This is a genomic window from Paenibacillus sp. BC26 (assembly GCF_900116125.1).
Lineage (GTDB): Bacteria > Bacillota > Bacilli > Paenibacillales > Paenibacillaceae > Paenibacillus_Z > Paenibacillus_Z lignilyticus.
This window is the reverse complement of the sequence record NZ_FPAD01000001.1, coordinates 2,998,726-3,056,396: the sequence shown is the minus strand read 5'-3', so window position 1 is coordinate 3,056,396 and position 57,671 is coordinate 2,998,726. Positions and strand designations below refer to the sequence as shown.

Annotated in this window: 58 protein-coding genes (2 of these 58 only partly in view); all 58 read left to right on the top strand. The window is 48.5% G+C overall.

The window, feature by feature from the left end; translation table 11 throughout:
* Positions 1–397 carry the 3' portion of a flagellar export protein FliJ gene (fliJ, locus tag BM412_RS13640; protein WP_091218758.1) on the top strand. The gene continues 50 nt to the left of window position 1, outside the view, so the window shows 397 of its 447 coding nt (coding positions 51–447); the start codon falls outside the window, past its left edge; the stop codon is at positions 395–397.
* Positions 398–449: 52 nt separating this feature from the next.
* Positions 450–1,358 carry a MotE family protein gene (locus BM412_RS13635; protein WP_091218755.1) on the top strand — a complete coding sequence of 303 codons (909 nt, stop codon included), beginning with the start codon at positions 450–452 and terminating at the stop codon, positions 1,356–1,358.
* 29 nt (positions 1,359–1,387) lie between these two features.
* Complete coding sequence (locus tag BM412_RS13630; protein WP_091218752.1) at positions 1,388–2,890, top strand: flagellar hook-length control protein FliK; 1,503 nt, start codon at positions 1,388–1,390, stop codon at positions 2,888–2,890.
* A 57-nt stretch (positions 2,891–2,947) separates the two neighbouring features.
* Positions 2,948–3,406, top strand: a complete 459-nt coding sequence (locus tag BM412_RS13625) for a flagellar hook capping FlgD N-terminal domain-containing protein (RefSeq protein ID WP_091218749.1) — start codon at positions 2,948–2,950, stop codon at positions 3,404–3,406.
* The gene (locus BM412_RS13620) at positions 3,399–3,776 is read left to right on the top strand and encodes a TIGR02530 family flagellar biosynthesis protein (protein ID WP_091218747.1); all 378 of its coding nucleotides are present in this window, start codon (positions 3,399–3,401) and stop codon (positions 3,774–3,776) included. The genes BM412_RS13625 and BM412_RS13620 overlap by 8 nt, the downstream gene beginning before the upstream one ends.
* 118 nt (positions 3,777–3,894) lie before the next feature.
* Positions 3,895–4,722 (top strand): flagellar basal body rod protein FlgG, encoded by an 828-nt coding sequence (flgG, locus tag BM412_RS13615; RefSeq protein ID WP_091218744.1) that lies wholly within the window; start codon positions 3,895–3,897, stop codon positions 4,720–4,722.
* A gap of 56 nt (positions 4,723–4,778) precedes the next feature.
* Complete coding sequence (locus BM412_RS13610; protein WP_091218742.1) at positions 4,779–5,006, top strand: flagellar FlbD family protein; 228 nt, start codon at positions 4,779–4,781, stop codon at positions 5,004–5,006.
* Positions 5,003–5,485, top strand: a complete 483-nt coding sequence (locus BM412_RS13605; RefSeq protein WP_091218739.1) for a flagellar basal body-associated FliL family protein — start codon at positions 5,003–5,005, stop codon at positions 5,483–5,485. Before BM412_RS13610 ends, BM412_RS13605 begins: the two co-directional genes overlap by 4 nt.
* Positions 5,486–5,530: 45 nt before the next feature.
* Complete coding sequence (fliM, locus tag BM412_RS13600; RefSeq protein WP_091218738.1) at positions 5,531–6,532, top strand: flagellar motor switch protein FliM; 1,002 nt, start codon at positions 5,531–5,533, stop codon at positions 6,530–6,532.
* Positions 6,522–7,772: a flagellar motor switch phosphatase FliY gene (fliY, locus tag BM412_RS13595; RefSeq protein ID WP_091218735.1), complete on the top strand. Its 1,251-nt coding sequence runs from the start codon at positions 6,522–6,524 to the stop codon at positions 7,770–7,772. Before fliM ends, fliY begins: the two co-directional genes overlap by 11 nt.
* A 20-nt stretch (positions 7,773–7,792) precedes the next feature.
* Complete coding sequence (locus BM412_RS13590) at positions 7,793–8,155, top strand: response regulator (RefSeq protein WP_091218732.1); 363 nt, start codon at positions 7,793–7,795, stop codon at positions 8,153–8,155.
* Positions 8,156–8,159: 4 nt separating this feature from the next.
* Complete coding sequence (locus BM412_RS13585) at positions 8,160–8,771, top strand: flagellar biosynthetic protein FliO (protein WP_091218730.1); 612 nt, start codon at positions 8,160–8,162, stop codon at positions 8,769–8,771.
* Entirely contained in the window at positions 8,768–9,523 is a 756-nt protein-coding gene (gene fliP, locus BM412_RS13580) for a flagellar type III secretion system pore protein FliP (RefSeq protein ID WP_091218727.1), read from the top strand. The genes BM412_RS13585 and fliP overlap by 4 nt, the downstream gene beginning before the upstream one ends.
* A gap of 24 nt (positions 9,524–9,547) precedes the next feature.
* On the top strand, positions 9,548–9,817 hold the full coding sequence (fliQ, locus tag BM412_RS13575) for a flagellar biosynthesis protein FliQ (protein WP_091218725.1): 270 nt from the start codon (positions 9,548–9,550) through the stop codon (positions 9,815–9,817).
* A gap of 11 nt (positions 9,818–9,828) precedes the next feature.
* Positions 9,829–10,617, top strand: a complete 789-nt coding sequence (gene fliR / locus BM412_RS13570) for a flagellar biosynthetic protein FliR (protein ID WP_091218723.1) — start codon at positions 9,829–9,831, stop codon at positions 10,615–10,617.
* Between the two features lie 16 nt (positions 10,618–10,633).
* Positions 10,634–11,722 carry a flagellar biosynthesis protein FlhB gene (flhB, locus tag BM412_RS13565; protein WP_091218720.1) on the top strand — a complete coding sequence of 363 codons (1,089 nt, stop codon included), beginning with the start codon at positions 10,634–10,636 and terminating at the stop codon, positions 11,720–11,722.
* Positions 11,723–11,755: 33 nt separating this feature from the next.
* Positions 11,756–13,789, top strand: a complete 2,034-nt coding sequence (gene flhA, locus BM412_RS13560; RefSeq protein ID WP_091218718.1) for a flagellar biosynthesis protein FlhA — start codon at positions 11,756–11,758, stop codon at positions 13,787–13,789.
* Positions 13,786–15,120: a flagellar biosynthesis GTPase FlhF gene (gene flhF / locus BM412_RS13555; protein WP_091218715.1), complete on the top strand. Its 1,335-nt coding sequence runs from the start codon at positions 13,786–13,788 to the stop codon at positions 15,118–15,120. The genes flhA and flhF overlap by 4 nt, the downstream gene beginning before the upstream one ends.
* A complete protein-coding gene (locus BM412_RS13550; RefSeq protein WP_091220414.1) occupies positions 15,120–15,989 on the top strand; it encodes a MinD/ParA family protein in 870 nt (289 codons plus the stop codon). The genes flhF and BM412_RS13550 overlap by 1 nt, the downstream gene beginning before the upstream one ends.
* Before the next feature lie 28 nt (positions 15,990–16,017).
* On the top strand, positions 16,018–17,331 hold the full coding sequence (gene cheB, locus BM412_RS13545) for a chemotaxis-specific protein-glutamate methyltransferase CheB (RefSeq protein WP_091218713.1): 1,314 nt from the start codon (positions 16,018–16,020) through the stop codon (positions 17,329–17,331).
* Between the two features lie 47 nt (positions 17,332–17,378).
* Complete coding sequence (locus BM412_RS13540; protein ID WP_091218710.1) at positions 17,379–19,454, top strand: chemotaxis protein CheA; 2,076 nt, start codon at positions 17,379–17,381, stop codon at positions 19,452–19,454.
* A 14-nt stretch (positions 19,455–19,468) separates the two neighbouring features.
* Entirely contained in the window at positions 19,469–19,930 is a 462-nt protein-coding gene (locus tag BM412_RS13535; protein ID WP_091218708.1) for a chemotaxis protein CheW, read from the top strand.
* Positions 19,931–19,935: 5 nt separating this feature from the next.
* Positions 19,936–20,553 carry a chemotaxis protein CheC gene (locus BM412_RS13530; RefSeq protein WP_091218705.1) on the top strand — a complete coding sequence of 206 codons (618 nt, stop codon included), beginning with the start codon at positions 19,936–19,938 and terminating at the stop codon, positions 20,551–20,553.
* Entirely contained in the window at positions 20,550–21,044 is a 495-nt protein-coding gene (locus tag BM412_RS13525) for a chemotaxis protein CheD (RefSeq protein WP_091218702.1), read from the top strand. Before BM412_RS13530 ends, BM412_RS13525 begins: the two co-directional genes overlap by 4 nt.
* 1 nt (position 21,045) lies before the next feature.
* Entirely contained in the window at positions 21,046–21,468 is a 423-nt protein-coding gene (locus BM412_RS13520) for a hypothetical protein (RefSeq protein ID WP_091218700.1), read from the top strand.
* 4 nt (positions 21,469–21,472) lie between these two features.
* Entirely contained in the window at positions 21,473–22,258 is a 786-nt protein-coding gene (locus BM412_RS13515) for a FliA/WhiG family RNA polymerase sigma factor (RefSeq protein WP_091218697.1), read from the top strand.
* Positions 22,259–22,278: 20 nt separating this feature from the next.
* Positions 22,279–23,685 carry a DUF342 domain-containing protein gene (locus tag BM412_RS13510; protein WP_091218694.1) on the top strand — a complete coding sequence of 469 codons (1,407 nt, stop codon included), beginning with the start codon at positions 22,279–22,281 and terminating at the stop codon, positions 23,683–23,685.
* 75 nt (positions 23,686–23,760) lie between these two features.
* Entirely contained in the window at positions 23,761–24,057 is a 297-nt protein-coding gene (locus tag BM412_RS13505) for a hypothetical protein (protein ID WP_143111626.1), read from the top strand.
* Positions 24,058–24,090: 33 nt separating this feature from the next.
* Entirely contained in the window at positions 24,091–24,696 is a 606-nt protein-coding gene (locus BM412_RS13500) for a DUF6115 domain-containing protein (protein ID WP_091218689.1), read from the top strand.
* Entirely contained in the window at positions 24,689–25,267 is a 579-nt protein-coding gene (locus BM412_RS13495; RefSeq protein ID WP_091218684.1) for an MltG/YceG/YrrL family protein, read from the top strand. The genes BM412_RS13500 and BM412_RS13495 overlap by 8 nt, the downstream gene beginning before the upstream one ends.
* A 203-nt stretch (positions 25,268–25,470) precedes the next feature.
* Positions 25,471–26,169: a 30S ribosomal protein S2 gene (gene rpsB, locus BM412_RS13490; RefSeq protein ID WP_091218682.1), complete on the top strand. Its 699-nt coding sequence runs from the start codon at positions 25,471–25,473 to the stop codon at positions 26,167–26,169.
* A 149-nt stretch (positions 26,170–26,318) separates the two neighbouring features.
* Complete coding sequence (tsf, locus tag BM412_RS13485; RefSeq protein WP_091218679.1) at positions 26,319–26,969, top strand: translation elongation factor Ts; 651 nt, start codon at positions 26,319–26,321, stop codon at positions 26,967–26,969.
* A 115-nt stretch (positions 26,970–27,084) separates the two neighbouring features.
* Positions 27,085–27,813: a UMP kinase gene (gene pyrH / locus BM412_RS13480; protein WP_090976478.1), complete on the top strand. Its 729-nt coding sequence runs from the start codon at positions 27,085–27,087 to the stop codon at positions 27,811–27,813.
* 4 nt (positions 27,814–27,817) lie between these two features.
* A complete protein-coding gene (gene frr / locus BM412_RS13475) occupies positions 27,818–28,372 on the top strand; it encodes a ribosome recycling factor (RefSeq protein WP_091218676.1) in 555 nt (184 codons plus the stop codon).
* A gap of 72 nt (positions 28,373–28,444) precedes the next feature.
* Positions 28,445–29,212 carry an isoprenyl transferase gene (locus tag BM412_RS13470; protein WP_371264780.1) on the top strand — a complete coding sequence of 256 codons (768 nt, stop codon included), beginning with the start codon at positions 28,445–28,447 and terminating at the stop codon, positions 29,210–29,212.
* A 27-nt stretch (positions 29,213–29,239) separates the two neighbouring features.
* Positions 29,240–30,034, top strand: coding sequence for a phosphatidate cytidylyltransferase (locus BM412_RS13465; RefSeq protein WP_091218673.1), 795 nt, complete (start codon positions 29,240–29,242; stop codon positions 30,032–30,034).
* 20 nt (positions 30,035–30,054) lie between these two features.
* Complete coding sequence (locus BM412_RS13460; RefSeq protein ID WP_091218669.1) at positions 30,055–31,194, top strand: 1-deoxy-D-xylulose-5-phosphate reductoisomerase; 1,140 nt, start codon at positions 30,055–30,057, stop codon at positions 31,192–31,194.
* Between the two features lie 79 nt (positions 31,195–31,273).
* A complete protein-coding gene (gene rseP, locus BM412_RS13455) occupies positions 31,274–32,554 on the top strand; it encodes an RIP metalloprotease RseP (protein ID WP_091218666.1) in 1,281 nt (426 codons plus the stop codon).
* Between the two features lie 7 nt (positions 32,555–32,561).
* The gene (proS, locus tag BM412_RS13450; RefSeq protein ID WP_091218664.1) at positions 32,562–34,010 is read left to right on the top strand and encodes a proline--tRNA ligase; all 1,449 of its coding nucleotides are present in this window, start codon (positions 32,562–32,564) and stop codon (positions 34,008–34,010) included.
* Positions 34,011–34,091: 81 nt separating this feature from the next.
* Positions 34,092–38,402 carry a PolC-type DNA polymerase III gene (locus tag BM412_RS13445; protein ID WP_091218661.1) on the top strand — a complete coding sequence of 1,437 codons (4,311 nt, stop codon included), beginning with the start codon at positions 34,092–34,094 and terminating at the stop codon, positions 38,400–38,402.
* 1,095 nt (positions 38,403–39,497) lie between these two features.
* Positions 39,498–39,959 carry a ribosome maturation factor RimP gene (gene rimP / locus BM412_RS13440; protein WP_091218658.1) on the top strand — a complete coding sequence of 154 codons (462 nt, stop codon included), beginning with the start codon at positions 39,498–39,500 and terminating at the stop codon, positions 39,957–39,959.
* Positions 39,960–40,021: 62 nt separating this feature from the next.
* Complete coding sequence (nusA, locus tag BM412_RS13435) at positions 40,022–41,119, top strand: transcription termination factor NusA (RefSeq protein ID WP_091218655.1); 1,098 nt, start codon at positions 40,022–40,024, stop codon at positions 41,117–41,119.
* A 27-nt stretch (positions 41,120–41,146) separates the two neighbouring features.
* Entirely contained in the window at positions 41,147–41,464 is a 318-nt protein-coding gene (rnpM, locus tag BM412_RS13430) for an RNase P modulator RnpM (protein WP_091218652.1), read from the top strand.
* Complete coding sequence (locus tag BM412_RS13425; RefSeq protein WP_091218649.1) at positions 41,445–41,780, top strand: L7Ae/L30e/S12e/Gadd45 family ribosomal protein; 336 nt, start codon at positions 41,445–41,447, stop codon at positions 41,778–41,780. The genes rnpM and BM412_RS13425 overlap by 20 nt, the downstream gene beginning before the upstream one ends.
* Positions 41,773–44,685, top strand: coding sequence for a translation initiation factor IF-2 (gene infB / locus BM412_RS13420; RefSeq protein WP_091218646.1), 2,913 nt, complete (start codon positions 41,773–41,775; stop codon positions 44,683–44,685). Before BM412_RS13425 ends, infB begins: the two co-directional genes overlap by 8 nt.
* 7 nt (positions 44,686–44,692) lie before the next feature.
* Complete coding sequence (gene rbfA, locus BM412_RS13415; protein WP_091218644.1) at positions 44,693–45,046, top strand: 30S ribosome-binding factor RbfA; 354 nt, start codon at positions 44,693–44,695, stop codon at positions 45,044–45,046.
* Positions 45,043–46,053, top strand: a complete 1,011-nt coding sequence (locus tag BM412_RS13410; RefSeq protein ID WP_091218641.1) for a DHH family phosphoesterase — start codon at positions 45,043–45,045, stop codon at positions 46,051–46,053. Before rbfA ends, BM412_RS13410 begins: the two co-directional genes overlap by 4 nt.
* Positions 46,050–46,976, top strand: a complete 927-nt coding sequence (gene truB / locus BM412_RS13405) for a tRNA pseudouridine(55) synthase TruB (RefSeq protein ID WP_371264779.1) — start codon at positions 46,050–46,052, stop codon at positions 46,974–46,976. Before BM412_RS13410 ends, truB begins: the two co-directional genes overlap by 4 nt.
* A gap of 16 nt (positions 46,977–46,992) precedes the next feature.
* Positions 46,993–47,958 carry a bifunctional riboflavin kinase/FAD synthetase gene (locus BM412_RS13400; protein WP_371264778.1) on the top strand — a complete coding sequence of 322 codons (966 nt, stop codon included), beginning with the start codon at positions 46,993–46,995 and terminating at the stop codon, positions 47,956–47,958.
* A gap of 168 nt (positions 47,959–48,126) precedes the next feature.
* The gene (gene rpsO / locus BM412_RS13395; RefSeq protein WP_090574209.1) at positions 48,127–48,396 is read left to right on the top strand and encodes a 30S ribosomal protein S15; all 270 of its coding nucleotides are present in this window, start codon (positions 48,127–48,129) and stop codon (positions 48,394–48,396) included.
* 241 nt (positions 48,397–48,637) lie between these two features.
* On the top strand, positions 48,638–50,743 hold the full coding sequence (pnp, locus tag BM412_RS13390; protein ID WP_091218634.1) for a polyribonucleotide nucleotidyltransferase: 2,106 nt from the start codon (positions 48,638–48,640) through the stop codon (positions 50,741–50,743).
* A gap of 137 nt (positions 50,744–50,880) precedes the next feature.
* Positions 50,881–51,876 carry a polysaccharide deacetylase family protein gene (locus tag BM412_RS13385; RefSeq protein WP_091218633.1) on the top strand — a complete coding sequence of 332 codons (996 nt, stop codon included), beginning with the start codon at positions 50,881–50,883 and terminating at the stop codon, positions 51,874–51,876.
* Positions 51,877–51,950: 74 nt separating this feature from the next.
* Positions 51,951–53,216 (top strand): M16 family metallopeptidase, encoded by a 1,266-nt coding sequence (locus BM412_RS13380; protein ID WP_091218630.1) that lies wholly within the window; start codon positions 51,951–51,953, stop codon positions 53,214–53,216.
* On the top strand, positions 53,197–53,640 hold the full coding sequence (dut, locus tag BM412_RS13375) for a dUTP diphosphatase (protein WP_091218628.1): 444 nt from the start codon (positions 53,197–53,199) through the stop codon (positions 53,638–53,640). Before BM412_RS13380 ends, dut begins: the two co-directional genes overlap by 20 nt.
* A 307-nt stretch (positions 53,641–53,947) precedes the next feature.
* Positions 53,948–54,847, top strand: a complete 900-nt coding sequence (dpsA, locus tag BM412_RS13370; RefSeq protein ID WP_091218625.1) for a dipicolinate synthase subunit DpsA — start codon at positions 53,948–53,950, stop codon at positions 54,845–54,847.
* Positions 54,844–55,431, top strand: a complete 588-nt coding sequence (locus BM412_RS13365; protein WP_090976436.1) for a dipicolinate synthase subunit B — start codon at positions 54,844–54,846, stop codon at positions 55,429–55,431. The genes dpsA and BM412_RS13365 overlap by 4 nt, the downstream gene beginning before the upstream one ends.
* A gap of 57 nt (positions 55,432–55,488) precedes the next feature.
* On the top strand, positions 55,489–56,529 hold the full coding sequence (locus tag BM412_RS13360; RefSeq protein WP_091218623.1) for an aspartate-semialdehyde dehydrogenase: 1,041 nt from the start codon (positions 55,489–55,491) through the stop codon (positions 56,527–56,529).
* 80 nt (positions 56,530–56,609) lie between these two features.
* On the top strand, positions 56,610–57,671 hold the 5' portion of the coding sequence (gene dapG / locus BM412_RS13355) for an aspartate kinase (protein WP_091218620.1). 156 nt of this gene lie beyond the right edge of the window; 1,062 of the gene's 1,218 nt are visible here — the first part of the coding sequence; it begins with the start codon at positions 56,610–56,612; its stop codon lies beyond the right edge, outside the window.

The window sequence follows — 57,671 nt, the reverse complement described above, 5'->3', positions numbered from 1 at the left end:
CGAGAAATCGCAAGCGGAATGGCAGTTATCCGTTGTAGTCGGCGAGCTTCAGACGGAGGAGCAATCCCTCTTGAAGCTCCATCAGGACCGATCCGAATGGAGTAACCGTCTACAGCTTTCATCCAATCAAGCGGTGACACTCTCAGAACTAATGGTTATCCAAGAGTACATCGAATATCTGGATATCTGCATTAAGCAGAAAATGATGGACATCCAAAAAGCCGAAGCTGCCGTCGAAGTGAAGCGGATTGCATTGTCTGAACGAATGAAAGACGAGAAGGTATGGCAGAAATCGAAGGATAACGCGCGCCAGCGTTTCCAAGCAGACATGCTGCTTGTCGAGCAGAATGAGCTTGATGAAATGGCCTCTGTCCGGTTCATGTACGCAGCACACTAACAGTTGAGATGTTTTGCGAATCGGGAGCCAATACCCGAGGGAGGGACTTATTTTGGCGGATTTGGATATGGAAAAGCAAGGCTACAGCGGGTTTGAACGGTTTATGTTTTTTGTTACGCCGATCTTGTTTACGCTCATCCTACTTGGCGTACTGGTCACCCTGTTTAATTTCGACTTAAGAAATAAGGCACTTGAAATCGGGAATACCGTTCCGTTCTTGAATAAAGTGCTGCCGGATCCTGCGACGGATGAGAATGCTGCCGTTGTCGATGAGGGCAAAATCAAAGCGGAAAATACGACAGCTAAAATCAGCGAACTGCGGGCGCAGCTGACGGTTAAAGAGACCGAGCTCAGCAAGGCCGCAGATGAGAAAACGAGATTGTCGCAGCAGCTTAAAGATCTTCAGGCTCAAGTGGAACAGCTCAAGCAAGATGGAACGAAGAAGGCGCTTGAGGATGCAGAGTACCAAAATAAAATTAATGAGCTTGCCTCCATGTACGGCAAAATTACACCTAGCAAAGCGGCTCCAATTCTCGAAAGCATGGAAATGGATGAAGCGGTGCTCGTACTGGATGCTATGAAACCGGATGATCGTGTTCTGGTGCTTGAGAAAATGAATCCGAAGAAAGCTGCCGAAGCTACCGTGAAGCTGAAAGATGTGAAGACAGCTAAGGATCGGCAAATCGCCGCGCTGCAAGCCAGGATTAAGAAACAGGATTCCGCAGTTGCGCAACCAGAGATCGTACTAAGCAAAGCTCAGCTGAATACAACTTTCTCGACCATGGATCCTGCAAGTGCCGGAGAGTTGCTGCTTAAGATGGCCGATGTGAGTCCAAGCAAAGTGCTTCGTATTCTAAACGCCGTTGACGATGCATCACGCTCCAAAATTATTGCGGAAATGTCGGGATTGAACAAAGATATTACGGCGCAATTAGTTTCTAAACTCATGCTTGGCAAATAAACGGTTTGCTAAAGGAGGTGAAAAACAACATGCAAATGCCAGTATCCAATGCTTCACCTAATGCCAGTGCTCCTTCTGCGGTATCAGGTTCATCGTCTGTTAAGGGGACGGAAGGCAATGAGTTTAACCAGACCTTGGTTCAGACGCTTGCCGGTAATGGAGCCGGTTCGACGCCTACACAACTTTCCAAAGAAACGGGAGTTGTTTCCCAATTACCGGTGAATACGCTGGCCTCTCTGCTGGGCGACAACGTTTCGGCTGCTGATCTGCTTGCTGCAATTGAAGAGCTTCTAAAGAAGCTTGACGCTGCAGACAGTGAAGAATTGGCTGAAACGACAACGGAAAGCAGCTTGAGCGACGCTCTGGCTCAGTTAGACAATCTGCTGAGTATGCTATCGGGCATGCCCATTGCACAACCAGCGCTTCCGCTTACAGGGGATCAAACAAGCGCTAACAGTACACAAGGCGAAGGCGATTCAGCCGGTGGGATCAACGAATTGCTAAGTATCATGGCGGGCTTGAATAATGGTCAAGCGATGGCAGCCAATCTTCAAGGTCAATCAGGGCAGACGACTTCTGATGCTGCTGGCACAGAGTCGGCCGGTCTGGAAGCCATCTCGGCATTGAAAGCGGGCTTGCAGGATGCATTATCCGATTTGCGGTTACTCTTGCAAAAGCAAAAGGGAAATGCGGCCGATCGCGAACAAAATGGTTTGGTGAGCAAGCAGCTGATTGCGCTTGAGCAATTGATTAACGGAAAGCAATCGGAGCCGACAGTTAGCTCGGCAGCTCAATCATCCAATCAGGCAAACGGGATCGATTCCATTCGAGCTTTGCAAACAGCCCCTACACCTACTAATAATCATCTTCAGCGAATGGCCCACCAATTGCTTCATGTAGGGCTATTGAAAACAGCAGTCAAGCCGGAAGCAGTTGAACAAGTCGAAACTGAAACGTTGCAGTCGCTATCAGAGCCGAGCAGTATCAATTTCGCTCTATTAGCCGGCAATCAAGAATTGCAGCGCCAAGCGATGACAGCAGCGAAGCAGTCGGTTGATCAGCCAGTTCCCATTCAGCAATTTGCTTCAACAATTCAGAAGATGGTTGTGAGCCAATTTAATGTAACGGCGAGCAATGGCATGTCCAACGCGCAATTGACTTTATTCCCTGAACATCTCGGTCAAGTTAATGTCAACATCTCGATGCATAACGGTACACTGACTGCACAGTTCGTGACAGACACGGTACTTGCTAAGGATATGCTGGAGAATCAAATGGCACAGCTTCGTTCCGCTCTGTTATCGCAGGGGATGCAAGTAGAGAAGCTTGAGGTAACGCAAGCGCCTGTATTGCCGAACATGTTCCAAGACCGACAAGGTCACAGCGGAAGAGACCAAGGAACGTCCAAACGCCAATCCGGCAATGAGGCAAACGGAGAAATCGATTTTGATGCCGGTCTGGAAGAAGTGACTGTGGAACAAGCGGTTGACCGTGATCTGGGCTTAGGCCGAGGTATTCATACGCGAGCATAACCATTCCAAGGTTATGAATGATAACGAAGAACCTATAGATCGGAGGTGACGAGAAAAATGTCCGGTGATAATGTTTCAACCCGCAACGTCTGGCCTTATTATAGTGCGAGCAATGTGCAAGCAGCAGCTGAGAAGAAAGCGGACACCTCCCTGGGCAAAGATGATTTCCTTCGGATTCTTGTAACGCAGCTGCAGAACCAAGATCCCATGCAGCCTTTGCAGGATAAGGATTTTATCGCGCAAATGGCGCAATTCTCTTCTGTAGAGCAGCTGGTTAACATGTCAGATCAGTTAACGATGCTCCGTCAAAACCTGGGAATGGCATCAAGTATGATCGGTAAGGAAGTTCAGTGGTATGAATACGCCAATACCGGCGAGATGATTCCGGTAACCGGAAATGTAGAGTCCATCATTATTAAAGATAAAGCGCAATACGCAAGAATCGGTGATAAAGATATTAAGCTGGATGACATCGTATCGATCGCGGATCAAGGCGGTGCAGCTATCAATGGATGATATCTTGAAGATTGGCCATTTACGGTTAACCGGTAACAGTCAGCTTCGTAAACCGAACCAGCAGGAGAGCACGGCAGCCGGTACAGCATCATTCAAAGAAGTGCTGGATCGCAATGTGCTTAAGTTCAGCAATCACGCCGAGTTACGTATGGCGCAGCGCGGTATCACGTTCAAACCCGAAACGATATCCAAAATCGTGAACGCCATCGATCAGGCTGCAGCAAAAGGTGCGAAGGATTCGCTGGTCGTTTATCGGGACATCGCGATGATTGTCAATGTTCCAAGTCGTACTGTCATCACTGCACTGGATGGTAACTCCCTCCAAGGCAATGTATTTACTCAAATCGACAGTGCAGTCATTGTTTCTTAATCGGCTGGACCTTCTTATTGGAAGCCGAAGAGTCGTGGATCGACTGAAGCGACTCATAAGATAGACTTCTTTGAAAGGCAGATTAACTGTACATACACCACTAGGAGGCTGACAATTCATGTTAAGATCTATGTACTCCGGCGTTTCAGGCATGCGCGGTTTTCAAACGAAGCTTGACGTCATCGGCAACAATATCGCGAACGTAAATACGGTAGGATTTAAAGCAGGCCGCGTTATGTTCAAAGATATTCTCAGCCAAACGGTTTCCGGTGTAACGCGTCCTGAAGAAGGAACAACCGGGGGCGTCAATGCGAAGCAGGTGGGACTTGGTGTTGCCATTGCTTCGATCGACACGATCCACACACCTGGTAGTGCAATGACCACCAATGTTCCTACTGACGTTCGAATTGATGGAGATGGATTCTTCGCGGTTTCCCCATCGGCAGACGGTGCTGAAGCTCCTTATCTGACTCGGGCAGGTAACTTCACTCTCGATGCAGCAGGCCAACTCGTTAATGGCGACGGCATGTTTGTATTAGATTCTAATGGCGGACCGATCGTTCTGGATCCTGCCGAGGTTAAATCGTTCACCATTTCACAAGACGGCTCGATCATCTCAGTTGGTGCAGACGGTCAAAGCCAACCATCTGGGTTCCAGCTGGGCGTCGTGAAAGTGACGAATCCGAACGGACTTGAGAAAATCGGAGGCAACCTTTACCGAATGACGCCAAATGCGAACGTTGACGGTGAAGTGGTCATGACAACGGCAGGTGACGCTGAGGCAGGTACCGGCGCAATTATTGCGGGTCAATTGGAGATGTCGAATGTCGATTTGACATCAGAATTTACCGAAATGATCGTTGCGCAGCGTGGATTCCAAGCTAACTCACGGATCATAACAACTTCAGACGAGATTTTGCAAGAGGTTGTTAACTTGAAACGCTAGGTGAATAACCGTAGGGGAGGCCTACCTGCCTCCCTGCTAGTTTAAGGAGGAAGTCCATGATCGCGGTAAAGCGTTTGAACGGAAAGACATTACATATTAACGCGCTCTTGATCGAGCAAGTTGAAGAAACACCGGATACCTTGATTACCTTAACTACGGGAAAAAAAATATTGGTATTGAATAAGGCCGATGAAGTAATTGCCTCCATACAGTCGTATCTTCGCAGTATAGGCGTCTATGCGGCTACCATAAAGAGTGAACATTCGGAGGGACCCTCGACATGAAAAAAATGCTGCCCTGGCTGATTACCATTTTACTAGCGATCACATTAATTGCTATCGTAGCTGTTATTTTGTTCAACTCCTTAATGGGTGGGGACGATTCGAAGGACGCTGTTGGCAAAGCGGCTAATAATGCGGAAGCCGTAAAGGTGGTCAAGCTGACTGCGGATGAACGGGTGAAATTAACCAGCGAAATTACGGATATTAAAACAAACCTGGCCGACCCGGAATACATCGCGGTACTAGGGCTTGCTTTTCAATTAGATGAGAAATCGACGAAAGAAGATTTCGATAAAATTAAAGATATCCAAATCAAACCTATCATTATTCGGACATTGTCCGACATGAAGCCTGATGAAGTTAAAGGATCCGCAGGCAAAGATGAGCTATGTGCCAAGCTGCTGAATTTAATCAATCAGGAGCTGCCGGAAGGCAAACTCATTAAGGTACAGGTAACAAACTTTATCGTGACGACGCTGTAGTCATTAGGTTGCAACATGACGCATTCCTTGAAGGGGGTGAAATAATTGGTTGATGTTCTGTCGCAGAACGAGATTGATGCGTTGCTCGCTGCTTTATCATCCGGTGAAATGGACGCAGAGGAATTAAAAAAGGAAGAAACGCAGAAGAAAATTCGTGTCTATGAATTCAAACGTGCGGTCCGTTTCTCGAAGGATCATATCCGAAGCTTAACTCGGATACACGAAAACTTCGCGCGATACTTGACCACCTATTTCTCAGCACAGCTTCGTACCTTTGTACAAATAAGTGTCGTTCAAGTAGAACAGCTGCCTTATGACGAGTTTATCCGCTCCATTCCCAAGATGACGATCCTAAATATTTTCGAGGCGGAGCCTTTAGAAGGCAGAATGGTGCTTGAGGTTCATCCGAACGTTGCTTATGCGATGCTGGATCGATTGTTAGGCGGACAAGGTTTAGCGCCTTCCAAAATCAACGCACTGACTGAAATCGAAACGAACATTATGGAACGAATCTTCAGTAGAGCATTCGAGAGCTTACAAGAGGCATGGAAGACGATCATCGATATTTCGCCACGGATGGAAGCATTAGAAACGAATCCGCAGTTTATGCAGATCGTGTCACCGAACGAAACCATCGCACTGATATCGCTTAGCACGAAGATCGGTGATACGACCGGGATGATTAACTTATGTATCCCGCACGTCGTTATCGAGCCGATCATGCCAAGGCTATCCGTGCACCATTGGTTTGTGTCGCAGAAGAAGACAAGGGCACCCGAGGAAGTAGAGGTCCTGAAGCAGCGCGTGACGAAAGCGAAGCTGCCGATCGTCTGTGAGCTTGGTAACTCCAGTATTTCGATTCGCGAGTTTCTGGGACTTTCTGTCGGCGATGTGATATCGCTTAGCAAACCGATAGATCAAGGGCTTGATATTAAAGTTGGGGATAAGCTGAAATTTATCGGCAGTCCGGGATCGGTTAAAGATCGTATGGCCGTTCAAATTGATCAAATCCTCACTGAAGGAGTGGAAGAAGAGTATGACGAGTAAAGATTACTTATCACAAGAAGAAATCGATGCCTTGCTGCGTCAGACTTCCGATGAGCCCGAGATGCCGGAGTCGTTTAACCGGGAGCAAGAACTAAATAATTACCTAAGCTCTATCGAGCAGGATGCACTTGGAGAAATCGGTAATATCACATTCGGGAGTGCAGCCACTGCTCTTTCAACACTGCTTGGCAGAAAAGTAGATATTACAACGCCAAAAGTATCCTTGATCAGACGCAGTGAGCTTGATAATGAATTTCCGAAGCCGCATGTAGCCGTATCCGTTAGCTATGTCGATGGCTTCCAAGGGATCAACTCTCTCGTTATTAAAACAAAAGATGCGCAGACCATTGCGGATTTAATGCTTGGCGGTGAAGGAAAGCTGCTGGGGTCAGAGCTGAATGAGATCCACATCAGTGCGGTTCAAGAAGCGATGAATCAGATGATGGGTTCATCAGCTACATCCATGTCTACGATCTTCAACCGTTTTGTTAACATCTCGCCGCCCGGTATTGATATTTTGGATATTCACAGTGGTTCAGGCGTGGAGAAGCTTCCGCCGGACGATCTCTTCATTAAAGTGTCGTTCCGCTTGGCTATCGGAGACTTGATTGATTCTACCATTATGCAGCTGCTGCCGATTTCGTTTGCGAAAGAGATGGTAGATACGCTGATGGGCGGAACTTCGTCTGAACCGACACCTGCACCAGCCCCGGTTCCGGCTCCGGCGCCAGTATATACGCCTGCAGCAGCTGCACCTGCACCTGCGCCGGCACCAATACATACACCGCCTCCGGCCTATATTCCGGAACCGCCTGCAGCTCATATGCCGCCTCCTGCGGCTTACATGCAGCCGCCGATGCCGCAGTATGCAGCAGCTCCGGTAGGGCCTCAAACTTATGGTGCCGCAGCGAACCGCAACGTGAACGTTCAGCCGGTACAATTTGCTAATTTTCAAGGCGCTCCGTATGTGCAAGCAGACGATTCAAATTTAAATTTATTACTCGACATACCGCTAAAGGTCACAGTAGAATTAGGAAGAACTCAGAAGCAAATCAAGGATATTCTTGAATTGTCGCAGGGATCAATCATTGAGCTGGACAAGCTGGCAGGGGAACCGGTTGATATTTTGGTCAATAACAAATTGATCGCCAAAGGCGAAGTAGTTGTTATCGATGAGAACTTCGGTGTTCGTGTCACAGATATCGTAAGCCAATGGGACCGTATCCAAAAATTACAATAACACCTTAGGGGGAAGAAACGATGGCAAATCGCATTTTAATCGTAGACGACGCAGCATTTATGAGAATGATGATCCGCGACATACTTACAAAGAACGGATACGAAGTAGTAGGGGAAGCGCAAGACGGCGCACAAGCAATTGAGAAATACAAAGAATTGAAACCGGATCTAATCACCATGGATATTACAATGCCTGAGATGGACGGTATCGTTGCACTGAAAGAAATCAAGAAGCTCGATGGCAATGCAAAAGTAATTATGTGTTCCGCTATGGGACAACAAGCAATGGTTATCGATGCCATTCAAGCCGGCGCAAAAGACTTTATCGTAAAACCTTTCCAGGCTGACCGCGTAATTGAAGCGATCAAGAAAACGCTAGGTTAATAGAATGAGGGTTTTAAAAGGTGTACGACTTGCTGCTATGGCTGTCTCCGGCTGGCTTTTGACAGCAAGTCTTGCGTCAGCAGAGATAAGCGGTGATGAGGATAAACCGGTAATCGGAACGAGTATCGGGTACTACATCTGGGTCATCATTGCGCTCATGCTGGTCGTAGGATTAATCATTCTCGTTATGAAATGGCTTTCCAGCCGCAATCGTGGATGGGGGACCAACCGGGCGCTTCGATCGCTTGGAGGCATACCGCTTGGTCAGAATAAATCGCTGCAAGTGGTAGAGCTCTCCGGCAGAGTTTACGTTGTAGGCGTTGGCGAAGATATCACCCTTCTCGATAAAATCGATGATCCCGAAACCGCATCGGCTATATTGGAAGCGATTGAACAGCAGAACGGCCGTACTTGGAACACACCGAATCTGACGGATTTCATCGGTCGATTCCGTAAAACCAACAAGGCGGACGAACCTACGAGCGAACCTTGGCAAGCGGCTACTTCTTTCAAGGAACTGCTCAATAACGGGATGATGCGCCAGTCGGATCAGAAGCAGAAGGTAGAAGAGCTGCTAAAAGAGCGAAATCAAAATGATCGGTTGTTGGACGAATGAACAAAAAACTATTACTGGCGGTTACTGCTATACAACTGTTCACCTTATTGTTTCATGCGCATGCCTTCGCAGAGCCGCTGCCCAATGTCAGCGTAAGTATCGGAGACAGCGGCAGTGAAACACCTGGAACGAGCGCGCTTTCCCTGTTACTGATGATCACCGTATTAAGTGTAGCTCCGGCCATTCTCGTATTAATGACCAGTTTCACTAGAATCGTAATCGTACTGGGATTCGTCCGAACCTCACTCGGAACGCAGCAAATGCCTCCGAATCAAGTATTGATCGGACTTGCAATGTTTCTCACTTTCTTCATCATGGCGCCAACTTTAAGTTCAGTGAATCAAGTGGCTCTTCAGCCGTATCTCAAAGGCGAATTGACGCAAACCGAAGCGCTTAACAAAGCCGCTGTACCGATGAAGCGATTCATGATGAAGCAAACGAGAGATAAAGACTTACTTTTATTTTTGAAATATACGAAGACAGAGAAGCCGAAATCCGTTGAGGATGTTCCGATTACGATTATGGTTCCGGCTTACGCACTAAGCGAGCTTCGCACTTCTTTTCAGATGGGATTCATGATATTCATTCCGTTTCTAATCATAGACATGGTGGTCGCCAGTACGCTCATGGCGATGGGGATGATGATGCTTCCGCCGGTTATGATCTCTCTGCCTTTCAAAATTTTACTGTTCGTTCTGGTAGATGGCTGGTATCTGATCGTCAAGTCGTTGCTGTTAAGCTTTAATCCGTAGGTTCTGTCAGGAAGGAGTCCATGCATGAGTACTGACTTCATCATCGCCTTAGCTGGACAGGCTGTATATACGGTACTGAAAGCCAGTGCGCCAATGCTCTTAATCGGACTTGTAGTAGGACTGATCGTTAGTATTTTCCAAGCTACTACACAGATTCAGGAGCAGACGCTGGCATTCGTTCCTAAGGTGGCGGCGGTACTGCTTTCCATCTTGTTATTCGGGCCGTGGATATTGAATACGTTGGTCGATTTCACTTACAACCTGCTGAATAACTTGTATAAATACATCGGATAGGCTGTGGATCGATGGAGTTGTTTCTTCAAGGATTTCCTATTTTTTTGCTTATTTTTTGTCGAATTACAGCGTTTTTCGTCGTGGCGCCGATCTTTTCGACTCGAAATGTGCCGAATACGTTCAAATTGGGATTCTCTTTTTTTATCGCGCTGCTCGTTTTTTTAACTTATGGCCTCAAACAAACGATCGTCCCCGATGCTGATTATGTACTAGCGATCATTCGAGAGATTTTGGCAGGTGCTTTGCTCGGATTTGCAGCTTATCTGTTTTTTACCATTGTAAATACGGCAGGTAGCTTGATTGATATGCAAATGGGCTTTGGTATGGCTAACATAATTGACCCCATGACAGGTGTTTCCGCACCGCTTATGGGTAACTTCAAAGGGATGATCGCAACCCTCGTTTTCTTATCGATAAATGGACATCATTACTTGCTTTCCGCTTTACTACAAAGTTATGAATGGATTCCTCTGACCAATACGTTGTTTGCTCAGTTTAGTAGTGGGAGCATGACCAGTTACTTGACAGGCATGTTTGGGCAGACGTTTCTGCTTGCCGTTCAGATGTCAGCACCGCTGGTTGTTGCGATGTTCTTGACGGACGTTGGGCTTGGCTTTCTTGCGCGCACAGCGCCTCAGTACAATGTGTTTGTAATCGGGATCCCGATTAAAATTTTAGTCGGCTTTCTCATGTTGGCTGTAATGATGCCAGGTCTCGTCATCCTGTATGAGCACTTGTTTGAACAGATGTTCGCTGCCATGCGGAAGCTATTCGACATTTTACAAGGTCCTGCAGCTTAGGTAGGAGGCAGTAATTATGGTTAAGTATCGTTGGACGCTCGACTTACAAATGTTCAATGGTGAAAAAACAGAGCGTGCAACACCGAAAAAAAGGCAAGATGCCCGTAAGAAAGGCCAAACGGCCAAAAGCCAGGAGATTCCGGCAGCACTAATTCTATTCTTTATCTTTCTGAGTTTTATCATGATGGGCGATTACTACAAGGTTCGTCTGATGCGCATATTTGGACTGATATTAGAGCAGAAGCTGTTGATGCAAGTGACGACGGAAAACATCGTTACCTTGTTTTCTGATCTCATGATGCAGTGCTTGATGTTATTGGCGCCTATATTTGCAATCACCGTACTCATTGCGATTTTGGGCAATTACGCACAGATCGGAATTATGTTCACCGGTGAGCCGCTCATGATGAAATTCAGTAAAATCAGCCCCATAAAAGGGTTTAAACAAATTTTCTCCATGCATTCCGTAGTGGAGTTTGTGAAAAATATTTTGAAGCTGCTACTCATTGGATTCATGGTTTATTGGATTCTATGGGGTGAGCTGGATGTCATTATGCAGCTTGCAACCGTTTCAATTAGCGAAACATTTAGTTTCATTGCGAGAACCACGATTAAGCTCGGCTTATATATTGGTGCAATTCTTGCTGTATTGGCACTATTTGATTACATGTACAAGCGGTATGAACACGAGAAGAGCTTGAAGATGTCGAAGCAAGACATCAAGGACGAATATAAGAAATCCGAAGGTGATCCGCTCATTAAAGGCAAAATTCGAGAACGGCAGCGCCGGATGGCTCTGCAGCGAATGATGCAGGATGTACCTAAGGCTGACGTCGTCATCACAAACCCAACCCACTTCGCGATCGCCATTCAATATGAAGGCTCGAAGATGGATGCCCCTAAAGTAATCGCAAAGGGGATGGATTTTGTGGCCCTTCGCATTAAAGAAGTGGCAAAGGAAAACGGCGTAATCATGATGGAAAACAGGCCGCTTGCCAGAGCGTTATACGATCGAACGGAAATCGGCGATTCGGTTCCCGTTGACCTATTCCAGGCTGTGGCGGAAGTACTGGCATATGTATATAAGCTCAAAAAGAAAGTGTAATCATCTACATTTATCTATGGAGGAGGGAACGTCATGAAGGCTAGAGACCTGACTATACTAATCGGGATCATCGGCATCGTTCTTATGATGGTCATTCCGATTCCACCGGCTTTGCTTGACGTGCTCCTTATAGTCAACATTTCAGTTGCGCTTATGATTTTGCTAATCGCAATGAATACGCAGGATGCTTTGGAATTTTCCATATTTCCGGCATTGCTGCTCATCACAACCTTGTTTCGTTTAGCACTGAACGTTTCAACAACTCGAAACATTCTTCAGCATGCCCACGCGGGTAAGGTAGTTGCGACTTTCGGCAACTGGGTAGCCGGCGGTCAAATTGCAATTGGGTTCGTTGTGTTCTTAATTCTTGTTGTGGTTCAGTTCCTTGTTATTACTAAAGGTTCGGAACGTGTCGCAGAAGTTGCCGCAAGGTTTACCTTGGATGCAATGCCAGGTAAACAGATGAGCATCGACGCCGACTTGAATGCCGGCCTTATTAACGAAGTCCAAGCAAGAGAGCGCCGCCAGAAAATCGAACGCGAAGCTGATTTCTACGGTTCGATGGATGGTGCCAGCAAATTTGTTAAAGGGGATGCCATTGCATCCATCATCATACTTGTTATTAACCTACTTGGCGGATTTGTAATCGGGATGTCGATTCATGGGATGAGTTTTTCTGATTCTTTGCATACGTTCTCCGTTCTAACGATTGGTGACGGACTGGTCAGTCAAATTCCTGCCCTATTGATTTCGACGGCAACAGGCTTAATCGTGACCCGTGCAGCATCTGACGGCAACTTGGCTCATGATGTGACTTCACAGCTGTTTCGTTATCCGAAACTGCTTTACATCGTAGCAGGGACAATTACGCTGCTCGGAGTTGGAACGCCAATCGGACCGATAGCCACATTACCTTTTGCAGCTATTATTTCGTACGGTGCCTATCGGATGCAAAAATCGCTCACGAAGGAACAGGAGGCACAAGAGCTTCTTGTGGAAGAACAGGAAATTGAAGAGGTTCGAAGCCCTGAAAGTGTAATCAGCTTGCTGCAGGTGGATCCGATTGAATTTGAATTTGGATATGGCTTGATCCCGCTTGCCGATACGCAGCAGGGAGGCGATTTGCTGGATCGGATCATTATGATTCGCCGCCAATGTGCGCTTGAACTCGGGCTTGTCGTTCCGGTTATCCGAATTCGAGACAATATTCAGCTTAAACCGAATGAATACATAATTAAGATAAAAGGAAATACGGTAGCTCGCGGAGAGCTGCTGCTCAATCACTATCTTGCAATGAGTCCCGGATATGATGATGAGTCGGTTATCGGTATCGAAACCGTGGAACCGGCATTCGGTTTACCGGCTATCTGGATCGATGAGGCAACCAAGGAAAGAGCTGAATTGACGGGCTATACCGTCGTGGATCCTCCGTCCGTTGTCGCCACCCATTTGACAGAACTAATTAAACGTCATGCGCATGAGCTGATCGGGCGCCAAGAGACGAAGGCACTTGTGGACAATGTCAAAGATTCCTACCCTGCATTGGTGGACGAACTCATTCCGTCTATACTCAACGTCGGAGAAATCCAGAAGGTCCTGTCCAAGCTGCTGCGCGAGAAAGTATCCATACGCGATATGGTAACGATCTTCGAAGCGCTTGCGGATCATGGAACCTATACGAAGGATACGGATATTCTGACCGAGTATGTTCGCCAGGCCTTATCGCGACAAATTACACAGCAGTTCTCCCATAATGGAGACACGCTTCGCGTAATTACCGTAGGGCCGACACTCGAGAAGAAGATAGCAGAATCGGTTCAAAGCTCGGATCAAGGCAGTTATTTGGCTTTAGATCCCGTTTCAACTCAAACCATTTACCAGAAGTTGAATGAGCAGGTAAATAAACAGATTCAATCCGGCAATCAACCGATCGTGCTCGCATCGCCTACTATTCGCATGTATTTAAGACAAATCGTGGAACGCACGATGCAGGATGTTCCTGTTCTATCTTATAGCGAGCTCGAGCCAAGTATTGAAGTACAAAGCATTGGAGTGGTGAATCTATGAAGGTAAAGCGTTATGTGGTCAATGCATTACCCGAAGCGCTGCCGATGATTCGCAATGAGCTTGGTGTAGACGCCATTATTTTGAATACGAAAGAGATTCGTGTTGGCGGGTTTCTTGGCATGTTCGGCAAGAAGAAAACCGAGGTCATTGCGGCCATAGAGGCGGGAAGCCAATCAGCGCCTACACCTAAGTCGCCTCCTCGCCCTCAACCGGCTAAACAGCCAACGGTGTCACCGTCTATGATGGCTTCGATTGCTTCTATGGCGTCAACGGCAGTCGCAGAGCAACAAATCGCGAAAGAAAAACCAACAAGACAGGATGCAGCCGTTCATAATGCACCTGAGGTGCCAGCGGGGGCTCGCGTTTCTCCGGCAGCTACTTATGAAGCTAGAATAGCTGTACAACAGCCGCAATCCGGAGTAGAGAATCGAAAGCCTCGATTGACAGAAGAGGAACTGATTGCGGAAATCCGGGATATGAAGCAATGGATTGTCAGAATGTCGAAGCAGCAGAAGCTGGAAACAAGGCCTGAGGCATTGCAAGGTTTACAGGAACGGCTGCTGGAACAAGAAGTCAGCCAGAAGTTGATCGACAAATTAATAGAAGAAATCGAAGAGAAGCTGGAGCTTACTGATCGATCGCCGCAAACGACTGCAGTTGATCGATTGACTGTATGGCGAATCGCCGAACAGATTCTGCTGGAATGGCTCAAGGACTTCGAAGCCAGCGTCATTGGAAGAGAAACGCAGGTTATCCATTTCGTAGGCCCAACGGGAGTTGGGAAGACGACTTCTATTGCTAAACTGGCTGCAGAGCAAACGTTGAAGTCTGGTCGAAAGGTTGGTTTCATCACCTCGGACACCTATCGGATCGCCGCTGTCGATCAACTGAGAACGTACGCTACGATACTGAATGTTCCTCTTGAAGTTGTATTTTCGCCATCGGAGGTTGCCAGAGCTTTCAAGCAGCTGGAAGATCGCGAGCTCATATTCATGGATACGGCAGGGCGGAACTTCCGCAACGAGCTTTATGTATCTGAAGTGAACAGCTTGCTGCAATCCGACAGACGATCTGAAACGTTCCTAGTGCTCAGTCTAACCGGCAAGTTTGCCGATATGTCGAGCGTGGCTGAGAATTTTGCGAAATACGGTATTGATCGGGTGCTCTATACCAAACAGGATGAGACGAACGCTTGCGGCGCCATTCTCAATTTGGCAATGGAACAGGGACTTCGTCCTACTTACATAGCATACGGGCAAACGGTTCCTGATGATATTACGACATTCAAGGTATCGACTTACGTTTCGCAATTGTTGGGGGATTCCCAATGATGACTGACCAAGCGGAAGCACTGCGAAATTTAGTGCGCAATCAAGAACAGAAGAATGAAGGACGAACGACAAAAGTTATAACGGTCACAAGCGGCAAAGGCGGCGTTGGCAAATCCAACTTTAGTCTGAATTTCTCGCTTGCATTGCAACGGATCGGGCAGAAGGTTCTGATCTTCGATGCCGATATCGGAATGGCCAATATCGATGTGTTAATGGGCGTTTCATCCCCTTATAACCTCTATCATCTCTTGAAACAAGAGAAAACGATTTGGGAGATTATTCAAGAGGGCCCGCAAGGCGTGCATTTTATAGCAGGCGGATCAGGCTTTAAAGATCTCCTTGATTTATCGGCGGACCAGCTCAATTACTTCGCTGAACAAATTAGCAGGCTTCATGGTCAATACGATTTTATATTGTTTGATACCGGGGCGGGTCTTTCGAAGGAAACGGTGAAATTCATAACCGCTGCCCAGGAAACCATCGTGGTCACGACACCTGAACCGACCTCGATTACGGATGCGTATGCACTAATTAAGATGGTCACGGCAATGGAGCATGACGTTAAATTCAAACTGATTGTGAATCGCGCAATCGATACCAAGGAAGGCAACGCAACCGCAGACAAAATCGGTCTTGTGGCACAGCGTTTTCTAAATATTGAACTGCCGGTGCTGGGCATTTTGCCGGATGATCCGAATGTAACAAAGGCTGTGAAGAAACAAGTTCCTTTTGCAATAGCTTATCCGGGTTCAGATGCGTCGAAGTCGATCTTGGAAATTGCGAAACGATTCGTTGAAGTACCTCAACCTCCTGCCGCCGCGATTAGCGGTGTCAAAGGATTTCTACATAAGATGTTCAGACTTTCATAATAATCCTTGGAATCGAGGAGGCACATCAATGAATACGATCTCGCGAGTATTGGTTGTAGATGATTCTGCCTTTATGCGGAAAATTCTATGTGATCTGATCGCTGTTGATCCCCAGTTTGACATTATTGCTACTGCAAATAATGGCCGCGAAGCAATCGAGGCAGTTCGAACGCTTAAACCGGATGTCATTACGATGGACTTGGAAATGCCCGAGATGAACGGACTTGAAGCGTTGGAGCGGATCATGCGCATTCATCCGGTGCCGATCATCATGCTCTCCAGCATAAGCGATGACGGAACAAGAGAGACCATCAAAGCACTGCAAAATGGCGCTTTTGACTTTATCCGTAAACCTTCCGGTCCGATGTCACCTGATATCCATACAGTCGGTGAGCAATTGTTGGAGAAGCTTCGAATTGCAGTTCTGACGAAGCGGCATTCTTACTTATTCCAGCCTTCGAAGCCTGCGCCGGCAGCGAAGAAGCCAAGTATCGCTAAATCGAAGCCGGCAACCATCAGCTTTGAGTCAGCGCCATCAATTAAGGATGAGCTTCCACTGAAGCCTGTACTACCTCCGGTGGAGGAGTTTACGAGTCTTCGTGAGCAGAAGCCGAAGCATGCCGCTCAAGAGAAAGTGGAGAAACCGGCGCCATCGATCGAGGTTAACAAGCGGGCGACTAAGAAGGAACCTGAGCCGGCATTACCTGCAGCGGATCAAGAAATCGAAACGGCCATTAAACCGAATAAGCCTGTACGTTCCCGAAACTTTAAGCATTTGGTTGCGATCGGAACCTCTACCGGCGGACCGCGTGCCCTTCACGAAGTCATAACGACATTGCCGATCGACTTCCCGGCTCCCGTGCTGGTTGTGCAGCATATGCCACCTAAGTTTACGCGCTCTTTGGCGCAGCGGCTCGATACATTCAGTTCACTGCATGTTACAGAGGCTGCTCATGGTGAACGCGTAGAGGCGGGCGTCGTATACATCGCACCGGGCGGCTATCATATGGAGCTAGTCAAAGAAAGCGGCGGTTATTCCATCAAACTTTCCGAAGACGCGCCGCGCGGCGGGCACAGACCGTCCGTCGATACGATGTTCGAATCCTGCGCCGCATTCCCGGAATTACGCAGACATGCGGTCATTATGACCGGCATGGGAAGCGATGGCGTAAAAGGAATGAAAGCGCTGAATGACAGCGGAGCAGAAACGGCTATTGCCGAGTCGGAAGAGACTTGTGTCGTATATGGAATGCCACGTTCCGCAGTAGAAGCAGGCGTCGCAAAGTCGATTGTGCCGCTTAGACAAATCGCAGCCGCAATAACCCATGCCGTCAGAAAGTAAGGCTTACATTTTCGCATGGCAACCATTTATACAGGAGGTGCTTGGAAATGGATATGAACGCCTATCTATCAATGTTTATTGACGAATCGAATGATCATTTACAGTCATTAAACGAGAATCTGTTGAAACTCGAAAGCGCTCCGGAAGACATCAGCATCGTTCAAATCATTTTCCGCTCTGCCCATACATTAAAAGGCATGTCTGCGACCATGGGTTTTGAAGATCTCGCGTCGCTTACGCATGAGATGGAAAATGTGCTTGATCTGGTCCGTAATAACAAACTCAAAATGGATAACTTCATCTTTGATACGTTGTTCAAAGGCCTTGATGCACTAGAATCTATGGTCCAAGACATTATCGGCGGCGGCACGGGAAAAGCGGATGTTTCGGCTATCGTTGCTTCCCTGCAAACGATCGTGAAGGCCGACTATAAAAGTGAGCAGAGCTCATCCGCATCATCGGCAGCTGGCGGCAGCAACGCAGAGGGCGCTATATTGGACGAGTTCCAAAGCTCTATTCTTCTGCAATCTATCGATGCCGGTCACTCCGTCTATCACGTAGTAGTCACAGTCCGTGAGGATTGTGTACTCAAAGCGGCACGTGCCTATATGGTATTCGACTTCCTGGAGCGCAGCGGCGAGATCGTCAAGTCAACGCCAAGCGTTCAAGAGATCGAACAAGAAAAGTTCGACCGTTCTTTCACGGTATTTACGATTGCCAGCATTTCGGAAGAGGAACTGAGGAAAGGGATTGAATCGGTTTCTGAAATCGAAGGTGCGGCCATTACCCAATTGGATCGTGAATCGCTGCAGCAGCTTTGCGGAGCAGCTTCGCAAAGCGCGCCTGTAGCAGCAGCGAGTCCTGTGAACGCTGCACAAGTTGAAGTGAATGCCGCCAGATCGCAGGCAGCAGCAGCAGCGACAACTGCAGCACCGACAGCAGCTCAGGCACCAACAGCGGCTGGAAGCAATGTTTCCCGCACGATTCGTGTAGATATCGAACGATTGGATGCATTGATGAATCTATTTAGCGAACTGTTGATCGACAGAGTAAGACTAGAGCAGCTTGCCAGCGAGATTCGTCGTAATGAGCTGACCGAAACGGTAGAGCATATGACTCGCGTGAGCAGTGATTTACAGAATATCGTATTGAAGCTGAGAATGGTTCCGGTAGAATCCGTATTTAATCGCTTCCCTCGGATGATTCGCGATCTTGCGAAGTCGCTTGATAAGAAAGTGGAGCTCATCATCTCAGGCGCCGATACGGAGCTTGATCGTACGGTAATCGACGAGATCGGCGATCCTCTCGTTCATTTGCTTCGTAACTCGCTTGATCACGGCATCGAACCGATTGCTGATCGTATTGCGGCAGGCAAGTCGGAAACGGGCATTGTTAATCTACGGGCATTCCATAGCGGCAACCACGTCTTTATTGAAGTAGAAGAGGATGGCCGCGGCATTAACCGAGAGAAAGTGAAACAAATTGCGATTAAGAACGGAGTTGTCACCGCTGAAGAAGCAAAACGGCTAACAGACAACGAAATTAACATGCTGATCTTCGCGGCTGGCTTCAGTACGGCAGATAAAATTTCCGATATTTCCGGCAGAGGCGTAGGACTGGATGTCGTCAAATCCAAAATCACTTCACTGGGTGGTCATGTTAGCGTAGAATCCGAGCCCGGTAAAGGTACGAAATTCTCGATACAGCTGCCGCTTACGCTTTCGATTATTTCCGCGATGCTTGTGAAGCTTGGGACGGAGAAATACGCCATTCCGCTTTCATCAATCGTCGAAACGGGCATCGTTCCGCGTGAGCAGATTCGTAAAATTCACGGTAACCGTATGATCGATTATCGCGGCTCGCTTATACCGCTCATCTCCCTTAGCCAGGTGCTGGAGGCAAAATCCTTCTTAGAGGAAGAAGAACATGAGACGGAGATCGTCGTCATTCGTAAGGGCGACAAAACCTGTGCCATTACGGTAGATGAATTTATCGGTCAGAGTGAAATCGTATTAAAATCGCTTGGAAAATACTTAACAAATATTGAAGCAATCTCCGGCGCAACCATACTTGGCGATGGACAAGTCGCCTTGATCGTTGATCCAAACGCGCTCATTAAATAAAGGAGGGATTACGAATGGCTGAGGAAATCAAAGTTATCGTATTTGGTCTGGCACATGAGGAGTATGGAATTGAAGTGGAAAAAGTACGCACGATTGAGCGTATGATGCCGATTACGCGTGTTCCCAAAACGCCTTCTTTCATTAAAGGTGTTATCAATTTACGCGGTGTTGTGCTTCCTGTTATCGATCTTCGCGGCCGTTTTAGCCTAGCGGAATCTGAAGAAACGGAAAGCTCCAGAATCATCATCGTAGCCGTCAATGATTTGGAAGTGGGATTCATCGTCGATTCGGCAAATGATGTCATCGATATCGATCCAGACTCCATTGATTCGCCTCCCGAGGTTGTGGGCGGCATTAAGGCTAAGTACTTGCGTGGTGTAGCAAAAATCGGAGACAGCCGATTGCTAATCATGCTTAACCTTTCCGAAGTGCTCAATAAGAGCGAAATCATTCAACTGGAACAGCAAGAGGTCTAAGCCGAGTGAATCCACTAGATACGTTAGAAGCATTCAAGCTTGATGTATTGAAGGAAGTCGGGAACATCGGTGCAGGCAATGCGGCAACGGCGCTCTCCAGACTTCTGGACAAGCCTGTCGATATGAATGTTCCCACTGTCAGTTTAATCCCCTTCGAGCAGGTTGCTGATCGAGTAGGGGGCTTCGAACAGGTCGTTATCGCCGTATTCCTTCGAGTTGAGGGCGATGCGCCGGGTAATATGTTCTTTCTGATCGAAGAGCATTCAGCAAAGAAGCTGTTGCGCAATTTGCTTTCCATTCCAGTTTCAGAAGAAGGATATTCCGAAATGGAATTTTCCGCACTAGCTGAAATCGGTAACATACTAGCAGGTTCTTATTTATCATCTTTGGCCGATTTCACGCAGTTGTACATGTCGCCGACCGTCCCAGCCATTGCAATCGATATGGCCGGTGCTATCTTGAGTTACGGACTTGTTCAATATGGTGAAATGGGCGATTCCGCGCTTTTAATCGATACCACGTTTCTTGAAGGTCGGGAGGAACTGGCAGGTCATTTCTTCCTTATTCCGGACCCGGAATCGTTTGGTAAAATATTTAGCGCTTTAGGAGTGCCTAACGAATGATGCAGGAAAATCTCGTGAAAGTGGGCATGGCTGACCTACAGATTGCACTGAATGGTGCAATCTTGAAAACAACGGGTCTTGGGTCATGCGTAGGCTTGACTTTGTTTGACGAACGCTCGAAGGTGGCAGGCATGGTACATGTCATGCTGCCCTCCTCCGAGATTGCAAGAGAGGCTCCGATTAATATCGCAAAATATGCGGATACATCGGTTCCTCATTTGATTGGGCTCATGAAGCAAGCAGGCGCAGAACCGAGAAGACTCGTTGCTAAGATGGCAGGCGGCGCGCAAATGTTCGCTTTCAACACAAACAGTGATTCGATGCGGATTGGTCCGCGAAATGTAGAGTCCTGTAAGGAGATGCTGCGTCAATTCTCGATCCCGCTGCTCGCGGAAGATACCGGTGCTAATTATGGCCGGACGATTGAATTTAACAGTCTAAGCGGTGTACTTGTAATACGCAGTGTGCAGCAAGGAGTAAAGGAGATTTAGTATGGTAGGGTCTTGGCGCTGGAATGTCTTCCTTGGAGTAGGCGGCAGTTTACTTACATTATTATTCTCGCTGGACAGTAATGGGATGGCGGTTACCAGCCTCCGTTGCCTGTACGCATTTCTTACCTTTTTTGTTCTGGGCTTTGTTTTCCGCGCGTTAGTGGCACTTATCATGAATCCAAGGGCGCAGGCTTTATCACAGCTAGACGGTGATGAATCGAAAGGGAGTTCGGTTGATTTTGCAACACCGGATCAAAGTGATGAGTTGAATAATTTGTTGAAAAATCAGCTGGATGGAAACCTAACGCTCGATTCAAATAAAGGAGCAATATTTCAACCGCTGACACCACCTAAATTAGTATCAACTCAGAATAGAGAGCCTGAAGAATTGGCTAAAGCAATACGTCACCTAACGGGAGGGTGAGAAGATGATTGAGCCGAAAGCGCCTCATTTGTCTAACATCGAGATTTGGCAGAAGTGGAAAGAAGACGGGGACATTGAAGCGAAGAAACTGTTGATCGAACAATACTTAACATTGGTTGATTATGTGAGCAATCGTATGGCCATTGGGTTGCCTAAGAATGTTTCCAAAGATGACTTGGCAAGTAACGGGGCAATGGGGCTAATCGATGCAATCGAGAAATTCGATTACCGGCGCGGCCTACAATTTGAAACGTATGCTTCGTGGCGAATTCGTGGAGCCATTATCGATGGTTTGCGTCAAGGCGATTGGGTTCCTCGTTCGGTTCGAGAGAAAGCCAAGCGTATCGAGGAAGCGTATCAACTGCTTGAACAGCAATACATGCGTTCGGTAACGGATGCGGAAATCAGCGGATATTTGGATGTTTCGGAGAAAGAGTTTGACGTCATGCTGCAAGAGATTGCCGTTACGACGGTTTGTTCCCTCGAGGATCCGATTCGAGAAGAAGAATCCGAGACCCGATTGTCGCTGCTCATCGACGAGAAAGCGAAGAACCCGGATTACAAGGTACATGAGTTTTTCCTGAAAGAATCCTTGATTCGCGGTATCGATCGTTTGACAGAGAAAGAGAGAACGGTTATCTCGCTCTTCTATTACGAGGAATTATCGTTAAGTGAAATCGCTGAGGTGATGTCCTTATCTCCTTCGCGGATTTCGCAGCTTCATTCAAAAGCAATTTTGAGATTACGAGGTGCATTAGAAAAACAAAAGGATCAATTAATGCAGCATTAGAGTATAAAGGGGGGCCAGTTTTGTCTACATCTGAAACATTACAATCACATCTCGTTGTTCAGCTTGCACCTGATAAACTGACCGCTACGATCCAATTTAATGTTGCGGATGAGCAGTTCTCGTGCACGGAAGGACAGCTTGAAGAGTTTTTGAAAAGCCACGGCATTTGTTACGGAATCAGTCGTGACATGCTTCGTAATATCGCTAAGCGACCGAGTGCCTACTTTTACAGCCAAAATGTTATTGCGCTGGGAGAGCAGCCGGTACATGGCGAGGATGGTTATATCCGGTTCTCCCATGATATGAATGAAGGCGAGTACCGGCCGGTGGAACTCGAAGGCGGGAAAATTGATTTTAAAGAAGTCACACAACTAAAAAATGTGAAGCGTGGTCAATTGATCGCCGAGAAGGTTCCGGCAAGAGCGGGCGTGGAAGGCAAAGCGGTAACAGGGGATACGATTGCTTGCAGAAACGGCAAAGAAGCTTATTTTAAAATCGGTAAAAATGTCGTGTTGAATCCTGAACAATCAGCAATGTACGCCACGATCGATGGACTCATCTCGCTTACAGATAAAAGCAAAATTAACGTATTCCCTATCTTTGAAGTAAATGGAGATGTCGATTACAAAATCGGCAACATTGACTTCGTAGGTACTGTAGTCATACGAGGAAACGTTTTGACCGGATTTAAGATTAAGGCTTCCGGCGATATTCGGGTAATCGGCGGGGTTGAAGGGGCCATATTGGAATCAGACGGCTCAATTGAAATTACCGGTGGCATTCTCGCGAGTAACAAAGGGTATGTGAAAGCAAATCGGAATGTGAAGAGCTCCTTTATTCAAGACAGCAATGTCACGGCGGGAGAAGATGTATTGGTCTCTCAAAGTATTATGCACTCGCATGTTCGCGCTGGGAGAAACGTCGTTTGCAGCGGCCCCAAGGGTCTGCTTGTCGGAGGGAACATCCAGGCCGGAGATCGCGTTGTCGCGAGAACGATCGGGAATACCATGTCAACGGCAACAACACTCGAGGTTGGCGTGCGCCCAGAGCTGAGAGCGGAACTAACTGAGCTTCGCTTACAAATCAAACATAAAGTGGATAACCTTGACAAGACGGAGAAAGCACTCAAATTGTTAGATCAGCTCGCTTCAGTCGGCCAACTGACACCAGACAAAATGGCCATGCGCGTTAAGCTTACATCAACCAAGCGCGCCGCAGTCGAAGAGATTTCAACGGCAAAGGATCGCGTACTTGAAATCGAGAAATCACTTGAGGATACCGATCGCGCCAAAATTGATGTCGTTAACGTCGTGTACGGGGGGACCAAGATCGTCATTGGCCGCTACACACGTTTTGTCAAAGATGCCACACAGCGTGTTTCCTTCCGCTATTTTGAAGGTGACATTGTAATGGCGCCTTATGTCTAGTGATTATTGTTTAGCTAGTGAGAGGCTCGAAGTTTAGGAGGAAACCGAATGCCTTTTAAACCTATTGATTTCCAAATGTCTATACCACGTACACCGGATAGCAGTTTGCATCAACAACAGTTGAATCAGCGCCCAGTCGCAGAGCAAATGCGATTGGAGAACGATACGGCCAAACAAACGGAGCTGCTCCGTAATCGCAATACCGCTGTTGAACAGAACATAGACACCAGGATCAAAGACAACCGGCAGCGGGATTCTCTATTTAAACAGAATCAAAAGAAGAAGCAAGATGGTGAAGCGGGTACGGATGCGGAATCCGAGCAAGGACAGAAGCATCCTTACAAGGGAAATCATATCGATATCTCGATGTAACGGATTGTTAAACCGAAATGCAGGTGAATGAAGATGGAATCATGGCAAACGATCATGCTAATAGGCGGTATTGTTGTTGTCTGCGCAGCTGTTCTGCCGCGAAGAATACCAAGCGGTAAGCAGGAGCAGTCAACCCAAACCGTACGCAATATGGAAACGGCACTAGAGCAGTTTATGGAGAACATGGAAGCGGACAATCGCGAGCTTGTCGACCTTGTCAGCAAATCCACCCAAGATACGCAGCTCCAGACCAAGAAGCGCGATGAACGGATGGAAGTGCTTGAGAAGCGCTGTGCCGAGCTTGAATTGCTTCTGGCTGAACAAACCAAGCAGCATGCTTCCGCATTGGAGCAGCAGTCTGTGAAAATCTCGAATATGGCCATCCCAGTGTCGGTTAATCAGCCTTCAGCTCATTCAGCAGCTCAGCATCCATTTCCGGCAGTTTCGGATGAAGTGGAAGAGGTGCCGGAAGCCGAAGAGCCAAATTCAACGATTCGCGACCGTTATACCGACTTGTTTGATATGTATCAAAACGGCAAATCCATTGATGCGATAGCTAAGAAACTCGGTAAGAACAAAGGGGAAGTCCAGCTTATTCTTCAGCTATCGAAGCAGGAGGAAGCAGCGCGTCATGAATAAACGTACATTTCTCTTTGGCGTAGGTACTGGAATTGTCATCGGTGCAGCACTTCTACAGCTTATGTTTATCGGCGAGAAACAAGTGAACCATATGGAAGAGCCGGTCAAACAGGAGTCTACCGAATCAGAAGCAATCGGGTATACGAAGACGGAACTGGACCAGGCCGTTGCGGATGAACGTGAACGGGTAGAAGCTGAATATAAGAAGAAATTAGCTGATGAGAAGGCGAAGTTGGAGCAAGTAAAGCAGGAGCAAGCGAAACAAGATGCTGCGGCTGCAGCTAATAATGATAAGAACGGTAAGGAGACAGCGGATTCCGAGAACACAGCTGTCTCTAAACCTATCCTAGTTCGCATTCCGCCGAACTCCAGTGTAACCGATACAGCAGATATCTTGAATTCCAGTGGCGTCATTTCGGATAAGAAAGCTTTTATCAGCCTGATGCGTACAACGAAGATACGCGCAGGTTATTTTTCATTTCAAGAGGACTTGTCTTTGACGCAGATACGCACGATTATTACGAGTAAACCGAATGCTTCTTCGCCTGAGCAGTCATCATCCGACCAATAATTCGCTGTCTAGCAAAATAGGATAAGGAAACCTGTCAATTGTGGTTGCAAGCGTGTATGCAGATGTGTTATAGTAATTGACGGTGTTAAAAACACACGCCGATTAATTTCGTTATTGGTGCTTCGACCCGGTCGAAGTGATGACGGAAAATGATATTGGCGGAGGTAACCACTAAAAACCATTTAACAGGAGGTGTGTAAGAGATGGCGGTAATTTCCATGAAACAGCTTCTAGAAGCTGGGGTACACTTCGGTCACCAAACTCGTCGTTGGAACCCTAAGATGGATCGTTATATCTTCACAGAACGTAACGGTATTTACATCATTGACTTGCAGAAAACAGTTAAGAAGGTCGAAGAAGCTTACAACTTCGTACGTTCGATCGGCGAAGAAGGCGGCACTATTCTCTTCGTAGGTACTAAGAAACAAGCACAAGATTCGGTGAAAGAAGAAGCAGAACGTTGCGGCAACTTCTACATCAATCAACGTTGGCTCGGCGGCACGCTGACTAACTTCCAAACGATTCAAAAACGTATCGACCGTCTTAAAACGCTTGAGAAATGGGAAGAGGACGGCACTTTCGAAGTTCTTCCTAAGAAAGAAGTTATCATTCTCCGTAAAGAGAAAGATCGTCTTGAAAAATTCCTCGGCGGTATCAAAGGCATGAAAGGTTTGCCAAGCGCATTGTTCATCATCGACCCACGCAAAGAGCGTATCGCGGTTGCTGAAGCACGCAAACTTGGTATCCCAATCGTAGGTATCGTTGATACAAACTGTGATCCGGACGAAATCGACTACGTGATCCCAGGTAACGATGATGCAATCCGTGCAGTTAAATTGCTGACAGCTAAAATGGCTGATGCAATCGTTGAATCGCGTCAAGGCGAAGTAACAACTGCTTAATAGAGTTTTCGATACGACACGAAAGGGTGGTCAGAAGGTGCATAACCTCTCACCGCCCTTTTTTCGAATGTTCGCGCTGATGGTTTTGAGCGAGCCTGCGGTTCGCTCGGCAATCAGCTATACTTAACTAATTTCAGGAGGTTTCCAACATGGCAGTTAGTGCTAGTGCAGTAAAAGAATTGCGTGAAAGAACAGGCGCAGGCATGCTTGATTGTAAAAAAGCGCTTGATGAAACAAACGGTGATATCGCGAAAGCAATCGACTTGCTTCGTGAAAAAGGTCTTTCCGCTGCAGCAAACAAAGCGGGTCGTGTAGCTACTGAAGGTACAGTAGAATCCTACATCCACGCTGGCGGCCGTATCGGCGTTCTGGTTGAAATCAACTGCGAAACTGACTTCGTTGGTAAAACGGAACAATTCCGCGAGTTCGCTCGTGATATCGCTATGCAAATCGCAGCTGCAAACCCTAAGTTTGTTAGCCGTGAAGAAGTTTCCTCCGAAGAGTTGGACAAAGAGCGTGAGATTTTGAAAGCTCAAGCGCTGAACGAAGGCAAACCAGAGAAAATCGTTGAAAAAATGGTTGAAGGCCGCATCAGCAAATACTACGAAGAATACTGCTTGCTTGAGCAGCCGTTCATCAAAGATCCAGACAAAACAATCCATACATTGCTGAAAGAGAAAATCAGCACAATTGGAGAGAATATCTCTATCCGCCGCTTCGCTCGTTTTGAGCTTGGTGAAGGCCTTGAGAAAAAAGAAGACAACTTCGTTGCAGAAGTTATGTCGCAAGCTAAATTGTAAACCGAACGCGCAGGCGGGGCGGGGCGTTCGCCCCGCCTATTTCCTATAATTAGGTCTAAATTTTCAAGTCCGTATACGGCCTTTTAAACAAAGTTGAAGATGGAGGTATACCAAGTTGCAAAGTCCCGTGTACAAACGTATAGTGCTGAAGGTGAGCGGCGAATCGCTCTCGGGTAATAATGGCTTTGGAATCGACTCCGCAATGATTTCCTCAATTGCAGAGCAAGTAAAAGAAGTAGTGAAATTGAATGTTGAAGTCGCGATCGTATGCGGCGGCGGTAACATCTGGCGCGGAATTGCCGGTTCCGAAAAAGGGATCGACCGTGCTACGGCAGATTATATGGGTATGTTAGCGACAGTCATGAATTCTTTGGCGCTTCAAGACGCGCTGGAGCAAATCGATGTGCCAACTCGTGTGCAAACATCTATCGCCATGCAACAAATCGCTGAGCCTTACATACGCCGCCGGGCGATCCGTCACCTGGAAAAAGGGCGTGTCGTTATTTTCGCGGCAGGCACAGGCAATCCATTCTTCTCGACAGATACAACTGCAGCATTGCGCGCAGCTGAAATCGAAGCAGAAGTTATCCTAATGGCGAAAAATAAAGTGGATGGCGTTTACTCCGCAGATCCATTTAAAGACGCGACAGCGGAGAAGTTCGAAACGCTGACGTATATGGAAGTCCTAAACCGCAATCTTGGCGTCATGGACTCAACCGCTTCATCGCTTTGCATGGACAACAATATTCCGCTTGTCGTCTTCAACATTACCGAACAAGGGAATATCAAACGTGTAGTCCTTGGTGAAAAAATCGGTACTATTGTGATGAAAGGAAGCGTGTAAACCAATGCCACAAGCAATTAAGAAAAGCGCAGAAGATCGGATGGAGAAAGCAATCGGGGCACTGAGACGTGATCTTTCAACACTACGTGCCGGCCGTGCTACTCCAGCGCTGCTTGACCGCATTCAAGTTGAATATTACGGGGCAATGACGCCTGTCAATCAATTGGCGAACGTCAATACGCCTGATTCCCGTACGATTATGATCCAGCCTTGGGATAAAACCTCTTTGTCTGCGATTGAGAAAGCGATCATGAAATCGGATCTCGGTTTGACACCGTCGAACGATGGCACAACCATTCGCCTCAGCATTCCGATGCTGACAGAAGAACGCCGTTCGGAGCTCGTCAAATTGACGAAGAAGTTTGGCGAAGAAGCGAAGGTAGCTATCCGCAACGTACGTCGTGACGCGAATGACGACATCAAGAAACTCGAAAAAACCGAGATTTCGGAAGATGAGTCCCGCCGTCATCAAGATGATGTTCAGAAAACGACGGATAAATTTATCGCTGAAGTGGATAAAGTACTTGCTTCAAAAGAGAAAGAAATCATGGAAGTATAATGCAAGCTCTCCGGCCCCTCCAAATGGTGGGGTTTGTTGCATAAATCAACGTTAGCGTGGGAGGACGAGCGTGTGTTAAAACGATTGATGGCGTTATTCGGTAAAGCGTCCGTGAAACCAACTTCGCCGACGCTTGATCCGGATGGCATCCCGAAGCATATCGCCATTATTATGGACGGCAACGGCAGATGGGCGAAGAGCCGCGGCTTGCCTCGAATGGCCGGACACCACTCCGGTATGAAAACGGTCAAACGAATTACGATGGCTGCCGATCGACTTGGCGTGAAATATTTAACGCTGTATGCCTTTTCCACGGAAAATTGGAAACGCCCGAAAGCTGAAGTGGAATTTCTCATGAAGCTTCCTCAGGAGTTTCTGTCCATTGAGCTTAAGGATCTGATGGAGAACAATGTTCAGGTTCGGATGATGGGCTATAAGGGTGATTTGCCGGACTACACGCTGAGAGCGGTAGAAGAGGCGATTCTCCAAACGGCCAATAATACAGGGCTGGTCCTTAACTTCGCCCTTAATTATGGCAGTAGGAAAGAAATGATTGAAGCGGTGCGCACAATCGGTCAAGCTGTTCAAGATGGGAAGCTGACGCCGGATGAGATCGATGAATCGATGATGGAAGCGAACTTGCTATCCGCAGGTGTTCCTGATCCTGATCTGCTTATTCGTACGAGCGGCGAACTTCGATTGAGTAACTTCATGCTTTGGCAGCTCGCTTACAGCGAGATGTGGTTCACAGACGTCTATTGGCCTGAGTTTACGGAAGAGCATTTCTTTGAAGCTGTTCGAGAGTATCAGCGTCGCGGCCGTCGCTACGGCGGGCTGTAATCGGCCTTACTGGAGAGTGTCATATAGGTGAAACAACGTATAATTACCGGCCTAATTGGCGGTGCGGCATTTATTTTTCTAACTGTACTCGGCGGATGGTTTTTCTTTGCACTCCTCCTATTACTTGCTGTTATTGGGTTTATGGAATATACACGGATGAACGGGGTTTCTGTCAAACATCCGTTATCATTAATCGGGCTGGCAGGCATGCTGGTCTTGTTTATTCCTTGGGAAGATTTCGGCCTGGATTCGCCAGCAGCCATACATACAATTTGGTTATTGTTATTCTTATTACTCACGGTAACGGTTCTGACGAAAAATGTCATAACCATTGACGGAGCGGCATTGATGTTACTTGGAGCAGTTTATGTAGGCTACGGATTCCACGCAATGTACGAAGTGCGTAACGCGGAATTCCATGGTTTGCTTACGACTTGCATGGCTTTCGGTGCGATTTGGGCTTCTGATATCGGAGCTTATTTCACCGGACGGGCATTCGGTCGAAATAAATTGTGGCCATCCATCAGTCCCAATAAAACAATTGAAGGCTCGATCGGCGGTATTGTGCTTTCACTGGCCATCGCGGCCGTTTTTGCATGGATATACCCGGATATCATCAGCATCAGCAGGGCGCTGCTTATCGGTCTAATTGCAGCCGTTGCCGGGCAGTTTGGAGATCTCATTCAATCGGCTTACAAACGGATTCGCGGCATCAAAGATACCGGTTCGATTTTGCCCGGTCATGGTGGCGTACTGGATCGTTGCGACAGCTGGCTAATCGTGTTTCCATTGCTCGTTATGACCGAGTTGCTCCCCCTCTGATTCAAGGAGGCTCCTAAGCGTTGAAGAAAATAACGATTCTCGGTTCTACCGGTTCAATAGGGACGCAGACCTTGGATATTCTTAGTCATGAACCGGATCGCTATCAGGTTGAAGGTTTGGCTGCAGGCAACAACCTGCAATTGCTTATTGAGCAAGCCAATCAATTCAAGCCGAAGAGCGTTTGTTTATCCACCAAGGCGTTAGCGGAAGAAGCAGCTCCTCATTTGCCTCAAGGGACGAAGGTGCTCTACGGCAATGAAGGACTGATTGAAATCGCTGCTGATAATGAAGCAGATACCGTTGTGACCGCAATCGTGGGCAGCCGCGGGCTGCAGGCAACGCTTGCCGCAATTGATGCAGGGAAACATATCGGACTTGCGAATAAGGAAACGCTTGTAACGGCTGGTCATATCGTGATGCAGCGTGCCATTGACAAAGCTGTGTCCATTCTGCCCATCGATAGCGAGCACTCTGCAATATTTCAATGCTTAAATGGGGAACGTCGCAGTGATGTGAACCGTATTACTCTTACAGCGTCGGGAGGCTCTTTCCGGGACCGTACACGAGCAGAGCTTGAAGGTGTCACCGTTGCTGAAGCACTTAACCATCCGAATTGGTCGATGGGTGCCAAAATTACGATCGATTCCGCGACAATGGCCAACAAAGGGTTAGAAGTTATCGAGGCTCACTGGTTATTTGGCCTTCCTTACAATCAAATCGATGTACTTATTCACCCAGAGAGCATCATTCATTCCTATGTAGAGTTCGTGGATCACAGCATCATTGCTCAACTGGGGATGCCGGATATGCGCGTCCCGATTCAATATGCGCTTACGTATCCGGAACGCAGGCCAACGCCGACAAAGCGACTGCATTTAGCGAAGCTGTCTACCCTTCATTTCAGGGAAATGGACTTTGATCGGTACCCTTGTCTGCGATTCGCTTATGAGAGCGGACAGGCCGGTCAGTCTGCGCCAACTGTTTTCAATGCGGCGAATGAAACCGCGGTTGCTCGTTTCTTGGCAGGCGAGATCACATTCCTAGAGATTGAATCCGTTATTGAAGCTGTGCTGAACAAGCATCAGCTTGTCGATGTTCCCGATGTCGAGGCCATCGCAGAAGTAGATGCCTGGGCTCGAAGAGAAGCGGCAAGCATCTAACCGGTGGTTCTCTTGTATCGAACGGGAGAATAATGATAATCTAAGTACAGGCCGTTACGAACAGGAGGCAAGGGGAACGATGCATACGATTCAAGTCGTCTTTTTGACGGTAATGGTCTTCTTCGTCATTGTGACCATTCACGAGTGGGGTCATTTTTATTTTGCGAAGCGTGCCGGAATATTGGTTCGAGAGTTTGCGATTGGATTTGGTCCAAAGCTGTTTTCCATCAAACGAGGTGAAACCAGATATACGCTGAGGCTTGTCCCGGCAGGTGGTTTTGTCCGAATGGCCGGTGAGGATCCGGAGTTAATTGAGATTCATCCCGGGCAGACCGTTGCAGTACGGGTTAAAGATAATACGGTTACTCGTATTTACTTGGATCGCTTAGACGATCGCAGCAATGTTGTCCGCGGTGAAGTCGAAACCATCGATATCGAACGTAAACTGAAGCTTGCTCTGAGTGCGGACGGCATCACGGATTCTTACGACGTGCATCCGCAAGCGCTTCTGATCAGTAAAGGGAAAGAAACGCAGATCGCTCCGATCGACCGCCAATTTGGCAGTAAAACAGTAGGTCAACGGGCTCTTGCTATCGTTGCGGGTCCTGTCATGAACTTTGTTTTGGCTTTCGTATTGTTTGGTCTCTATTTCCAAATGGCCGGCGTTCCGATGGAGAATCCGGACCGTTTGTTAATTGGCAGCGTGGTGGAAGGAATGCCGGCATCACAAACGGATCTTCGCGTCGGTGATGTGATTGATTCGGTGAACGGAGAGAAGATCGGCGGGGATTCCAATAAGATGATCGAGCTGATCAGTAAATCGGTCGATGTGCCGCTCGTATTTAACGTGCTGCGTGACGGAAAGCCGATATCTTTCAAAATTACACCGAAGAAGGACCCGACTACAGGTGTCGGTAAACTCGGCATATCTGCTGCCGTACCTACACGTTCGGTTACGTTTGGGGAAACATTCACGTATGCCGGTAAAGCGATGAAGAACATGACGATTATGATCTTCGATGGATTTAAGAAGCTGATTCTCGGTGATTTCAAGATGGAGGATCTTGGCGGACCGGTACGGACTGCTCAAGTGACGAGTCAAATCGCGGATGAAGGCATTGTTCAGCTGACTTCATGGGTAGCGGTTCTAAGTCTGTATTTAGGTATTTTTAACCTGCTGCCAATTCCGGCGCTCGATGGGAGCCGGTTGGTTTTCCTCGGATTTGAAGCTGTACGAGGCCGTCCGGTGGATCCGAATCGGGAAAGCATGGTGCATTTCATCGGCTTTGCGATGCTGATGCTGCTCATGCTGGCGGTTACTTATAATGATATATTGCGATTGGTACGAGGGGAGCACTGAGTCGGTCATGTCGAAGGATAAGCAATTCGTAACGGAAATCACACCGCAAAACGAGGATTTCTCGCGGTGGTATATCGATGTTATCAAGAAAGCGGAATTAATGGATTATTCCCCGGTGCGCGGTTGTATCGTATTCCGCCCAGAGGGTTTTGAAATTTGGGAGCATATGAAGGATGAGCTCGACCGCAGGTTCAAAGAAACCGGTCACCGTAACGCTTACTTCCCGATGTTCATCCCGGAGAGTTTCTTCCTTAAAGAGAAGGAGCACGTGGAAGGTTTTAATCCGGAACTGCCTTGGGTTACCGAAGCAGGCGGAGAGAAGCTTGAAGAACGTTTGGCGATTCGTCCGACTTCGGAAACGATTATCGGCCATATGTACTCCAAATGGATTCAATCCTACCGCGATCTGCCTGTGCTGATCAATCAGTGGGCAAACGTCGTTCGTTGGGAGAAACGGACGCTTCCATTCTTGCGTACAACGGAGTTTCTATGGCAGGAAGGCCATACCGCGCATGAAACCGAAACGGAAGCGCGTGAAGAAACGAACCAAATGCTCGGGATTTATCGCGATTTCTGCGAGAACTACTTGGCTATTCCGGTTATTATGGGGCAGAAGACACCATCGGAACGTTTTGCAGGCGCAGTAGATACGTATTCCATTGAGGCGATGATGAAAGACGGCCGTGCCGTTCAGGCAGGAACGTCCCATTACCTTGGCAATAAATTCGCGGTTGCGTTCGATATTAAGTATTTGGATCGCGAGAATACACAACAATTTGTTCACACCACTTCATGGGGTGTATCGACGCGTCTACTGGGTGCGATGATTATGGTTCACGGTGACGATCGCGGTCTTGTGCTTCCTCCGAAAGTAGCGCCGACACAAGTCATCATGATTCCGATCGGACCTCCGAAGACACGTGAGCAAGTGGTTGGTCGTGTGGACGAGCTGTTCGCTGAGCTGAAGAAAGCCGGTATCCGCGTGAAAGTGGATGACCGCAGCGATGTAAGTCCGGGCTGGAAATTCAATGAATATGAAATGCGCGGCGTACCTATCCGCCTTGAGCTTGGCCCTCGTGATATGGAGAATGGACAAGTTGTTCTCGTGTCGCGTATCACCGGTGAGAAGCGCGTTGTCCTCCAGAGCAATTTGAAGGAAGAAATTGAGCATATGCTGGTTGAGACTCATAATGATATGCTTGAGCGTGCAAAGCAATTCCGTACGGAGCATACCTACTCGGTGGAGACGCTTGATGAGATGAAGGCTCTCTTCGAAGAACAGCGCGGTTTCGCGCTTGCCGGCTGGTGTGGATCAGATGCATGCGAGCGTCAAGTGAAGGAAGAAACGGGTGCAACGAGCCGTAACATTCCGTTTGAGCCTGCAGAGCACAAAACGGTTTGCCTCGTTTGTGGAGAGAAATCCGAGCATTCCGTCGTATTCGCCAGAGCTTATTAATAGCAACAAGAGTAAAAAAGGAATAAACGGCTGTATTCGCTGAAAGGCGGCGACAGCCGTTTCGTCTTGGGGGAGGACAATATGAACCAAACCGGGGGAAAGCGTCAGCGGTTCGAGCTGCTCTTGAAGCAGGCCGATCTGCCGCAGCAAATGGTTGATGAGTATTTTGCGGATGGGTATATAGAGAAAGTAATCGTAAGCCGGAGTAACCGGGAATGGACGTTTTGCATTGGCAAAACGACTATGGTTCCTTTACCGGCTTTTAGTGTTTTTTGCCGTGCAGTTGTTTCGAAGTATGCCCATATTGCTCAAATCTCGTTTCAATTTCAATATAGCGGCGATGTACCGAAGGATGAACTAATCCAAGAATATTGGCCGGCGTTTGTGGAATGGCTGCAGCAGAATAACCCTTCCGTTAACGGCTGGATCAGCAAATCGAAGATCATTGCAGAAGGCGACCTGATCACCCTTCATCTGATGGATGACATGGGTCTTGAACTGGCGAAGAAGAAAAAGATCGACGAACTGGCGATCGACTTCTTCAAGCAGCAATTTGCCACGACCTGCCGCATGAAGATGATCGTCGCTGAATCCAATCAAGAGGTGTACGAGCAGTTCGCGCAGAAGCGGGAGCAAGAAGAGCGCGAAGTGATACAAGCCATGATGACGAGCACGACGGTTTCCGAAGAGCCGACGCTGGACGAAGGCGAAGTTCGCCTTGTTGTCGGTTATGATATTCGAGATGCGCCTGTGCCGATTATGAATATTATCGAAGAAGAGAAGAAGGTCACCGTACAAGGTGCGGTCTTTGGCCTTGATGAGAAAGAGCTTCGTAATGGCAGCACCTTATTCACGTTCAATGTTACGGACTTTTCGGACTCGATAGCGATGAAGATGTTCGCGAAAACGAAAGACGATGTCAAAGTGCTGAAGCAGCTCGCGAATGGCAAATGGATCAAAGCTCGTGGACGCGTCGAGTACGACCGGTTCATGATGGAACCGGAGCTGGTCATGATGCCATCTGACATGCACGAGGTTGTGGCGCCTAAGGAAACGAAAGACGATGCCGAAGAGAAACGCGTCGAGTTTCACTTGCATACAACGATGAGTACCATGGATGCTGTCGCTCCGGTTGATGCATATATTAAGCAGGCTGCCAAATGGGGGCACAAAGCGATCGCCATTACGGACCACGGCAACGTGCAATGTTATCCGGAGGCGGCGAAAGCGGCTAAGAAACATGGCATTAAAGTGTTGTTCGGCTTAGAGGCGAACGTCGTCAATGACGCTATTCCGATGGTTATGAATGCACGCGAAGAAGCGATGCAGTCCGCCGTTTACGTTGTATTCGACGTCGAGACGACGGGACTATCGGTCGTGAACAACAAGATCATTGAGCTTGCCGGCGTCAAAATGCATGAAGGCAAAGAAATCGATCGGTTCTCGACGTTCATTAACCCGCATGAGAACATTCCTTATAACATTCAACAGTTAACGAATATCACGAACGAAATGGTTGAGGACGCGCCGGAGCTGGGACCGAAGATTCACGAGTTTATTGCGTTTATCGGCGATGCGGTGCTGGTTGCCCATAATGCTCGATTCGATATGGGGTTCCTGCAAGCGGCTTGCAAGCTTCACGGCCTTCCGGAAGTGAAAAATCCCGTACTGGATACGCTTGAATTCGCGCGATTCCTGCATCCGACGATGAAGAATCATCGTTTGAATACCCTTTCGGATAAATATAAAATCAGTCTCGAAAATCATCACCGCGCGATCGATGACTCCATTGCGCTCGGCGGCGTGCTATTCGGATTGATCGGGGATGCGGCTGCCCGCAACATAACCGGACTACAAATGCTGAACGACTATGTCGGGCTCGACTTGTCGAACATGCGGCCTTTCCATTGCTGCATCTACGCGCTCAACGGTGCGGGGAAGAAAAATTTGTTCAAGCTGATTTCGAAATCGCATACGGAACATTTTAAACGCGTCGCTACGATTCCGAAGAGCAAACTGACCGAATTGCGCGAAGGGCTGCTGGTAATCTCGGGATGCGAGAAAGGCGAGTTTTTCGAAGCCGTTATGAATAAGTCGATGGAAGAGGCAGAAGAAGTCGCGCATTATTACGATGTACTGGAAATTCAGCCGATCGACTTCTATATGCATCTTGTCGAGAAAGGTTTTGTAGCAAGCCGTGCTGAGATCGAACAGGCCATACGCCGCGTATGCGAGATTGGCGACAAGCTTGGTAAGCCGGTCATTGCTACAGGCAATGTGCATTACTTGCTTCAACGGGACAAGTTGTTCCGCGACATTACCATCCATGGCATAACAGGTTTCAGTCCGCTGAAAGATATCCGCAAGCCGGATGCTCATTTCCGCACGACGAAAGAAATGCTGGAGGAGTTCGCTTTTCTCGGTGAAGCCCGTGCTTATGAGGTTGTAGTCAAGAATACGTCAGAGCTTGCGGAACGATTTGAACCTTTTGATATGTTCCCGCCGAAATTGTTCGTTCCGATTATCGAAGGCGCCGATGACGAAATGCGTAATACGTGTTATGACACTGCTCGCAAACTCTATGGCGAACCGCTTCCGGATGTCGTCGTTCAACGTTTGGAGAGAGAGCTTGTTCCGATTACGAAAGCCGGTTTCGCAGCCAACTATCTCATTTCGGCGAAGCTTGTGAAGAAGTCCAATGAGGATGGGTACCTGGTTGGATCACGGGGTTCCGTAGGTTCGTCCATCGTTGCAACTTTCCTGGGGATATCCGAAGTAAATCCATTACCTGCGCATTACACTTGCTTAGATGAAGCATGTAAGTTTAGTGAATGGTTTCTTGACGGCAGCTATCCGAGCGGATTCGATTTACCGGATAAGGCTTGTCCGAACTGCGGTAAACCGCTCAAAGGTGAAGGGCAGGATATCCCGTTCGAGACGTTCCTCGGCTTTAAAGGGGATAAAGTTCCCGATATCGATTTGAACTTCTCCGGCGAATATCAGGCGGTAGCCCATAACTTCACGAAGACGATGTTCGGAGCGGAAAACGTATTCCGTGCGGGTACAATCGGTACGGTTGCGGAGAAAACCGCTTACGGCTATACGAAGAAATACGAAGAAGATTACGGCAAAAAATGGCGCGGTGCTGAGCTTGCGAGGCTCGCCAACGGCTGTACCGGTGTAAAACGAAGCACGGGCCAGCATCCCGGCGGTATCGTCGTAGTGCCGGACTACATCGAAGTTGAGGATGTAACACCGGTGCAGTATCCCGCCGATGACCAGAATGCCGAGTGGAAAACGACCCATTTTGACTATCATGCTTTCGAGGATAACCTCTTGAAACTCGATATTCTGGGGCACGACGATCCGACCATGATGCGTATGCTGCAGGATCTCACCGGAATTGATCCGACTACGATTCCGATGAACGATCCGAAAGTTATGAGTATGTTCAGTTCAACAGATGCCCTTGGCGTCACACCGGATAAAATCCGTTCTTCGGTCGCGACTTATGGCGTGCCCGAGATGGGAACCAAGTTCGTGCGCCAGATGCTTGAAGAGACGAAACCGGCGACCTTTGCCGATTTGCTGCAAATTTCAGGTTTGTCTCATGGAACAGGAGTATGGCTCGGCAACGCGCAAGAGCTGATTAAGAACCGTACGTGTACGATCAAGACCGTTATCGGTTGTCGTGATGATATTATGCTTTTCTTAATTTATAAAGCAGGTATGGATGCGGGGCTCGCCTTCAAAATTACCGAGAGCGTTCGTAAAGGTAAAGGTCTGACCGCTGAGTGGATCGATGAAATGAAACGCTGTAAAGTGCCGCAATGGTATATTGATTCCTGTTTGAAAATCGAGTATATGTTCCCTAAAGCCCATGCGGCTGCTTACGTTATCTCGGCTGTACGGACAGCGTACTTCAAGCTGTATCAGCCTATTGCGTATTATGCGACGTACTTCTCTATTCGCGCCGAGGACTTCGACTTAGAGCTCCTTTGCAAAGGCTATGAAGCTATCGCTAAGAAGCTGGTCGAAATTGAAGCCAAAGGCTTCAATGCCACGCCGAAAGAGAAAAACAGCGTTTCTTTGCTCGAGATGGCGCTGGAGATGACTGCACGCGGTTTCTCATTCAAGCCGGTAGATCTTTATCGTTCGGAAGCCACTCGATTCATCATTGACGGCAACTCGATCATCCCGCCGTTCGGCGCGATCAGCGGAATCGGCGAGAACGCTGCGAAGAACATCGCAGGGGCTCGGGATTTCGGTGAGTTCCTCTCGATCGAAGATTTCCAGCAAAAGTCCAAAGCAACCAAAACCATCGTCGAAGTACTGACGACAATGGGCTGCTTCAGGGGCTTGCCGGAGTCGAATCAGTTGTCGCTGTTTTAGGTTGACTCTGACCACTGTTGAGGGATATTCACTCTAGGTGAATAAGTAGCCGAAGGGGACGACCGGGTTTAGGGTACAGGTTAGTTTTGAGAAAGTTCGCCGCAGGTGAACGCAGATTAGATTGCAGAGAAACCCAACGTTTATGATAACGTCGGGTTTCTTTGTATATTTCGGTTTGTTTGAGGGTCCAATCTTCTCTTCATCATATACTGCAATGTTTCGCTCGCTTTCCGTTTTTTCGATTGATTCTGAACATTAACGGTTGCCAGCGTGCTTATTTCATGAAAGATATTACTATAGAAATTCTAACGGTTGCCAGCATCGTTATTCACTGCAAAATTGCTGATTTCTGTCGGGAAATGTCCTAATAAGCCCTCATGCAACCGTTAGATAATGAAAACAGTTATTTTAGGCTAAATAACCACTGTCACAACCGTTACAGGTTGGAAGATTGTTCTATTAAGTTCCGAAAACAAAAAACCAACGTTACAGCCGGAGACTTTACGTGCCCCTTTGAACTCGGGATGCCACCGCGAAGCCGTCTAATCGATCATCCGGAGTGGGGCAACGGCTGCAGGCGCACCCCGAGCGCACCTTCCAGCGCCGAATTTCTACTGGGGATTATGGTAGTTTAAGGTGTACGGGTTTCACAGAAGTTGCCGGAGAACCTCGGCAACTTCTGCTTCGCCCCTAAGCGCTGGTAAGCGAGGGGAAGGAGCGGAGTTCGGGGTGCAGCCGGAGAGTTTACGTGCCGCCTTTGAACTCGGGATGCCACCGGGAATGCGTCTAATCGAGCATCCCGAGTTCAACAGCGGCCGCAGTCTGACCTCAAATATAGCAACCCGCCACGAGTGCACTCTCCGGCGCCGTATTGTCACCACATCATGGTTATGTTATAATCTTTCTGGTAATGCTGATGATACGACCTTTTCGCAGAAGAGTGGGGAAACCCACTCTTTACGTTTTGTCTGCACCTTTTTACATATACGATGGGACATAAGCAGGTCTGCAACAGGTGCATTTCAGCTGAAAAATTAAACTGACCGTACGCCGCCTATGTTGTGGCGCACCGCTGCAGTGGGAGGTACATTGTTTTTGAGCACATCCACAATCAAAACCGCTGTCGAAGAAATGGTTAGACCGTTCCTCGATGAAAATGGATTTGAACTCGTTGACGTAGAGTATGTGAAAGAAGGAAGCAACTGGTTTCTTCGTGTCTACGTGGACAAAGAAGGCAACATTGATATCGATGAATGCGGCCGGATTAGCGAATATTTGAGCGAGAAGCTGGATGAGAACGATCCGGTATCTGACGCTTATTTTCTCGAAGTATCCTCACCGGGTGCGGAACGTCCGCTTAAGAAGCCCGAAGATGTTAAGAAAGCGGTCGGCAAGCATGTGTTTGCGACGACCTATGAGCCGATTGGCGGCTTGAAAGAATTCGAAGGCAAGCTTCTTTCATTTGATGGGGAAGAGATCGTCATTGAAATCGGTAAGAAGAAACACACCTTACCGTATGCGAAGGTTGCAAGTGCACGTTTAGCCATCGTCTTCTAAGGAGAAGACAACGGCATGATTATAACGTTAGGGAACTAGTTGAAAGGGGGAACTCATTTCCAATGAGCATGGAATTTATTGAAGCACTGACGGAAATCGAAAGAGAGAAGGGGATCAGCAAGGATATCTTGCTGGAAGCCATTGAAGCAGCCCTGATTTCGAGCTACAAACGCAATTTTAATACCGCCCAAAATGTACGTGTTGATATTAACCGGTTTACCGGAGTCATTAAAGTGTATGCACGCAAAGCCGTAGTGGAGGATGTACTGGATCCGCGGCTTGAGATCTCGGTTGAAGCTTCCCGTGAGATCAACCCGCACTATCAGCTTGATGATATCGCGGAAATCGAAGTAACGCCTCGTGATTTTGGCCGGATTGCGGCACAAACCGCGAAGCAAGTCGTTACGCAGCGTATTCGTGAAGCAGAACGCGGCCTCATTTACAATGCCTTCATTGATAAAGAGGAAGACATTGTGAATGGTATCGTGCAGCGTCAAGACGTGCGCAACCTGTTTATCGACCTTGGCAAAGTAGAAGCGGTGCTGCCGCTGACAGAATTGATGCCAACGGACAAATTCAAGCATGGAGACCGCGTGAAATCGTTCATCACGAAAGTGGAGAACACGACGAAAGGACCGCAAATCTTCCTTTCCCGTACGCACCCGGGCTTGCTGAAACGCCTTTTCGAACTCGAAGTGCCTGAAATTTATGATGGCGTTGTTGAGATTCGTTCTGTCGCACGTGAAGCGGGCTTCCGCTCCAAAATCGCTGTTTATTCCCGCAATGCCGAAGTGGATCCGGTTGGATCATGCGTAGGTCAGAAGGGGATGCGTGTACAAACCATCGTTACGGAGCTTAAAGGCGAGAAGATTGACATCGTCCGTTGGTCCGAGAACGTTGAAGAATATGTTGCGAATGCGCTTAGCCCTTCTAAAGTTATCGAGGTAATCGTATACGAGCAAGAGAAGATGGCACGCGTGATCGTACCGGATTATCAGCTGTCGCTGGCAATCGGGATCAAAGGTCAGAATGCTCGTTTGGCTGCGAAGCTGACGGGTTGGAAGATTGATATTAAGAGCGAAACGCAAGCGGAGCAAGAATTCGGTCGTCCAAAGTCGCCGATGAGCACGATGCATCAGGATTCCGTCTCCATCGACTAAGAGCTGATGTTCAGGGGGGGATGAACGGTGAGACCTAGAAAAATTCCACTGCGTAAATGTGTAGCTTGCCAAGAGATGAAGGCGAAGAAAGAGCTGATCCGCGTCGTTCGTACGCCTGATGAATCGGTTCTGATCGATTTGACGGGGAAGAAAGCAGGTCGCGGCGCTTATCTTTGCGGGAAAGTTGCTTGCTTTAAGCTAGCCAAGAAGAGCAAAGCGCTGGATCGGGCCTTGAAACAAACCGTCGGCATCGAAATCTATGATCAGCTCGAGCAAGATTTTATCGCCGTTGAGGACACGTTTAACGCGAATAAGGATGAGATCGATGACGAAGACGAAGCATAAATCGCTTAACACGCTGGGCATGGCGATGCGGGCCGGCAAGCTCGTTACCGGAGACGAAACCGTACTGAAAGCCGTTCAGCAGGGAAAAGCGAAACTTGTCATAGTTGCCGGTGATGCATCAGATAATACGAAGAAGAAGTTTCGGGACAAATGTACCTCTTACAATGTCAAACTGGTAGAAGCATTCGATCGCATTACGCTTGGGGAAGCAATCGGCAAGTCAGAGCGAGTTCTCATTGGTGTAACCGACTCAGGCTTTTCCAAAAGCATTGCACAGAGCTTAATTGAACCTTCGGAGGTGGAGTATATTGACTAAACAACAAGACAAAGATAAACTACGCGTTTACGAATACGCGAAAAACTTAAATATGAGCAGCAAGGAAATCATCACGATCCTAAAGCGACTCAATCTGCCCGTAAACAATCATATGAGCGTTATGGAAAATGAAATGGTTTCGAAGGTGGAAGGTTTCTTCCGCGATATTAAAGCTAACGCAGCAGCGAAACGCGCCCAGGAGAGCGCGACCGTCTCTGCAGCAGCTCAATCGTCTAATCGCCAGCAACCGCAGGGTCAGCCTGAACGCAAGGCTCAATCAAGCACGAATGCTCCAGCGCAAGGACATGGACAGGTCAACAAAAATACTCAGGAACAGCAGGGGAATATGAATACAACTAATACGCAAGCACCTAGCACGAACGCAGCTCAGACTGCGAACGCGGCGCCAAGTCCGGCAAGCACGCAAACACCGGCAACAGGCGTAACAGCGAGCACGACACCGACGACCTCCACTCAACAGCCTACATCAGGCCAACCGCAAGGCAGCTCGAATCCGCGTCCGCAAGGTCAAGGCGGCTATCAAGGCAATCGTCCGCAAGGCCAAGGCGGCTACCAAGGCAACCGTCCGCAAGGCCAAGGCGGTCAAGGCAACCGTCCGCAAGGCCAAGGCGGCGGCTATCAAGGCAATCGTCCGGCAGGTCAAGGCACCGGATATCAAGGTAATCGTCCACAAGGCCAAGGCTCGTCGCAAGGCGGTCAAGGTCAACGTCCGCAAGGCCAGGGTTCGTCGCAAGGCGGCCAAGGTCAACGTCCGCAAGGACAGGGCGGCTACCAAGGCAACCGTCCGCAAGGTCAAGGCGCCGGCGGCGGCGGTTATCAAGGCAACCGTCCGCAAGGCCAAGGCTCGTCGCAAGGCGGTCAAGGCGGCGGATTCCGTCCTTCAACTCCGCGTCCGGATCAAGCAAGTCAAGCACCTAGTCGTAACAGTGCGCCGGCTCGTACATTCGAGTCACGCAGCACAAGTTCCGATGATCATGCAAAGAAAAGAAATAATCCGAAGGCAGCTAGCAACAACTTCGGTGCGAATAAACGTTTCGATGATTCCCGTACCGGCAATTTCAAAAACAATCGCGGCGGTAAGAACAACCGTGGTAAAGGTCAACAGCAAGATCGCAAAGAGAAAATCGACAACACGCCTAAGAAGATTATCGTCCGCGGCGAAGTAACGGTTGGCGAATTGGCTAAATTGCTGCATAAGGATGCTTCCGAGGTTATCAAGAAACTCATCATGCTTGGCGTAATGGCTACCATTAACCAAGAGGTGGATCTGGATACCGTTCAATTGATCGCGACTGAATATGGCGTTGAGGTTGAAGTGAAGATCCCCGTTGAAGAGGATGCGTTTGAGACATTGGAAGAGAAGGACGAAGAGGGTACACTCGAGAATCGTCCGCCGGTTGTAACGATCATGGGTCACGTCGATCATGGTAAAACAACGCTTCTTGATGCCATCAGACATACTAGCGTCACTTCCGGTGAAGCCGGCGGTATCACGCAGCATATCGGTGCTTATCAAGTTGAAATCAACAATAAGAAAATTACGTTCCTCGATACACCGGGTCACGAAGCGTTTACGCTCATGCGTGCTCGCGGTGCTCAAGTAACGGATATTACCATTATCGTTGTAGCTGCTGATGACGGCGTTATGCCGCAAACGGTTGAAGCAATCAACCATGCTAAAGCAGCAGGCGTTCCAATTATCGTGGCCGTTAACAAAATCGATAAGCCGGGCGCTGACGTAGATAAAATCAAACAAAGTTTGACTGAATATGCACTCGTTCCGGAAGAGTGGGGCGGCGATACAATCTTCGTAAACGTGTCTGCGAAACAACGCACGAACCTCGAAGAGCTGCTTGAAATGATCTTGCTTGTAGCTGAAATGAATGACTACAAAGCAAACCCTAACAAACGTGCTCGCGGTACTGTAATCGAAGCCGAGCTGGATAAAGGTAAAGGTCCGGTTGCGCGTATTCTGGTTCAACACGGCACACTTAAGATCGGCGATGCATTCGTTGCAGGTAACTGCTTCGGCCGCGTTCGCGCCATGGTGAATGACAAAGGCCGTCGTCTCAAAGAAGCGGGCCCAAGTACACCGATCGAGATTACCGGGTTGACTGAAGTTCCGCAAGCCGGCGATCCGTTCCTTGTATTTGAAGACGAGCGTAAAGCACGTGCCATTGCGGAACGTCGTGCGATTAAGCAGCGTCAATCCGAGCTGGGTGCAAATTCGAGAGTAACGCTTGAAGATTTGTACAATCATATTAAAGAAGGCGAGATCAAGGATCTGAACGTAATCATCAAAGCTGACGTTCAAGGTTCCTCAGAAGCGCTTAAAGGATCTCTTGCTAAGATCGATATCGAAGGCGTACGCGTTAAAATCATCCATAGCGGTGCAGGCGCGATCACGGAATCCGATATCAACTTGGCAGCAGCATCAAGCGCAATCGTGATCGGCTTTAACGTTCGTCCGGAGCCGCAGGCGCTTGCAACGGCGGAGCAGGAGAAAGTCGATATTCGTCTGCACAGCATTATCTATAACGTGATTGACGAGATCGAGCATGCCATGAAAGGGATGCTGGATCCAATCTTCAAAGAAGTTATTTTGGGCCAGGCTGAAGTGCGTAATATTTTCAAAGTTACCAAGGTCGGCGTAATTGCAGGCTGTATGGTTACTTCCGGAAAAATTACACGCAGCGCGAAAGCTCGCTTAATCCGTGCCGGTATCGTGGTTTTGGAAACCGAAATCGAATCGCTTAAACGGTTCAAGGATGATGCAAAAGAAGTGGCGCAAGGCTATGAGTGCGGCATAACGCTCGAGAAGATGAACGACCTTAAAGAGGGAGACATTATCGAGGCTTACGTCCTGGAAAGTGTAGAGAGGTGATCAACCTATGGCTAAAGTCCGCGTAGGACGTGTAGGTGAACAAATCAAGAAAGAATTAAGCCAAATCATTCAGACCGAGCTTAAAGATCCGCGTATCGGTTTCATTACAGTAACCGGCGTTGATCTTACGAATGACCTGTCGCAAGCACGTGTGTACCTTAGTGTCCTCGGAAGTGAAGAGCAGAAGGAAGAAACGCTTAAAGCTCTTGCCCGCGGTACAGGTTTCATTCGCTCTGAGCTCGGTAAACGAATTCGATTCCGCCATACACCGGAGCTGCTGTTTAAATTCGATAGCAGCATCGAGTACGGCAGCAAGATCGAAGCGTTGCTGCATACGATTAATGGCCGGAGCGGCGAATGACTGCGGCGAAAGCTGCGGTTTTCTCGGCCGCTTATACAGAACAGCTGCAAGCGGCGCTTGAGTTCATTCGAGACGGCAATCGGTTTCTTGTCGTCTCGCATGTTCAGCCGGATGGAGATGCAATCAGCTCGACGATCGTAGTCGGTTGGATTCTTAGCCAATTGGGTAAACAAGCCGTCCTGATTAATGAAGGTGCAGTACCGATTCGTCTTCATTACATGGAATCGTCTGCCTCGATTATTAATTATAGCCAGCAGCCGTTGGAAGAAACGTTCGACCGCATCATTGCCGTTGATTGCGCGGACTTCCGCCGAATCGGGCGTGTCAGCGAAAGATTTGCCGAATCAGCTCAACTGCTTAATATCGATCATCATCCTACTAACGATGCTTTCGGCACCGCTAACTTGATTCGAATCGATGCGGCCGCAACGGTCGAAATTTTATATGATCTTATTGAGCATGGGGCCATTTCACTTGATCGTGAAGTTGCTACCGCCATTTATACAGGTCTTCTTACCGATACCGGCGGATTCCGTTACTCCAACACAACGCCAAGGGTTATGCAGGTTGCGGCCCGCATGCTTGCGGAGGAGGTTGAAGGACACTGGATCGCCAACCATTTGCTGGAGCAAATGACAAAGCCACAGCTGCTTCTCTTGCAGCGTGGATTGAATCGGTTGACGTTCTCCGACGATAACCGGATTGCATGGTTGTATGTTGCTTTCTCCGATATGGCGGAAACCGGCGCGGTTGGCGATGACCTTGAAGGTCTGGTCAACTACGCGGTAAATGTGGAAGGCGTTGACGTGGGCATCTTGTTTAAAGAAACCGAGAATGGCGATGTGAAAGTCAGCATGCGTTCTTCCGGAAAAGCAGATGTTTCGGCAATTGCGCAAACGTTTGGCGGCGGCGGACATGTCCGGGCTGCAGGTTTTCGATTGGAGCAAGGCATACAGGAAGCGATCGGCAAAGTTGTGCAAGCAGCAAGTGAGGCGCTAAACCTATGATGGATGGCATATTGGCGGTTTGGAAGCCGGCTGGCTGGACCTCGCATGACGTGGTCGCGAAAGTCAGAGGGATCGTTAAAGTCAAGCGAATCGGCCATACCGGTACACTAGATCCTGCTGTAACCGGTGTGCTGCCGCTTTGTATTGGCCGGGCGACGCGCGTAGTCGAATACGTGCAGGAGCGGCCTAAATGCTATGAAGCGGTGATGCAGTTTGGCATCGCGACCGATACAGAGGATTTAACCGGAACTGTGCTCGAAGAGCTTCCTTCCGTGACATTGACGGAAGCGGATATTCGCCGCGTCTTGTCTTCGTTCTTGGGCAATATCGAGCAGGTGCCTCCGATGTACTCCGCTGTTCGAGTAGATGGTAAACGGTTATACGAGTTGGCACGCGAAGGCCAAGTGATTGAACGGAAATCCAGACCTGTAACGATTTATGCATTGGATTTGCTGGACATGAAGCTGGATCAGCCTCATCCGACTATTCGTTTCTCCGTTTCCTGCTCCAAAGGCACCTATATTCGCACACTATGCGTGGATATTGGACAAGCCCTTGGAGTACCTGCTGTTATGGCGGAATTAATTCGGACGATGTCCGGCGGTTTTACAAAGGAGCAATGCTTCACGCTCGAACAAATCGCGCAGCTTCAAGCTGCCGGCGAACTGGAAGAGAAGCTGACGCCATCTGATGAGGCGCTTGATCATTTTCCCCGCGCTACTGTGAGCATGGAGAATGTACAGCGCGCCTTCCAAGGCAAGCGGATCTACTTGAACGCGATGTTCGATCATGGAGAATACGCTGCGGATTCCATCATTCGCCTATATGGCAAAGACGGTACTTTCGTAGGGTTGTTTACTCCGGATGAAGAAACAGCGACGCTTAAAGCTGTTAAGGTGTTCACCAAAACAGCAGATTTGTGAAGAACATAAAGCAGGTGTGACTGCAGTGGAAATCATCTCATTACAATATCCGATTGTCTCGTCTCAAGCGGCGCTTACAGCGAAACCGAAAACGCTGGCGATCGGTCATTTTGACGGCGTACATCGCGGCCATCAGAACGTGATTCGGCATGCGATGGAAACTGCCCGTGCGGCTGGTCTGCAGGGAGCAATTATGACCTTTCATCCTCACCCGAAGGAAGTGCTTGGTCAGAGCGGGCAGTACACGGCAAGCTTAACTCCCCTTGATGAGAAGGTCGAACGCTTTCGCAAATTAGGCGCTCAAGTCGTATACATCGTGAACTTCGATTTGGAGTTCGCGAGCGTTACGCCGGCGGACTTTGTCGAGCAGGTGCTTCGTCCGCTTCAGGTGAAGAAAGCGACGGTAGGCTTTGATTTTACCTTCGGAGCCAAGGGTGCAGGGAAGCCGGAAACATTATGGGCACTTGGTGAGCCTGATATCGAGGTGGAAATCGTGGATCCTTTCACGCAGGATGGGGATAAAGTAAGCAGCACGCTGATACGTGAAGCACTTTCGGAAGGACGGCCCGAAGTAGCGGAACAGCTGCTCGGCGAACCGTACCAAGTACGGGGCGTTGTTATTCATGGGGAAGGCAGAGGACGGACGATTGGTTTTCCGACAGCGAACATTAAGCAGGAAGCAGCCTATGTGATTCCAAGACAAGGCGTTTATGCGGTAATGGTTCAAGTTGACGGGAAGCGGGTGCCTGCTGTACTCAACATTGGCGTGAAGCCAACTTTCCATGAGAAACTGCCGGAGCCTGTCATGGAAGCGCATCTGCTTGATTTCAGCGGCGATCTGTACGATAAATCCATCACCGTCCAATTTATCTCCTTCTTGCGAAGCGAGAAGAAGTTCGGATCCATTGATGAATTGATTGCCCAGATCAAATCAGATGCCGAACAGGCGAGTTCCGTTCTGGCTGCTTACAATAAGAATTAAGCTCGGCATTTACTTCTTATAGGCAGTTGTGGTATACTCTATTTCGTTGCGTAATCATATTCCAGTCTCACTACACACGCAATGCACAGAACCTTAGCTTGGCCAGTTCGTTTTTCACCGGGCGACGGCGAGGCTAACGGCGATTATGATAGAAGGAGGTGAACATGGATGGCACTTACACAAGAGCGTAAACACCAATTGATCGACGAACACAAAACCCACGCGAACGATACCGGTTCTCCGGAAGTTCAAATCGCTATCCTGACGCAAAACATCGTCAACTTGACAGATCATCTTCGGACGCACAAGAAAGATCATCACTCGCGTCGCGGTCTGCTTAAGATGGTTGGTCAACGTCGTAAACTGTTGGCTTACTTGAAAAACAAAGACGTTAAACGTTACAGCGCATTGATCGAAAAACTCGGCCTTCGCCGATAATAGATGCGGGGATAAAAGCAACCTGGTTGTCAAGCCGCCTGGGATTCCAGGCTCAGCTGCACTGGGTTGCTTTTTGTAAATAAAGCATACATAATGTTTTTGAACAGCTCCATTTGGAGCTTTTCTTATAGGTAATTTTACAGCAGTTTTTGGTATGTAAGTTTGCGTATGGAAATTAATGAAACCTGACAGCTGAGCATCCCGGGTGGGATGTAGCGGCTTGCAGTTAAGGAGGAATAATATGCTGCATCGTGTAGAAACAACGCTTGGCGGCCGACCGTTTATTCTGGAGACGGGTCGTCTGGCTAAACAAGCAAACGCAGCAGTAACCGTCAAATACGGTGAAACTGTAGTCTTGTGTACGGTGGTATCGTCCAGCGAACCGAAGAATCTGGACTTTTTCCCGCTGACCGTCAATTATGAAGAGCGTTTGTATGCCGTAGGTAAAATTCCGGGCGGCTTCATTAAACGTGAAGGACGTCCAAGTGAGAAAGCGATTCTGGCGAGCCGTTTGACAGACCGTCCGATTCGTCCGCTGTTCCCGGAAGGCTTCCGTAACGAAGTTCAGATTGCCAACATCGTCATGAGCGTGGATCAAAACTGCACACCGGAAATCGCAGCGATGATCGGTACATCGGCAGCGTTGACGCTGTCTGATATTCCGTTCAACGGACCGATTGGCGGCGTAATCGTTGGCCGTATCGATGGTCAATTCATCATTAACCCAACGGTTGATCAAGAAACGAAGAGCGACGTTCACGTTGTCGTTTCAGGCACCAAAGATGCGATTATGATGGTTGAAGCGGAAGCAAACGAAGTGCCGGAGGATGTCATCCTCGAAGCCATCATGTTCGGTCACGATGAAATCAAACGTATTGTTGCTACAATTGAAGAGCTTCAAGCGCTTGCAGGGAAACCGAAGGTTGAAGTGAAGCTACATACAGTGGATGCTGCGGTGAATGAGGCTGTTCGCGCTTACGCGAAAACACGTCTTGTTGAAGCAGTCAGCATTGCGGAGAAGCATGCTCGTCAAGAAGCGATTGACGTTGTGAATGCGGATACGATTGCTCACTTTGAAGCGGAATATGCGGAAACGCCTGAGCTTATTGGCGATGTAAAGGAAGTTCTTTACGATATCGTGAAAGAAGAAGTTCGTCGTTTGATCACGCATGATAAGATTCGTCCGGATGGACGAGCTCTGAGCGAAATTCGCCCAATCGAATGTGATGTTGCCTTGCTGCCACGCACGCATGGTTCCGGGTTGTTCACACGTGGACAAACGCAAGCACTAAGCATTTGTACGCTTGGCGCACTTGGCGATGTGCAAATTCTTGACGGTATCGATCTGACTGAAACGAAACGTTTCATGCATCACTATAACTTCCCTCCGTTCAGTGTAGGGGAAGCCAGACCGCTGCGTCCTCCGGGCCGTCGCGAAATCGGTCACGGTGCTCTTGGCGAGCGCGCGTTGTCCAAAGTCATTCCGAATGAAACTGAATTCCCATATACGATTCGTCTCGTTTCCGAGGTATTGGAATCGAACGGCTCCACCAGCCAAGCAAGTATCTGCGCAAGCACACTTGCCATGATGGATGCGGGCGTTCCAATCAAAGCACCTGTAGCAGGTATCGCAATGGGGCTAATCAAAGACGGCGATCACTTCTCCATTCTCTCGGATATTCAAGGGATGGAAGATCACCTCGGCGACATGGACTTTAAAGTTGCCGGTACGGCAGCTGGCGTAACTGCCATTCAAATGGATATCAAAATCGACGGTATCGATCGTGCGATTCTCTCGCAATCCTTGGAGCAAGCACGTGTAGGCCGTTTGCACATTCTTGGTAAAATGAATGAAGTCATGCAAACACCTCGTACGAGCCTGTCGCAATATGCACCGAAGATCGTCATTATGAAGATCCATCCGGACAAAATCCGTGACGTTATCGGCTCCGGCGGTAAAATCATCAATAAAATCATTGATGAGACCGGCGTAAAAATCGATATCGAGCAAGATGGAACAGTCTTCATCGCTTCTTCCAACGCAGAAGCGAATGAGCGTGCAAAACAAATCATCGAAGGCATCGTACGTGAAGTCGTTGTAGGCGAGGTTTACCTCGGTACAGTAAAACGGATCGAGAAATTCGGCTGCTTCGTCGAGATTTTGCCGAATAAAGATGGTTTGGTTCATATTTCACAAATCTCCACAGAGCGTGTTGCGAAAGTTGAAGATGTCTTGAAAATCGGCGATCAAATTACGGTTAAAGTAACGGAAATCGACCAACAAGGCCGTATCAACTTGTCCCGCAAAGCGGTTCTGACTCCAGAGGTTCCTGCTCAGCAGTCCTAAGGAATGCGAGGGCAGATACGAAGTTAGAGACAGATGACAGCATCTGTCTCTTTTTTTGTTGCATGGATGTTCTTCGCTTCTTCTCATAAAGTGGGCCGAGCCATAATATGATGAAGGAGAAGGGTGGGACAGCTCCTATGAAGCTGAAAAAAGCAATCGTCATGGCATCAGTCATGCTTACGCTGATCTTGTTTGTAAGGCTTAATGGCCCGCTCAACGACTATATGATGCTGCTTAAGTATGGAGACCGTGCGGCTTTTGTACCAACGCTATATGCATTTTCCGGTACGAATTCAGCTCTCATGGATACGATTCAATTAGAGGCGGAGAAGAAGCGTATAGCACCTGTCGACGCGAGAGTAGATCGGGTATGGAAAGCGATACCGGGCTATAACGGGCTCGAGATTGATGTGGACAAAACCTATCGGCTCATGGAGAATGCCCCGGAGAGCGAGCCTATTCGGTTCGTATACAAAGAAGTGGAACCGAAAATTAGCTTGGATGACCTCGGACGGGTTCCCATCTATAAAGGCAATCCAAACAAACCTATGGTAGCGTTAATGATCAATGTCGCTTGGGGCAATGAATACATTCCGTCCATGCTGAACACGCTGAGGAAAGAAAACGTAAAAGCTACGTTCTTTTTCGATGGGTCTTGGCTCAAGAAAAATACCGATGTCGCTAAGCAAATTCAAGCAGAGGGACATGAGATCTCGAATCACGCTTATACGCATCCAAAGATGAGTCAACTTGATCGGCGTTCTGCATATAATCAAATTGCAAAGACCGAAGCACTGCTTAAGTCGACCTTGAATGTCACGAATAAGTGGTTCGCGCCGCCTTCCGGCGATTTTAACCAAATGACGGTTGATGTCGCAGCAGAGCAGGGGCTCAAAACCGTCCTCTGGACGCTCGATACGGTAGACTGGATGCATCCGCCCGCGTATTCGATCATTCGTAAGGTCCGCACTCGCGTAGAGCCAGGATCGCTCATCCTGATGCATCCGACGGATTCGTCGAGTGCAGCGCTTCAAGGGATGATAACCGCAATCAAGCAGAAAGGGCTTATGCTCGGCACGGTAAGCGAGACGCTTTCCTCCAAGAGAACCTCATTAGTTGAGGCAAGACCATAATTTTGTTATAGTGAAGTCATTGTATTTCTGCTAGGTGGAGAAGAAGCAGCAGAAAACGTGTAGGAGGAACCGAATTGAATAACTATACCCTTAGCAATGGTTTACGCGTCGTAGTAGAATACATACCGACATTCCGATCGGTGGCCTTTGGAATTTGGGTCAAGACCGGCTCGCGAAATGAATCGCCGGAGAATAACGGCATTTCCCATTTTATCGAGCATATGTTGTTTAAAGGAACGGAACGTCACAGCGCCAAAGATATCGCGGATCTGTTCGATGGGATCGGCGGTAATGTCAATGCGTTTACAGCCAAAGAATACACTTGTTATTTTGCCAAAGTATTGGATCAGCATTTGCCAATCGCCGTGGACGCGTTAGCAGACATGTTCTTCAATTCACAAATGGACGCGGGAGAATTGGCCAAAGAGAAAAATGTCATTCTCGAAGAAATTTCGATGTATGAAGATACACCTGATGATAAAGTACATGATGAAGCGTCGCGTGCCGCTTACGGGGATCACCCGCTTGCTTATTCCATTCTCGGTTTGGAAGAGCGGTTAAGCGCCATGGACGGGGATTCGCTGCGCGGTTATATGAAGAGCCAGTACCGAATCGACAACACCGTCATTAGCGTGGCAGGCAATGTGGAAGAAAAAGCACTGATCGAGCTGCTGGAGAAACATTTCGGCGGTTTCCAAAATAACGGAACGGAAACTGCGGTTTCCACTCCAACCTTTAGCGGGCAATACCTGTTCCATAAGAAGAAAACCGAACAAAACCATATTTGTATCTCGTTCCCGGGCTGTTCCATTGCAGATCCGCAGCTGTATGCGATGATTTTGCTGAACAATGCGGTTGGCGGAGGCATGAGCTCCAGACTGTTCCAAGAAATTCGCGAGAAACGCGGACTTGCGTATTCGGTTTATTCCTATCATACCTCTTACGCAGACAGCGGATTGTTTACCGTTTATGCAGGGACAGCGCCTAAGCAAACGAAAGAAGTACTGGAGCTGACGATGGCTCAAATGCATGATTTGGCCGTTAAAGGCTTAACGGATACTGAATTGCATCGTGGTAAGGAGCAGCTGAAAGGAAGTCTGATTCTTAGCCTTGAAAGCACGTCAAGCCGTATGAATCGACTAGGCAAGAACGAGTTGATGCTCGGCCGCCACTATACGCTGGATGAAATGCTGAAGCGCATTGATGATGTCGATATGAAGGATATTCAAGACGTAACGAAACGAATGCTATCCGTTCCTTTTGCCGTGGCGATGGTCGGCAGCAACGATAAAGCAGCAGCGTCAATCGGGAGGGATTCACTTGTTTCAAGTGTTATTTAAACGACTGCCGGGCAGTGAAGAAATCGCTTTGCCGCGTAAGATGTCAGAGCTTGCGGCGGGGTTCGATCTTCAAGCGGCAGTTAACGAGCCTGTCATCTTGAACCCGGGAGAGCGCAAGCTCATCCCGACGGGGTTCTCGATGGCAATGCCCGCAGAACTGGAAGCGCAAATCCGTCCAAGAAGCGGGCTTGCCTACAAGCATGGGATAACTTGCTTGAATTCACCCGGGACAATCGATGCCGATTACCGAGGCGAGGTAAAGGTGCTGCTGGTTAATTTGGGGCAAGAGCCGTTTACCATTGAGCGTGGGGAGCGCATTGCGCAGATGCTGTTCCAGATCGTGCCTGATGTAGCTATTGCCGAGGTGGATGAGCTGCCGGATACCGTACGCGGTGCAGGTGGCTTTGGCCATACGGGCGTGTAACCCGAAAAAGCAGAAATTATATATTTATTGTGAGAAGAGCATCGAGGCTGCAGCCTCGGTGCTCTTTTGCGTTTAATGGCGGCTCGAATTTCATTTTCACCCCGCTCTGGGCGGATGCATAAGATGGTCTATAACCAAGTGCGCATACTGTCATTTGGGTTGCCTTGACGGAAGGCGCTGGGGCAGTTACAGAGATGCTGTTAACCGGACCGCGATGCTTACGTGTCCAACGGTTACAGTAGTACTGCTAACCGAGCCGCGAAATACGCGCGTCTAACGGTTACAGTAGGAAAGGAGTGATACCCTTATGTTGACAGGGGTTCAGGTCTTGCTTCTTGGCGGCGACGCTCGGGGGCTAGAGGTCATCCGGAAGCTGACCGAGCTCGATGCATCGGTTACGGTTGCGGGCTTTGATCAGCTGCATTCCTCACTGGACGGAGCGGTGCGCGCCGAGCTCAGCGAGGATTTGTTTGCGACTGCTGATGCGCTGGTGCTGCCGGCCGTCGGAACGGACGATGACGGCAAAATCATTGCTGTTTTCAGTGACCGCGAATTAGTGCTGACTGATGAATATGTTGCACGATTACCGAAGCATTGCACCGTGTATACGGGGATGGCAAAACCATATTTGCGGAATTTATGCGGTAAATATGCGATTCGCCTTGTTGAATTGTTCGACCGCGATGACGTCGCCATTTATAACTCCATCCCGACAGCGGAAGGTGCTGTCATGATGGCGATTCAGAACACGGATATCACCATTCACGGTTCATCCTGCATGGTGCTCGGCATCGGCAGAACAGGATTTACATTGGCACGCACATTGCAAGGACTTGGGGCGAAAGTGAAGGTAGGCGTGCGCCGCGAGGAGCATTTTGCAAGAGCGTATGAGATGGGGTTCGAGCCCTTCTACATCAAGCAATTACAGCAGTTTGTAGGGAATATTGACTTGCTTTTTAATACAATTCCGACTATGATAGTCACAGCGCAAATTATAGCAAATTTGCCATCGCGAGCGGTCATTATTGACCTCGCTTCGAAGCCCGGCGGAACGGATTTCCGCTTTGCCGAGAAGCGCGGAATTAAAGCGTTGCTCGCCCCCGGCCTACCAGGAATCGTCGCACCCAAAACCGCTGGACGTATCATTGCGGATTGTTTAAGTCGATTGATTGAGGAAGATTTCAGGCAACGGGGGAATGAGCAATGAAATGGCAAGGCAAAACGGTGGGCTATGCGCTCTCCGGTTCTCACTGTACGTTTGCAGAGGTCATGCCGGTCATTCAGCGGTTTGTTGACGAGGGAGCGAATGTTGTTCCAATCGTGACGCAAACACTGATTACTACGGATACGCGATTTGGAACTGCGGCAGAGTGGCAGCGGCAGCTAAAGTCCATCACTGGCAATGAAATTATTTCGACAATCGTCGATGCTGAGCCCCTGGGGCCATCTAAACTGCTCGACGTTCTTGTTATTGCACCTTGCACGGGCAATACGACAAGTAAACTCGCCAATGCGATGACTGATAGCCCTGTACTCATGGCTGCGAAAGCGCAAATGCGCAATCAACGTCCGCTTGTTCTCGCCATCTCGACGAATGACGGTCTCGGCTTAAACGCCGCTAACATTGCAAAACTTTTAGTTTGTAAAAACGTTTATTTTGTACCCTTCGGGCAGGATAATCCTATTCAGAAGCCTAACTCGCTTGTCGCCAAAATGGAGCTCGTACCTGAGGCTTGCGAAGCCGCCTTACTGGGTAAACAGCTGCAGCCTTTATTGATTGAACGTTCTTAATTTGTAAGCAGAAAAGTCTCAATTTTACGAATTCAGATGTAATTGGAGCGATCCTTCATGTCGAATCAAAAGTTGTTTAACGTCGCAGTAGTTGGTGCGACAGGCGCAGTAGGAGAACAAATCATTGGTTTGCTCGAGAGAAGGGATTTTCCGATCGCTGAGCTGAAATTGCTGTCTTCCGCACGCTCAGCGGGTACGAAGATCATGTTCAAGGGAAAAGAAATTACGGTGGAGGAAGCTACGCCGGACAGCTTTAAAGGAATCGAAATCGCCTTGTTCAGTGCGGGCGGCGATGTGACAAAGGCACTTGCCCCCCACGCTGTCGAGCATGGCGCTGTTTGCATCGACAATACGAATGCTTATCGGATGGACCCGGATACGCCGCTAGTCGTACCTGAGGTGAATATCGATAAGGTAAATGATCACAAAGGGATCATTGCGAATCCGAATTGTTCGACGATTCAGATGGTTGCGGCTTTGAAGCCATTGCAAGACCGTTACGGTATTTCTCGTATTATTGTCTCCACCTATCAAGCCGTTTCCGGCGCAGGCAGCCGTGCAATAGACGAGATGCTGCGTCAGACGCGCGAGGTATTGGATGGCAATGACGTGAATCCGGATATTTTGCCGGTAGGATCGTTGCCGGTGAAACATCAGATTGCATTCAATGCGATTCCGCAAATTGATAAGTTCCAAGACAATGGTTACACGCTTGAAGAAATGAAGATGGTTCGAGAAACGAAGAAAATTTTGGGTGATGAGTCCATCGACGTAACAGCGACATGTGTTCGTATTCCTGTCGTTTATGGCCACTCAGAATCCGTATACGTAGAGCTCAAACAAGATTATGAACTGGAAGACGTCAGGACGCTCATTGCCGAAGCTCCGGGTGTCGAGCTTGTCGACGATCCTACAGGGCAACGTTATCCGCTGGCTACCGAAGCGGCTGGCAAACCTGAAGTTTTCGTTGGACGACTTCGCCGTGATCTAGGCTGTGCACGCGGTTTGAATCTATGGATTGTTTCCGATAATCTGCTCAAAGGCGCAGCATGGAATGCTGTGCAAATCGCAGAATACATCGCCATTGAGAAAGAATAGACGATCCACAACAGAAGCAGGTTGTTCAGGAAGCTAACGATTCGACGACGTTGTTCTCGTTCGGATACGGAGGCTTGTGAATGCGCATCCTCGTTCAGAAGTTCGGCGGGACATCATTGTCCTCGGACGAAGCCAGACAATTAGTCATCGGACATATTGAGCGGGAACGGCAACGACAGTACGGACTCGTCGTTGTCGTCTCTGCAATGGGGAGAAAAGGCGATCCCTACGCAACGGACACGCTTCTCTCGCTTATTCGCAATCATGGGGATTCACTTCCTGCTAAAGAACGTGATATGCTGCAAGGCTGCGGAGAAATCATCTCCGCTGCATTACTCTGCAGTATGTTGCGTGCCTCAGGGATTCCGGCGATTGCGTTGACCGGCGGAGGCGCAGGCATTATAACCGATAACCAATATGGGCGTGCCCGTATTATTGAAATTCGGACGGAAGCCATTCATAAAGCATTAGAGGATGGTCAAGTTGTAATCGTTACCGGATTTCAAGGCGTGACAGAAGCAGGGGATATTACGACGCTCGGCAGAGGCGGCAGCGATACTTCGGCGACTGCCTTAGGCGCTGCGCTCCGCGCAGAGCGAGTCGATATTTATACAGATGTAAACGGCATTCTAACCGCAGATCCCAGGATCGTGAAGGATGCTCGGCCATTATCGGTAATCAGCTATGCTGAGATCGGCAACATGGCAAGACAAGGCGCGAAAGTCATTCATCCGCGAGCGGTAGAGATTGCCCAGCAAGCTCGTATTCCGCTTCGCGTACGTTCAACCTTCTCTGAAGAAGAGGGGACGCTTGTGACGGACACCTTCGATGCGGCTGCCAAAGCATCTGCGGTGCGAGATCGTCATGTCACCGGTGTGGCACATGTCAGCGGTGTTACTCAAATTACGGTACAGGCGCAGGATGGACACACCGACGTACAATTGCAAGTGTTTCAAGCAATGGCTAGGCATCAAATCAGTGTTGATTTTATTAACGTAAATCCCGGTGGTGCGGTATATACCGTATTTGATCATGATGCAGACAAGGCCGTTTCGGTTCTGCATGATATCGGTTATACACCGCGGGCAGTAAGCGGATGTGCCAAAATCTCCGTCATAGGCGGCGGAATGAACGGTGTTCCC

Excerpts from the sequence above, each read along its gene's own strand:
- flhF (WP_091218715.1), top strand. The coding sequence starts at position 13,786 with ATGAAGGTAAAGCGTTATGTGGTCAATGCATTACCCGAAGCGCTGCCG.
- BM412_RS13590 (WP_091218732.1), top strand. The coding sequence starts at position 7,793 with ATGGCAAATCGCATTTTAATCGTAGACGACGCAGCATTTATGAGAATG.
- rbfA (WP_091218644.1), top strand. The coding sequence starts at position 44,693 with ATGGCTAAAGTCCGCGTAGGACGTGTAGGTGAACAAATCAAGAAAGAA.
- fliP (WP_091218727.1), top strand. The coding sequence starts at position 8,768 with ATGAACAAAAAACTATTACTGGCGGTTACTGCTATACAACTGTTCACC.
- BM412_RS13630 (WP_091218752.1), top strand. The coding sequence starts at position 1,388 with ATGCAAATGCCAGTATCCAATGCTTCACCTAATGCCAGTGCTCCTTCT.
- fliR (WP_091218723.1), top strand. The coding sequence starts at position 9,829 with ATGGAGTTGTTTCTTCAAGGATTTCCTATTTTTTTGCTTATTTTTTGT.
- frr (WP_091218676.1), top strand. The coding sequence starts at position 27,818 with ATGCCACAAGCAATTAAGAAAAGCGCAGAAGATCGGATGGAGAAAGCA.
- flhB (WP_091218720.1), top strand. The coding sequence starts at position 10,634 with ATGGTTAAGTATCGTTGGACGCTCGACTTACAAATGTTCAATGGTGAA.
- BM412_RS13620 (WP_091218747.1), top strand. The coding sequence starts at position 3,399 with ATGGATGATATCTTGAAGATTGGCCATTTACGGTTAACCGGTAACAGT.
- BM412_RS13410 (WP_091218641.1), top strand. The coding sequence starts at position 45,043 with ATGACTGCGGCGAAAGCTGCGGTTTTCTCGGCCGCTTATACAGAACAG.
- tsf (WP_091218679.1), top strand. The coding sequence starts at position 26,319 with ATGGCAGTTAGTGCTAGTGCAGTAAAAGAATTGCGTGAAAGAACAGGC.
- pnp (WP_091218634.1), top strand. The coding sequence starts at position 48,638 with ATGCTGCATCGTGTAGAAACAACGCTTGGCGGCCGACCGTTTATTCTG.
- nusA (WP_091218655.1), top strand. The coding sequence starts at position 40,022 with ATGAGCATGGAATTTATTGAAGCACTGACGGAAATCGAAAGAGAGAAG.
- flhA (WP_091218718.1), top strand. The coding sequence starts at position 11,756 with ATGAAGGCTAGAGACCTGACTATACTAATCGGGATCATCGGCATCGTT.
- BM412_RS13525 (WP_091218702.1), top strand. The coding sequence starts at position 20,550 with ATGATGCAGGAAAATCTCGTGAAAGTGGGCATGGCTGACCTACAGATT.
- rpsB (WP_091218682.1), top strand. The coding sequence starts at position 25,471 with ATGGCGGTAATTTCCATGAAACAGCTTCTAGAAGCTGGGGTACACTTC.
- BM412_RS13425 (WP_091218649.1), top strand. The coding sequence starts at position 41,445 with ATGACGAAGACGAAGCATAAATCGCTTAACACGCTGGGCATGGCGATG.
- BM412_RS13515 (WP_091218697.1), top strand. The coding sequence starts at position 21,473 with ATGATTGAGCCGAAAGCGCCTCATTTGTCTAACATCGAGATTTGGCAG.
- cheB (WP_091218713.1), top strand. The coding sequence starts at position 16,018 with ATGAATACGATCTCGCGAGTATTGGTTGTAGATGATTCTGCCTTTATG.
- rseP (WP_091218666.1), top strand. The coding sequence starts at position 31,274 with ATGCATACGATTCAAGTCGTCTTTTTGACGGTAATGGTCTTCTTCGTC.
- BM412_RS13585 (WP_091218730.1), top strand. The coding sequence starts at position 8,160 with ATGAGGGTTTTAAAAGGTGTACGACTTGCTGCTATGGCTGTCTCCGGC.
- rpsO (WP_090574209.1), top strand. The coding sequence starts at position 48,127 with ATGGCACTTACACAAGAGCGTAAACACCAATTGATCGACGAACACAAA.
- dpsA (WP_091218625.1), top strand. The coding sequence starts at position 53,948 with ATGTTGACAGGGGTTCAGGTCTTGCTTCTTGGCGGCGACGCTCGGGGG.
- BM412_RS13540 (WP_091218710.1), top strand. The coding sequence starts at position 17,379 with ATGGATATGAACGCCTATCTATCAATGTTTATTGACGAATCGAATGAT.
- BM412_RS13495 (WP_091218684.1), top strand. The coding sequence starts at position 24,689 with ATGAATAAACGTACATTTCTCTTTGGCGTAGGTACTGGAATTGTCATC.
- BM412_RS13360 (WP_091218623.1), top strand. The coding sequence starts at position 55,489 with ATGTCGAATCAAAAGTTGTTTAACGTCGCAGTAGTTGGTGCGACAGGC.
- fliQ (WP_091218725.1), top strand. The coding sequence starts at position 9,548 with ATGAGTACTGACTTCATCATCGCCTTAGCTGGACAGGCTGTATATACG.
- BM412_RS13625 (WP_091218749.1), top strand. The coding sequence starts at position 2,948 with ATGTCCGGTGATAATGTTTCAACCCGCAACGTCTGGCCTTATTATAGT.
- BM412_RS13365 (WP_090976436.1), top strand. The coding sequence starts at position 54,844 with ATGAAATGGCAAGGCAAAACGGTGGGCTATGCGCTCTCCGGTTCTCAC.
- BM412_RS13385 (WP_091218633.1), top strand. The coding sequence starts at position 50,881 with ATGAAGCTGAAAAAAGCAATCGTCATGGCATCAGTCATGCTTACGCTG.
- BM412_RS13610 (WP_091218742.1), top strand. The coding sequence starts at position 4,779 with ATGATCGCGGTAAAGCGTTTGAACGGAAAGACATTACATATTAACGCG.
- truB (WP_371264779.1), top strand. The coding sequence starts at position 46,050 with ATGATGGATGGCATATTGGCGGTTTGGAAGCCGGCTGGCTGGACCTCG.
- fliY (WP_091218735.1), top strand. The coding sequence starts at position 6,522 with ATGACGAGTAAAGATTACTTATCACAAGAAGAAATCGATGCCTTGCTG.
- proS (WP_091218664.1), top strand. The coding sequence starts at position 32,562 with ATGTCGAAGGATAAGCAATTCGTAACGGAAATCACACCGCAAAACGAG.
- BM412_RS13445 (WP_091218661.1), top strand. The coding sequence starts at position 34,092 with ATGAACCAAACCGGGGGAAAGCGTCAGCGGTTCGAGCTGCTCTTGAAG.
- BM412_RS13535 (WP_091218708.1), top strand. The coding sequence starts at position 19,469 with ATGGCTGAGGAAATCAAAGTTATCGTATTTGGTCTGGCACATGAGGAG.
- BM412_RS13505 (WP_143111626.1), top strand. The coding sequence starts at position 23,761 with ATGTCTATACCACGTACACCGGATAGCAGTTTGCATCAACAACAGTTG.
- BM412_RS13500 (WP_091218689.1), top strand. The coding sequence starts at position 24,091 with ATGGAATCATGGCAAACGATCATGCTAATAGGCGGTATTGTTGTTGTC.
- BM412_RS13605 (WP_091218739.1), top strand. The coding sequence starts at position 5,003 with ATGAAAAAAATGCTGCCCTGGCTGATTACCATTTTACTAGCGATCACA.
- BM412_RS13520 (WP_091218700.1), top strand. The coding sequence starts at position 21,046 with ATGGTAGGGTCTTGGCGCTGGAATGTCTTCCTTGGAGTAGGCGGCAGT.
- flgG (WP_091218744.1), top strand. The coding sequence starts at position 3,895 with ATGTTAAGATCTATGTACTCCGGCGTTTCAGGCATGCGCGGTTTTCAA.
- BM412_RS13550 (WP_091220414.1), top strand. The coding sequence starts at position 15,120 with ATGACTGACCAAGCGGAAGCACTGCGAAATTTAGTGCGCAATCAAGAA.